The following is a 55,272-nucleotide window of genomic DNA, read 5'->3' as shown; positions in this document are numbered from 1 at the left end:
CGTCAGCGGCGGCATCGCCGCCTACAAGGCCTGCGAGCTGCTCCGCCGGTTCACCGAGTCCGGCCACCAGGTCACCGTGGTGCCCACCGCCGCCGCGCTGCACTTCGTCGGCGAGGCCACCTGGGCCGCGCTCTCCGGTCGCCCGGCCGCCACCGAGACCTGGGAGCGCGTGCACGAGGTGCCGCACGTGCGGATCGGCCAGCAGGCCGACCTGGTCGTGGTCGCCCCCGCCACCGCCGACCTGATCGCCAAGGCCGCCCACGGCCTCGCCGACGACCTGCTCACCAACACCCTGCTCACCGCCCGCTGCCCGGTCGTCCTGGCGCCCGCCATGCACACCGAGATGTGGGAGCACCCGGCCACCCGGGACAACGTCGCCACGCTGCGCCGCCGGGGCGTGATCGTGCTGGAGCCGGCCGTCGGGCGGCTCACCGGCAAGGACACCGGCAAGGGGCGGCTGCCCGAGCCGTCCGCGATCTTCGACGCCTGCCGGGCCGTGCTGCGTCGGGGCGGGGCCGTGCCGACCGACCTGGCCGGTCGGCACGTGGTGGTCTCGGCCGGCGGCACCCGCGAGCCGCTGGACCCGGTGCGCTTCCTCGGCAACCGTTCCTCCGGCAAGCAGGGCTACGCGCTCGCCGTGACGGCCGCGGCCCGTGGGGCGCGCGTGACGTTGGTCTCGGCCAACGCGGAGCTCGCCGACCCGGCCGGGGTCGACGTGGTGCACGTCTCGACGGCGCTGGAGCTGCGCGAGGCGGCGCTGAAGGCGGCCGAGGACGCGGACGCCGTGGTCATGGCCGCGGCCGTGGCGGACTTCCGGCCCGCCGAGTACGCCACCGGCAAGATCAAGAAGGTCGAGGGGATCGAGCCGGCGCCGGTCGCCCTGGTCCGCAACCCCGACATCCTGGCCGAGCTGTCGGCCCACCGCCCCCGTTCGGGTCAACTCGTCGTGGGTTTCGCGGCGGAGACCGACGACGTGCTCGCCAACGGCCGCGCCAAGCTCGTCCGCAAGGGGTGCGACCTGCTGGTCGTCAACGAGGTGGGCAACGGCAAGGCCTTCGGGACGGACGTCAACGAGGCCGTGGTACTGGGCTCGGACGGCACGGAGACGGCCGTTCCGGTGGGCCCCAAGGAGGCTCTCGCCGACGTGGTCTGGGACCTGGTCGCGAAGCGGCTGGAAACGATCGGCAACTGATCAAGCCCTGCTGGAGAACGGTCGGGATTTCCGAAAGCGGGTGACGCTCGGCGGAAGCAGACCGTTAGACTCCAGGAATCAAGTCTTTCCGGATGTCCCCGGTTCGCCGGGGGCCTTCAGTCAGCAGCCGCTGCAACCCCAGGGAGCGCTGTGTCTCGCCGCCTGTTCACCTCGGAGTCCGTGACCGAGGGGCACCCCGACAAGATCGCTGACCAGATCAGCGACACCATCCTTGACGCTCTCCTGCGCGAGGACCCGACCTCCCGGGTCGCCGTGGAGACGCTCATCACCACCGGCCAGGTGCACGTGGCCGGCGAGGTGACCACCAAGGCGTACGCGCCGATCGCCCAGCTCGTCCGGGACAAGATCCTGGAGATCGGCTACGACAGCTCCAAGAAGGGCTTCGACGGCGCTTCCTGCGGCGTGTCGGTGTCCATCGGCGCGCAGTCGCCCGACATCGCCCAGGGCGTCGACACCGCGTACGAGGCTCGGGTCGAGGGCGACGAGGACGACCTGGACAAGCAGGGTGCCGGCGACCAGGGCCTGATGTTCGGCTACGCGTCCGACGAGACGCCCGAGCTGATGCCGCTGCCGATCACCCTGGCGCACCGCCTCTCCCGGCGCCTGACCGAGGTCCGCAAGAACGGGACCATCCCGTACCTGCGCCCCGACGGCAAGACCCAGGTCACCATCGAGTACGACGGCGACAAGGCCGTCCGCCTCGACACCGTGGTGGTCTCCACCCAGCACGCCAGTGACATCGACCTGGAGTCGCTGCTCACCCCGGACATCCGCGAGTTCGTGGTCGAGCCCGAGCTGAAGGCGCTCGCCGAGCAGGGCATCAAGCTGGTCACCGAGGGTTACCGCCTGCTGGTCAACCCGACCGGCCGTTTCGAGATCGGCGGCCCGATGGGCGACGCCGGCCTCACCGGCCGCAAGATCATCATCGACACCTACGGCGGCATGGCCCGCCACGGTGGCGGCGCCTTCTCCGGCAAGGACCCGTCCAAGGTCGACCGCTCGGCCGCGTACGCGATGCGCTGGGTGGCGAAGAACATCGTCGCCGCCGGCCTCGCCCGCCGCGCCGAGGTGCAGGTCGCGTACGCGATCGGCAAGGCCGAGCCGGTCGGCCTCTTCGTGGAGACCTTCGGCACCGAGACCGTTCCGGTGCTGGCCATCCAGAAGGCCGTCACCGACGTCTTCGACCTGCGCCCGGCCGCGATCATCCGCGACCTGGACCTGCTGCGCCCGATCTACTCCCAGACCGCGGCGTACGGCCACTTCGGCCGTGAGCTGCCCGACTTCACCTGGGAGCGCACCGACCGGGTGGAGCAGCTGAAGGCGGCCGTGCAGGACTGACCCCCGCACGCGTGCAGGCGGCGCCCGTCCCTGGTGGGGCGGGCGCCGCTCTGTGCGTGGTGTCGGTGTGACCTGGTAGTACTTGGGAGCGATGAGCAGCACAGGGGAGAACGGGGCCGAGCCGGAGCAGCTGGCGTTCATCCGGGACACGGTCAAGCGGGCCAAGCCCCGGACGTGGCGCGGCGCCAAGCGGGCCGAGCACCTGCCGGTGGCCCGGGTCGTGGTGGACAAGGGCGTGCTCACCATCGACAAGTTCTTCGACTACGAGGTGCCGGCCGCGATGGCCGAGGAGGCCCGGCCGGGGGCCCGGGTACGGGTGCGCTTCGGGGCGCGCGTGGTGAAGGGCCAGCGCGAGGGCGGGGAGCTGCACGACGGGTTCATCGTCGCCAGGCTGGAGAAGAGTGACTTCCCCGGCCCGCTCGCCCCGCTCGCCCAGGTGCTCTCACCCGAGCCCGTGCTCACCCCCCAGCTGCTCCGGCTCTGCCGGACCGTCGCCGACCGCTACGCCGGCACCCTCGCGGACGTCCTCCAGCTGGCCGTCCCGCCCCGGCACGCCAAGGCCGAGGCCGAGCCCTCGCCACCACCGCTCCCGCGCCCGCCGGCCCCCGCCCCCGGCGGCTGGCAGCGCTACCCGGCCGGGCGCGACCTCCTCGCCGCGCTGACCGGCGGCGGCTCGCCGCGCGCCGTCTGGGCGGCGCTGCCCGGCCCCGGCTGGCCGTACGAGATCGCGCGGGCCGTCGCCGCCACGCTGGCGGGCGGGCGCGGCGCGCTCGTCGTGCTGCCCGACGGGCGGTCGGTGGCGAGGGTCGACCAGGCGCTGACCGAACTGCTCGGCGCGGGGCTGCACGTCGCCCTGGAGGCCGACCTCGGCCCGCGCGAGCGCTACCGGCGCTGGCTGGCGGTGAGCCGCGGCTCGGTGCACGCCGCGATCGGCACCCGCGCCACCATGTTCGCGCCGGTGCGCGACCTCGGGCTGGTCGTCGTCTGGTCCGACGGCGACAACAGCCACAGCGACCCGCGCGCCCCGCACCCGCACGTGCGCGAGGTCGCGCTGCTGCGCGCCGCCGAGGAGGGCGCGGCGGTGCTTCTCGGGGGGCATGCGGTGACGGTGGAGGGCGCGCAACTGGTCAGCACCGGGTGGGCGCGCCCGCTGACCGCCGACCGGGAGACCGTACGACGGGTCGCGCCGAGGGTGCGGACCGTCACCGACCAGGACCAGCACCGCGACGGCGCCGCACAGGCCGCCCGGCTGCCCTCGGTGGCCTGGGAGGCCGCCCGGGAGTCGCTGGCCGCCGGACACCCGGTGCTCATCCAGGTGCCCCGGCGCGGCTACGTGCCCCGGCTGGCCTGCGGGCGCTGCCGGACCCCGGCCCGGTGCCGACGCTGCGAGGGGCCGCTGGAGGCGCCCTCGGCGGACGCCCTGCTGTGCTGCGGCTGGTGCGGGGAGGCGGAGGCGGACTGGCACTGCCCCGAGTGCGGCTCGTTCCGGCTGCGGGCGCAGGTGGTCGGTGCCCGGCGCACGGCGGAGGAGCTGGGCAAGGCCTTCCCGCGGATCCCGGTGCGGACCTCGGGGCGGGACGCGGTGCTGACCACCGTCCCGGACGAGCCCTCGCTGGTGATCTCCACGCCCGGCGCGGAGCCGGTGGTGGAGGGCGGCTCCGGGTACGGGGCCGCGCTGCTGCTGGACGGCTGGGCGCTGCTCGGCCGGCCGGACCTGCGGGCCGGGGAGGAGACGCTGCGGCTGTGGCTGGCGGCCGCCGCCCTGGTCCGGTCCGCGGAGGAGGGCGGGACGGTGGTCGTGGTCGCCGAGCCCTCGGCGCGCCCGGTGCAGGCGCTGGTCCGCTGGGACCCGCTGGGCCACGCCGGGCTGGAGCGCGACGAGCGGGCGCAGCTGCACTTCCCGCCGGTGTCGCGGATGGCCTCGGTGAGCGGGAGTCCGGCGGCGGTGGCCGACCTGCTGGGGCTGATCCGGCTGCCGGAGGAGGCGGACGTGCTCGGGCCGGTGCCGGCGCCCGCCCTGCGCGGGGAGGAGCAGGAACGTGCGCTGCTGCGGGTGCCGCCCGGGCAGGGGGCGGCGCTGGCGGCGGCGCTCAAGGCGGCGCAGATCGCGCGGATCGCGCTGCGGACGCCGGAGGCGGTGCGGGTACGGGTGGATCCGACGGACATCGGGTGAGGTCGGCGGTCGGGTGGAACCGGGGTGGGGTGGGATCGGGGGTCGGGTGACGCCGGTGCGTGCGGCGGGGGCGGGGTGAGTGGGCCACCCCGCCCCGGGTGGCCCCGCGACGGTGCTGCGCGGAATCGGCTTCCCTGGTCGGGAGGGCGGTCAGCCGCGCAGCGGGATGCCGGTGCGGTCGACCGGGGTGCGCTCGGAGGTGCCGCGCTCCAGGGTGTTGCGGTCGAGGGCGTTGCGGTCGACCGCGCCGCGCTCCAGGGTGTTGCGTTCGAGGGCGTTGCGCTCCAGGCTGGTGCGGTCCAGGCCGCCCTGGCGGGCCGCCGGGACGGTCGCCGCCAGGCCGCCGGACGGCGCGGCGGGCAGCTCCTCGGAGCGGTCCGGGCGGCTCGGGCCCGGGACGGCGCCGCTGGCGGCGAGGAGTTCGCTGGTCGGGCGGCGCATCCCGTACCGGCGGTGCACGGCCTGCTTGGTGACCCCGAGGGCCGAGCCCACCGAGTCCCAGGAGAAGCCCAGCGCCCGGTCGAACTCGACCGCCGCCGCCACCAGGGTCTCCACGCTCTCCCGCAGCTCCTGCGCCAGGCGCACGGTCGGCGCGGGCGCCCGCCCGTACACCACGAAGCCGGCCGAGGTGCTGGGGCGGCGCGGTCGGTAGACGTTGCCCAACTGGGCGGTGAGCGTCCGCAGCGCGTCGACCTGCCGCCTCACCCGCTCGATGTCCCGCACCAGCAGGTGCAGGCTCGCCCGCGCCCGGGCGTCGTGGTTGATCTGCTCGGCCATGGCTTACGTGCCACCTTCCGTACGGTTCAGCTCGGCCGGGGCGCGGTGTCCCGTGCGCCCGGCCCCGGTCAATCTCACTTGACCAACGCCGAAGCGGGGGCCGGGGTAACGCCGCTCGGCAGACTCGGGATATGCCAGCAGCCGGTGCCGGGCGTGGGGGAGGGGCTTTTCGTCCGGGTGAGGGCCCGGGTGAGGGCATGGTCGGTGGCCCCGGTGCGTTGCATAGACTTGCGGGGAAACCAGTAGCCGCCCGCAGCCCCGCACCTTCGACGGACAGGAGCCCGTACCCCGTGGCGATCCAGCCGATCCGGCTCTTCGGAGACCCCGTCCTGCGGTCCACCGCCCGGCCGGTGACCACGTTCGACAAGGAACTGCGCACCTTGGTCCGGGACCTCACCGACACCATGCTCGACGCCCCCGGCGCCGGCCTGGCCGCCCCTCAACTCGGCATCTCGCTGCGGGTGTTCACGTATCACGTGGACGGCGTCACCGGGCACCTGATCAACCCGGACCTGTCGCTGACCGAGGAGGAACAGGAAGGCCCCGAGGGCTGCCTCTCGCTGCCCGGCCTGCGCTACGACACGAAGCGCGCCTACGGCGTGGTCGCCAAGGGCTTCAACATGTACGGAGACCCGGTCACCCTGGAGGGCACCCAGCTGCTCGCCCGCTGCATCCAGCACGAGACCGACCACCTCGACGGCATCATCTTCATCGACCGGCTCGACCGCGAGCAGCGCAAGGCCGCGCTCAAGGCGATCCGCGACACCGACTGGGGCGGCGCGCCCGCGCCGGTCGTCAAGGTCTCGCCGCACAGCACCTTCGGCGCCGCACGCTGACTCTCCCGCTCCCCGACATCCCTCCACCGAAAGGCACTTGATGCGCCTCGTGTTCGCCGGCACCCCCGAGGTCGCCGTTCCCGCCCTGGACGCCCTGCTCGCCTCCGACCGGCACGAGGTCGTCGCGGTGGTCACCCGCCCCGACGCCCCCGCCGGGCGTGGGCGCAAGCTGGTCGCCAGCCCCGTCGCCCAGCGCGCCGAGGAGGCCGGGATCGAGGTCCTCAAGCCGGCGAAGCCCAGCGACCCGGATTTCGTCGCCCGGCTCACCGAACTCGCCCCCGACTGCTGCCCGGTGGTCGCCTACGGCGCGCTGCTGCGTCCCGGCACCCTGGAGATCCCCAAGCACGGCTGGGTGAACCTGCACTTCTCGCTGCTGCCCGCCTGGCGCGGCGCGGCCCCGGTCCAGCACACGGTGCTGGCCGGCGACGAGGTCACCGGCGCGGCCACCTTCCTGATCGAGCAGGGCCTGGACTCCGGCCCGGTCTACGGCGTGATCACCGAGGAGGTCCGCCCGACCGACACCAGCGGCGAACTGCTCACCCGCCTCTCGGTGTCCGGCGCGCGGCTGCTCGCGGCCACCATGGACGGCATCGAGGACGGCTCCCTGCACGCCGTCCCGCAGCCGGCCGAGGGTGTCACGCTCGCGCCGAAGATCACCGTCGAGGACGCACGGATCGAGTGGAGCCACCCCGCGCTGCGGATCGACCGCGTGGTGCGCGGCTGCGCCCCGGCTCCGGGCGCGTGGACGGAGTTCCGCGGCGAGCGGCTGAAGATCACCGGGCCCGTGAAGCTGCTGGCCGGGGAGGCCGCACTGGCGCCCGGGGAACTGGCCGTGGTCGGGAAGAACAGCGTGCGGGTCGGCACGGGCAGCCACGAGATCGAACTCGGGGAGGTCCGCCCGCAGGGGAAGAAGGAGATGCGGGCGGCCGACTGGGCGCGCGGGGCGCGGCTGGAGACCGGGGAGCGCTTCGGCTCCGCGGGCTGAGACCCGGGGCCGGCGTTACTGTTCGTCTGCATCATTACTGTTCGTTTGCACTGTTCGTCCGATAACCACCGCAGCACCTTGAGGCACCTGTGACCACCCCCAGCGCCAAGCGCGCCCCCCGCCCGCACCGCCGTCCGAAGAAGGACCCGGCCCGGATCGTCGCGTTCCGGGCGCTGCGCGCCGTCGACGAGCGCGACGCGTACGCCAACCTGATCCTGCCGTCGCTGCTCCGTGAGGCCGAGCAGAAGGGCATGGACCGGCGCGACGCCGCCCTCGCCACCGAACTGGTCTACGGCACCCTGCGCCTGCAGGGCACCTACGACGCGATCATCGCGGCCTGCATCGACCGACCGCTCAGCAAGGTCGACCCGCCGGTGCTGGACGTGCTCTCGCTCGGCGCCCACCAGCTGCTCACCACCCGCATCCCCAGTCACGCGGCCGTCTCGGCGACCGTCGAGCTGGCCCGGGTGGTGCTCGGCGACGGCAAGGCCAAGTTCGTCAACGCCGTCCTGCGCCGGATCAGCGCGCACGACCTGGACGGCTGGATCGAGCAGGTCGCCCCGCCGTACGAGAAGGACGCCGAGGACCACCTCGCCGTCGTCCACTCGCACCCGCGCTGGGTCGTCTCCGCGCTCTGGGACTCGCTCGGCCGCTGGCAGCCCGACGCCTCCGGGCGCAGTGACGTCGAGGACCTGCTGCGCGCCGACAACGCGCGGCCCGAGGTGACCCTCGTCGCGCGCCCCGGCCGGGTCACCGTCGGCGAACTGGCCGACGCGCTGCCTGAGGCCGAGTCCGGCCGGTGGTCCCCGTTCGCGCTGCGGCTCGCCGAAGGCGGCGACCCGGGCTCGCTGGATGCGGTGCGGGACAACCGGGCGGGCGTGCAGGACGAGGGCAGCCAGCTGGTCGCCCTCGCCCTGGCCGCCGCGCCGCTGGACGGCCCGGACCGGCTCTGGCTGGACGGCTGCGCCGGCCCCGGCGGCAAGGCCGCGCTGCTCGGTGCGCTGGCCGCCGAGCGCGGCGCGGCGCTGGTCGCGAGCGAGAAGCAGCCGCACCGCGCTCGGCTGGTGGCCCGGGCGCTGGAGGGCAACCCCGGCCCGTACACGGTGATCGCCGCCGACGGCACCCGCCCGGCCTGGCGCTCCGGGGGCTTCGACCGGGTGCTGGTCGACGTGCCGTGCTCCGGCCTGGGCGCGCTGCGTCGCCGTCCGGAGGCGCGCTGGCGCCGCCGCCCGGCCGACGTCGCGGCCTTCGGCCCGCTCCAGCGGGACCTGCTGCGTTCGGCGATCGAGGCCACCCGGGTCGGTGGGGTGGTCGGGTACGCGACCTGCTCGCCGCACCTCGCGGAGACCCGGGCCGTGGTGGACGACGTGCTGCGGGCCGAGGGTGGCCGGGTCGAGTGGATCGACGCGCGCCCGCTGCTGCCCGGTGTCCCGGCGCTCGGGGACGGGCCGGACGTGCAGCTCTGGCCGCACCTGCACGGGACGGACGCGATGTACCTGGCGCTGCTGCGGCGGACGGCCTGACCTTCGTGCTGTCGGCCTTGCATCTCCCGTAGGGGGAGGCGCCAAGGTGGTGGGCATGAACGGCGATACGCACTCCTGTGATCCGCTCGGGTCTGAACTGCTCGGCTCCGAACCGCTCGGACCCGAACCGCTCTACACGATCGGTGAGCTGGCGCGGCGGAGCGGGCTGACGGTCAAGACCGTCCGGTTCTACTCGGACCAGGGGATCGTGTCGCCGGCCGACCGCAACCCGGCCGGCCACCGGCGGTACGGCGTCGACGCGGTCGCGCGCCTGGAGCTGGTACGTACCCTGCGCGAGCTCGGGCTCGGGCTGCCCGCCATCCGGCAGGTGGTGGACCGCGAGCTCGCGCTGCCCGCCGTCGCGGCGGCGCACGCCGAGGCGCTGGACGTCCAGATCCGGGTGCTGCGGCTGCGGCGGGCGGTGCTGGGGACGGTGGCCAGGCGCGGGTCGACACCCGAGGAGCTGACTCTCGTGCACCAGCTGGCCCGCCTGTCGGAGGACGAACGGTACCGTCTGATCGGGGAGTTCCTGGCCGGGGCGTTCGGCGGTCTGCGGGCCGACGGGCGGTTCGCCGCCGTCGTGCGCTCGCTGACGCCGGAGCCGACGGACGACCTGGAACCGGAACAGGTCGAGGCGTGGGTGGAGTTGGCGGAGCTGGCGGCCGACGACGGGTTCCGCGGCCTGCTGCGGAGGCTGGCGGAGGACGAGGCGGCGGAGGCCGGCGCGGACTGGCCGCGCCCCGGACTCGCCTGGGTGGTACGGGAGTTGGCCGGGCCGGCGGTCGTGGCGGGGATCGATCCCGGGTCGGGGGAGGCGGCGGGGATCGCGCGGGAGTTGGCGGCGCGGTACGCGGGGTCGGCGCCCGGTGCTGTGGTGCGCGGCCGGTTGGCGGAGCGGCTGGCGGCGATGGCCGATCCACGGCGGGAGCGGTACCTGGCACTGCTGGCGGTGGTCAACGGGTGGGCGGCGCCGGAGAGTTCGGCGGCGGTGCTGGACTGGGCGGTGCGGGCGGTGCGCTCGGCCGGGTGAGGGGGACTACGGCTGGGTGGACGTGGGGCCGGGGAGATCGCTGAGGAGGGCGTGGGCCTGGGCGCGGAGGTGGTCGACCGGCGGGTCCTCGCAGACCACCTCCAGGCCGAGTGCGGTCGTCTGGCCCCAGTGGTAGTACGACTGGTAGGCGAGGTAGGGGCGGTGGTCGTCGGCGGGGTCGAGTCCGACGGCGAAGGTCGCGAAGTGGGTGCGCTCCTTCTCGGTACGCTCGAACTCCGTTCGGGAGAGCTCCCATGCGAACTCGTACGGCTCCGGATCGGCGGGCAGGTCCAGCAGTGCCTGGGCGAGCCGGCGGACGTCCTCCGGCCCCGCGAACGGCAGCGACTCGGACCAGCGGGGCGCGGCGGCGATCAGCTCCCAGCCGCCGCCGTTGCGGCTGACGGACAGTTCCCACTCGCCGTCCTGGTCGTGCCAGCGGCAGCTGAGGACCGGATCCATGGCGGTCAACCTCCCTGTGGTGCTTGGCTATTGCTTCATCGTGGCACACCAGGCGGTCGACGGGAGACGGGGCTTCCGCGGTCATGGGGGCGGCGTTCACCGGCGGCGGGTGCGGGCACGCGGGAATTCCGCCCCGGGTGCGGTCAGTCGGAGGCCGGGCCGGGCGCGGGGTGCCAGGGTCGGTCGGCGCGGGTCGGGCGGGCGGTGGCGGTGAGGCGCAGGGCGTACACCTCGCGGTCGGTGGCCGGGTGCGGGACCGGGCCGAGGTAGTCGTGACCGGTCAGGTGGCACCAGGCGGGCAGGTCGAGCGGGGCGGCGGGGTCGGTGGTGTGGATGTGCACCACCGCGCCGGCCGGGAGGTCGGCGATCCGGGCGCGCAGGCGCAGCAGCAGCTGGACGCAGAGCAGGCCGGTGCCGTCGACGGTCAGGTCGGGGGCTGCCTCGGGGGAGGTGGTCTCGTGGGAGGTGCTCATGGGGTGCTGCCCTTCGCGGTGGTGCGGTGGTGCAGGCCTCAGCCTAGGCGGTGGGTCGGGGCCGGGCGCTGGTCGGGGGCCGTGCCGCCGAGGCGGGTGAGCAGGGCCCCGAGGCGGCCGAGGTCGTCGGCGCCCCACTGGTCGGCGGCGAAGAGGTCGTCGGCTGCCTGGCGGGCGGTGTACAGCATCTCGGCGAGCCGTTCGCGGCCGGTCGGCGTCAGGGTCGCATAGGCGACCCTGGCGTCGCGGGCCGCCGCCTCGCGGCTCACCAGGCCGATCCGCTCCAGGGGTGCCAGCCCACGGGTCACGCCGGAGGCGGTGAGGCCGAGTGCCTCGGCGAGGTCGACCCGGCGCATCCGGCCGCCGGGTGCGTGGCCGAGGTGGAGCAGCAGGGTGAAGTCGGACAGGCTCACGCCGTGCAGGCCGCTGAGGCTCGCGTCGAACTGCTTGACCACGGCCGCCTGGGCGCGGACCAGCCGTAGGGCGGTGTCCAGCGGGTCCGGGCGGGGTGGGTCGGCGCGTGGGTCGGAGTGGTGTGCGTCGGGCTTCGGGTCGGGCTGCGGGGATGTCATTGCTACCTCCTTGACTACTCAAGCATACCGTTGCGGCGAGCCGTCAAGGAGGTAGCGGAGGGGGGAGGGGGCTAGCCGGCGTTGGCGGCGCGGCGCTGCCGCTTGCCGAGCGGCGCCTGCGAGAGGTCCTCGGCTTGGGAGCGCAGGTTCTTGTAGCCGTAGCCGTGCTCGGCCAGCCAGTCCCGCGCCGCCTGCTCGGCCCGCTCGGAGGCCGCCAGGATGTCCTCCTCCGCCTCACCCGAGTCGAGGAAGCGGAAGGTGAAGGCGGCGCGCGCGGTGAGGTCGTAGCTGAGGTGGCCCTCGGGGGTGAAGGCCGCGCGCAGCACGTCGTGCTCGGCTGCGCGGGTGAGGAGTTCGGCGTGCTGTTCGGCGCTGAGGCCGTCGAAGACGCCGCGCACCATGATGCGGAAGGTTCGAGTGGTCATCCCCCGACGATAGGCAGGACGGGGCATCGACCGCCAACCCGATTTCGGGCGGTGCGGCGCGGTGCGGCGTGGCCCGCGGCGGTGGCCGGGGTTCGATGGTGAAGGCCGCGATGACGGCGGCGATGCCGGGCGGGCCACTCCGCTCGGGGGTCCGAAGGGGCCCCCGGGCGTGAGGTGACGGACCCGCCACGGGCGACGGGCCCGCCGGCTACGGGCGGGCGGTCGGGAGGCGGGTGCAGACGGTGCCGGCCGCGAGGGCGGCGGGTTCGGCGTCGAGGGTGGCGAGGGTGAAGGCGGTGGTGAGCGCGCTGATGTCGCCCGCCTGCCGGATGAGGTAGTGGTTGGCGCCGGGGGCTTCGTAGCGGGCGAGGTCGGGGACGACCGCGCGGGCCCGGAGCGCGTATTCGAGGGACTGGGTGGCGTTGGCGGCGCTGCGGTCGCCGGTGCCGTGGACGATCAGGACGCGCCGCCCGGCGAGGTGGTCGACCTGGTCGCCGCTGGGCAGCCAGGGGGCGATGCCGGCGACGCCGACGACGTTCGGGTGCCCGGCGCACCAGAACGCGGCGCGCCCGCCGAGCGAGTTGCCGATCAGGACGACGGGCACGGGGCCGTAGCGGCGGGCGAGTTCGTCGAGGGCCCAGCGGGTGTCGACGGCGGTGTCGGCGTCGGCGCCGTTCCAGCCGCTGTAGCGGTAGCGCAGCAGGTGCACGGCGACGCCGTGCGGGCGGCCGCGGGCGGTGAGTTCGGCGGCGAGGTCGCGCAGGCCCAGTTCGGCGACCTTCACCGGCCCGCGCCGGCTGCGCAGGAATCCGCCGGGCAGGAGCAGGGCGACGCCCTTGACCTGGTCGGTCCCGCCGTCGCCGGTCCACGGGGTCAGTTGTGCGGTGCGCGGCCGCGGCGCTTGGAACACGCGAAATCCCTCCCTGGGTGCCTACCTGCGGATTCTACGGTTCCGGGGGCGGGTCGCGGTGCGCGAGCAGGGACCACAGGATCCAGCCGGTGACGCGGGTACGGGCGACCATGACCTTGGCCCAGCGGGCGCCGAGCGGCGAGGTCCAGGGGTCAGGAGCGGCGGCGGCCCGGCTCTTCGCCCTCGGCCGCGCCCCGGTTCCGGCCGGAGAGCAGGTCCTGCATGCTCGGGAGCTTCCGGCGCTGTGAGCCGGCCGTCGAGCCCGTGGTCGAGCCGGTGATCGAGCCCGTCGGGGCGCCGGTGGGCGTGCCGCCGGGCGGGGCGATCTGGCGCCGGGTCTCGGGGGCCGGGCCGAGGCCGGCCTTGGCGGCCGCGTCGGCGAGGAAGTCCGAGGCCTGACGGCGGGCGTTGTCCACCGTGCGGCGCAGACTCTCGGCGTCGCTGCGCAGCTTGTCGGTCTGGCGGCGCAGCAGGTCGGTGCGCTGCTCGGCCTCGGAGAGCTGCCGGAGGCTGGCGGCGGCCCGTGCGGCGGCCTCCCGTTCGATCTCCTCGCCGCGCTGCTGGGCCTCGGTGACGATCTGCTGCGCCCGGGCTTCGGCGTGGGCCCGCTGGTCGGCGAGGTCCTGTTCGAGCTGGCGGCGCCGCTGGGCGATGCCGGTCTCGAACTGCAGCGCGACCTGGGCGGCCTGGTCGCGGGTGCGCTGGAACAGCGCGTCCGCCTCCTGGCGGCGCGCGACCACGTACGGGTCCTCCTCGGCGGCCGGCACGTCCCGGACGGTGGCGTGGTAGCCGGCCGGGGGCCGCTCGGTCTGCTCGGCGAGGTGGAGCAGACGGTCCGCGACCTGGTCGGCGTGCGGCGGGCGCCGGTTCGGGTCCTTGGCGAGCAGTTCGAGGACGAGGGCGTCGACCTCGGCGGGCAGGCCGGGGCGCAGGGTGCCGGGGGCCGCCGGGTGGACCTCGCCGTGCTGGCGGATGAGTTCGTAGAGGCTGCCGCGGAAGGGGGTGCGGCCGGTGAGGAGTTCGTACAGGAGGCAGCCGAAGGCGTAGAGGTCGGAGCGGGCGTCGAGGCCGCCGCTGTCGAAGCGTTCGGGGGCCATGTAGGCGGGGGTGCCGACGATGACGTTGGTGCTGGTGATGCCGTCGTCGGCGGTGCCGATCCGGGCGATGCCGAAGTCGACGACCTTGACCGCGCCGGAGGACTGGATCATCACGTTGGCCGGTTTGACGTCCCGGTGGACGACGCCGGCCCGGTGGGCGGTGGCGAGGGCCTGGGAGATCTGGACGGCCCAGGTGAGGGCCTGGCGCAGCGGCAGCGGCCCGTCGCCGAGGTGGCGGTCGAGCGGGGCGCCGTCGAGCAGTTCCATGACCAGGAAGTACAGCGGCCGGCCGGCCTCGTCGTGCTGGCCGAAGTCGTGCACGGTGACGATGGACGGGTGGTTGAGCGCGCCCGCGGTGGCCACCTCGCGGACGAACCGGGCGGCGTCCTTGGGGGTGTTGTTGCCGCCCGGGAGCATCACCTTGACGGCGACGAGCCGTTGGACCCGCGCGTCGCGGGCCTTCCAGACCGCGCCGAACGCGCCCTCGCCGATCTGCTCGACCAGTTCGTACCGTCCGTCGAGTATGTCGCCCGGCTGCATCCCCGCCCCTTTCGCGCCCCGGGTGCCGCGCCCCGGCCCCGGTTCAACCTACCCTCCGCGCCGGGCGGTCGGTCACCTGCTCCACCGGGGCCCGGGGCCAGGGTCGGGGCCCGGGGCGGGGCTACTCGGGCGGTTGGGCGGCGTCCCAGCGGGCGCGGTGGTCGAGGATGGCGTCGTGGTGCTGGAGCGACCAGTCGGTGAGGGTGCGTACCAGGTGGGCGAGGCTGCGCCCGAGGTCGGTCAGCTCGTAGTCGACCCGGGGCGGGACGGTCGGGTGGACGGTCCGCGAGACCATGCCGTCGCGCTCCAGCCGGCGGACGGTGAGGGTCAGCATCCGCTGCGAGATGCCGCCCGGCAGGGCCCGTTGCAGCTCGCGGAACCTCCTGACCCCGCGGCTCAGCTCGACCACCACCTGCACCGACCACTTGTCGCCGAGCCGGTCCAGCACGTCGCGGATGCCGCAGTCCTCCCCGCTCTCCGCGAGGTCGAACAGCGCCGTCGTGGTTACCTCGGTGTGCCCGAGTGACATGAAACTGCCTCCTTACCCGATCCGGGTCGATTGTCGAGGATGGACACCGCCCCCCTCGTGAACGGCAAAGGAGCGTCAGATGATCCTCGTCACCGGTGTGTCCGGAGTCCTCGGCGGCCTGGTCCACCGCCGGCTCGCCGACGCCGGCCTGCCCGTGCTGGCCGGCTCGCGGACCCCGCAGGACGGCGGGCGGCGGATCGACTTCGACGAACCCGCAGGCCTGGCCGAGGCGTTCGCCGGGGTGGCGGTGCTGGTGCTGGTCTCGGCCGGCTACGCGGAGGACGACGTGGTCACCGCCCGGCACGGGGCCGTGATCGAGGCGGCGGTCCGGGCGGGCGTGCGGCATGTGGTCTACACCAGCCTGGCCGCCTCGGGCGAGCGGATGACCATCGCCCCGCCGCACCGCTGGACGGAACGGGCCCTGGCGGCGGCCCCGCTCGGCTGGACCGTCCTGCGCAACGGCCTGTACGCGGAGCTCGCCGGGGGCCTGGCCGCGGCGGGCGCCGAACGCGCCGCGGCGGAGGGCGTGTTCCGGCTGCCGTGGGGGCGCGGGACGCTTCCGGTGGTCGCCCGTGAGGACCTGGCCGACGTCGCGGCGACGGTGGCCCGCGAGGTGCAGGAGGCGCTCGTGGCCGGCCGGCCCGTCCCGCACCTCGGGCGGACGTACGAGCTGGAGGGGGACGCCGTGGTCGGGGGCGCGGAGCTGGCGGGCGCGCTGGCGCGGGCGCTGGGCCGGGAGGTCCGGTACGAGCCGTCGCCGCTGGGGGAGGTCTGGGACGCCCTCCGGGAGGGTGCGGCGCCGTACCAGGTCGGGCACGCCGTCTCGCTGCACTCGAACGTCGCCTCGGGCTTCGCGGTGGCGGGCCCGTCCGACCTGCCCGGGCTGCTGGCGGCCGAGCCGCGTCCGGCGCGGGAGCTGGTCGAGGCGGTGGTGCGGGAGTCGGTGGTGCGGGAGTCGGTGCGGCGGGAGGCCGTGGCGGGCTGACGGCGGCTGCGGCGTCGGTGCTGCCGGTGCTACCGGGGCGGCGCAGCAGGCCGATGGAGTTCGGCCGGCCCTGGTGAGGGCTGGTCCGGGCGGTCGGGTGACCGCCGGTCGACCGGACCTGCCGCCGGGGCGGGGGCGCGCGGGCCGACGTGCGCGGGCCGGGTGCCCGTACCCGCGACGCGGGCGTAGCCCGGGGCCTCCGGTGCTGCCGGTGCCTCCGGGGCGTCAGGGGTCTCAGGGGCCTCGGGCGTTGCCGGTTCCTCCGGTTCCTCCAGCGCCTCCGGCATCGGGAGGGTGAGGACGTCGTCGGCCAGCGGGAGGAACGCCGGGTCGTGGGTGATCAGGACCGCGGTGCGGCCGGCCATCAGGCGGCGCAGCGGGGGGATGAGCTGCTGGACGGTGCGCGGGTCCAACCCGGTGGTGGGTTCGTCCAGGACGAGGACCGGGGTGTCGCGCAGGAAGGCGCGGGCGATGGCGACGCGCTGGCTCTGCCCGCCGGAGAGCTGGAAGCCGTCGGCTCCGATGACGGTGCCGTAGCCGTCCGGCAGTGCGGTGATGAAGTCGTGGGCGCCCGCGCTCCGGGCGGCGCGTTCGATGTCGTCCTGGGGGGCGTCGGGCCTGCCGTAGGCGATGTTGTCCCGGATGGTCGCGTGGAAGAGCGGTGCCTGCTGGGGCAGGAGGGTGATCGCCCGGCGCAGTGAGGCGATGGTCAGCTCCCGGATGTCGTCGCCGTCGAGGCGGACGGTGCCGCCCTGGGGGTCCAGGAAGCGGACCAGGAGCTTGCCGAGCGTGGACTTGCCGCTGCCGCTGGGGCCGATGACGGCCAGGACCTTGCCGGGGCTGACGTCGAAGCTGACGTCGGACAGCACCGGGGCGTCGTGGCTGCCGGGGTAGACGGCGCTGACGCCGTCGAAGGAGACCCGGCCACGGACGGCGTCGGTGTCGCGGGCGGTGGGGCTCTCGTGGACCGGGCTGGTCAGGTCGTGGAGTTCCAGGACGCGTTCGCCCGAGGCGCAGGCGGCGCCGGCGAGCGGGATGACCGCGGCGAGCTGCTGGACCGGTTCGAACAGCTGGGCCATGAAGGCCGCGAAGGCGAGCAGGCCGCCCAGGGTCAGCCCGCCGTGGATGACCTCCAGCGCGCCGACGCCCACCACGACCAGTCCGGCGAGCATCTGCAGGACGTTGAGGAGCGGTTGGTAGAGGTCCGCCATCCGGGCGGAGGCGAGTTCGGCGTCGAGCAGGGCCTTTCCTTCCCGGTGCACCCGTGCGACGTCGCGGGCCTCCTGGCCGCAGGTGCGGGTGACGACCGCGTTGCGCAGCGACTCCTCCAGCAGCGCCGTGACGCCGCCGGCGCGGCGCTGGACCTGTCTCTCCCGGGTGCGGATGCGCCGCCCGAAGAAGCTGGTGGTGACGATGAACAGCGGCGCGGCGAGGAGCGCGGCCAGGGTGAGGGGCCAGCTCAGGTAGAAGGCCGCGCCGGCGAACAGCACCAGGCTGACCGCGGCCACCGCGCCCTCGACGAGGCCGGTCGCGATCATCTGCTCGATCGTCGCGATGTCGGCGGTCATCCGGGCGACCAGGTCGCCGCGCCAGCGGGTCTCCAGCGTGTCGGGCGGCAGGCTGTGCAGATGGGCGAGGGTCCCGGTACGGAGCCGCAGCATGAACCGCTCGGCGGTCCTGGTGCCGGTGTAGGTGCCCGCGAAGATGAGCAGCGCGGCCACCACGGCCGCGCCGAGCATGGTGCCGGCGAGCGGCCAGAAGTCGGCGAAGCGCCGCGGGACGAGGACGTTGTCGATCAGGTCCTTGAACAGCCAGACCGAGACCACCTCGCCGAAGGCGCCGAGGACGAGCAGGGTCGCGCTCAGTGGCAGCCAGCGCGCGTCCGGGCGGACCCAGGGCCAGAACCGTCGGAACAGCTCGCGCAGCGTGATGGCGGGCGAGTCGGCCACCGGCCCCTGGTAGGGGGCGTGGTCGGCGGCCCGACCCTGCTGTGCGGTCTGCTCCGCAGCCTGGCCGGCCGGGCTCCCCAAGGGCGTCGCACCGTGCATGGAGGTACCCCGATCAGGATCAAGGGGCCGGCGGTTTTCACCGCCGACCCCACAGATGGTGTTATGCCGGACTGTTCAGGACAGTCCACACCGTCTTGACTGTCACCACCAGCCGTACCGACGGCGGCGGTTGCGACCACCACCACGACGGCGGCGATCGCGGTCGCGTCCGTAGCCACGGTCTCTGCGGTTGAAGTAACTCATGACGGCCTTCTTTCGTCGCATTGGCTCACCGCGTAACCGCGATCCGCGCCCAGTGCGCTGATCGGAGGGTTTGCGGCACAGACTGCCGTTGCCGTGTGGGACAGCCCGAACGACAGGCCAGTCGCGGACTGTTGCCGCGATCCCGTCCCACTCCTCCAGTATCCGCACGCCTGCTCCGCGCGCAGCTCAGGAGCCGGAGCGCTCATCCGCGCCGGGCGCGGCTCCAGGGTCGGATCTGCGAACGGATCTGGGCGTACGCAGGGCCGCGAGGCGGGTCCGGGCACCCGGAGCGCGAGGGCTCGGCGGCCTTCCCTGCGGGCCACACATGCCTGTGCCACAGGCGAGTTGACGATTGGTCAGGATGTGCGCCGGCGGGTATCGAGGCGGCGCCGACGGCGGGTGCGGGTGGTGGCCCGGTCCGGGGTGCTGAGGGGGTCCGGCGGGTTTTCCGTTGTCTTTGTTCAGGATGAAGCGAGGCTCTGCGATCATCCGATGATCGTCGCTCGTGCGGTGGGCGACGCTTGATGGGGGAGTGACCGACATGGCCGAGGTGCCCGCGGACGGCGCTACCGGGGCCGGGCGGCCCGGTAGGTCCGCACGGATCGCCGTCGACAGGGAGACGCGGATGGTGGTCCTCGGCGGGGTGCTGGGGGCGATGTTCGCGAGCATGGGGCTGGCCGTGCTGATCGGGCGCTCCCACGGGTACGGCGGCGAGAGCCTCGGTTCCATGGGCCTCGTCAGCATCCTCGGCCTGATGCCCTGCGGTGCCGGCCTGCTCTGGGCCCTGCTCCACCCCCGGCGCGGGTTCCCCTCCGTCGCCGTCGGAATCCTGATCGGGATTGGTCTGTTCGTGTCCTTCGCCGGGACGGGCCTCAACGACGCCTGGGCCGCGCCGCTGGACCGGCCGTCCAGCATCCGCGCGGTCGGCAGCTGGACGAGCGGGGACGTGGTGGTGCGGGTGCGGCCCGACCAGGTGGTCGCCTACCGCGGCGCCACCGGGCAGGTCGCGTGGCGGTGGACGCCGCCGGGAGAGGACTCCGTCTGCGCCATGAGCCGTGGGACCGGCCACGGACTCGGACTGCTCGGTCACTCCGAGCACGACCGGCCGTGTGCGGCGGTGACGGCACTGAACCTCGCGAACGGCACGGTTGCCTGGACCGCCGCCGTGGACGCGCCCGGCCGGGTGGGTGACACGGCGGCGCCCGATCTGCTCGCCGTCGCCGGGGACGAGGCCGTCCTGCAGGAGAGGAGCGGCTGGCGCGCGGTGCACCTTGCCGACGGCGGTGCGGCCTGGCACGGCGACGCGGACGCCGGCTGCTCGCCGTTGCAGGTGGCGGGCGGTGCGGCGGAGGCGGTGACGGTCGCGCAGTGCGGCGACGCCGCGCCGGTGCTGCGGTCGCTGGATCCGGCGGACGGGCGGGAGCGGACGCGCGTCGTCCTCCCGGTCACGGGCGGGTTGAAGGACCTCGCGGTGGTCTCCACCGAACCGCTGGCGGTCTGGGTCGACGCGCAGGGCGAGCGCGGGACGCACGCCGTCCTCAGCTTCGACGGGGCGGGGCGGCAGCGGGCGTCGATCCCGGTCGCGGGTGACGAGTACGACCTGGACGTCATGCTGGGCGGCGCCCACGCCTACGACGCGTTCGCGGCCCGACCGCTGTTCGGAGGGGTGGTCGTCGGAGACCAGCTGATCATCCCGGGGGAGAAGCCGGACGACGTCCGGATCAGCGGGGGCAAGAACCCCAGCCGCATCGCCACCGGGCGCCTGGTCGCCTACTCGCTCGCCGACGGCGGAAAGCGGTGGACCTCCGGGTTGGACGACCAGGTGACGGGGCTGCTGGTGGACGGGACGTCGGTGTGGGCACTGACCCGGGACAAGCTGACCCGGGTCGACGCCGCCACCGGGCGCCAGAGCGCCGAACTGGACGTCAACGACACGGAGTCCGTCCACCCGGTGGACCTGTCGGTCTCCGGGCGGAACCGGTTCACGGTGGTCGCGGAGGACGGCACGCGGGACGAGCCGCCGGTTCGGGGCATGAGCTGACGCCGGTGCCGGTTACGGGCGGTAGCCGGTGCCGGGTGTGGGCGGAAGCAGGGCCGTTCGGGTGAGGGCGAGGTTGGCGAGGTCGGCGAGGTCGGCGTACGGGGCTGTCCAGCGGGGTCGGTCCGACCCCCGACGGCCCGCATCTCGTCACGCCCGGTGACGACGGGCGCCGAGACGAGCACACCGATCCGACCGTTCTGAGCGTTTCGGGCGCCTGTGTCAGGCTGGTGGAGGAGCACCGCCGAGATCGGGAGGCTCGTGATGGCCGAGATCAGGGCGAACGGGGTGTCGCTGCACTACGAGGCCCAAGGGGAGGGGCCGGGCGTCGTCCTGGTGCACGGCTCGTGGACCGACGGCGACAGCTGGGCGCGGGTGATGCCGGGCCTGGCCGAGTTCACCACCGTCGTCGCCTACGACCGGCGGGGCCACAGTCGCAGCGAGGACCTGCTCACCCAGGGTTCGGTGTACGAGGACGCGGCCGACCTGGCCGGGCTGATCGACGCGCTCGGACTGGCCCCGGCCTTCGTCTGCGGGAGCTCGTACGGGTCGCTGATCACGCTGCGGCTCGCCTCCGCCCGGCCCGACCTGCTGCGGGGGATCGCCGTGCACGAGCCGCCCGGTACCGGCGTCCTGCTCGCCGATCCCGAGCTGCGGCCGGCCGCCACCGAGCTCGCCGGTCGGATCGCCGCCGTCCGGGAGCTGCTGGAGCAGGCGGAGTCGGCCGCGGCGGCCGAGCTGTTCGTGGAGACGGTCGCCTTCGGGCCGGGGGCCTGGGCGCAGCTGCCCGCGCCGGTGCGGCACACCTACGTGCGCAACGCGCCGACCTACCTGGACGAGCTGCGCGACCCGGACGCCCTGGACCTCGACCTGACCGCGCTGGCCCGCTTCACGGAGCCCGCCCTGCTCACGCAGAGCGACGACAGCCCGTCGATGTACGGCGAGGTGCTGGACATCATCGACCTCACCCTGCCGAGTGTGGAGCGGCACCTGTACAAGGGTGCCGGTCACGCTCCGCATCTGTCGGAGCCGGAGGAGTGGGTGCGGGTGGTGCTGCCGCGCGCGTTGGCGTCGTGAGTCGCGGCGCGAAGCCTCTGGCCGGCCCGTTCCGCTGACACCAGGGGTTCGAGCGTCGAAGATCGAACGGGCCGACGACACAGGTCAGTTGGGTGCCGCTCCCCAACCGTCGTCGGGGAGGGTGCGGTCCGGCTCCGGGCAGTCGGTGTGGTCGTAGCCCCACAGCAGGGCCTTGTTCAGCACCCAGTCGTCCAGCGGCGGCGCGTCGCGGTCCTCGCGGTCGGTGAGGACGAACGCCACCCGGATCTCCTCGGCCACCGCCACCTCCAGGGTGCGCTGGTCGGGGACGTTCTCGTACGTCACGGTCTCCCAGCGGCAGCCGGCGGCGGTCAGCGCGGCGACCAGGGCCGACTCGGTGACGTGCGTGTCGAATGTCCGCAACCCGCCGCCGGCCAGCGGGAGTTCGAGTTCGCCGTGCCACACGGGCAGGGAGAGCGACTGGAGCCGGCGGCAGTGGCAGAACACCGTCTGCACGTCGCCCCAGCCGAAGCCGTGCGGCCAGCGGGACTCGCGGTGGATCCGCCCGCCGTCCCAGGGATCGCCGTAGTGGGCGGCGAGTTCGGGCAACGAGGCGTTGTAGCGCAGGCCGTCGAGGCCGTCCAGGCCGCCGGTGGCCGCCAGCGCGGTGAGCCGCGCGAGGAAGTCCGTCACCCCAGGCACCCGCGCACCGCGTCGACCAGTCGGGTGGCGCGGGCGTCGCCGTGGCCGATCATCCGGTTGGCGACGTAGCCGAAGCCGACGCCGAACTCGTCGTCCCCGAAGGCGAACTGGCCGCCCGCGCCGTCGTTGCCGAAGCTGCGCGCGCCCAGCAGCGGACGGAAGGCGGGGGAGTCCAGCAGCAGGCCGGAACCCCAGCGGGCGCCCATGTCGAAGCCCAGGAAGCCCGCGCCGGAGGAGACTTCGCGCACCGCGTCGGTGACGGTCTCGTGCGAGAGCAGGCGCGGGGCGCCGTCCAGGCCGGTGGCGGCCGCCGCGTACAGCCCAGCCAGCCCGGTGGCGGAGGCGACCGCACCCGCGCCGGGCAGCTCGATCGCGTGCAGGGCCGGGTCGTTCCAGCCGTGCGGTGAGTCCAGGCCGGGGAAGACCAGGGCGCCGTTCATCGTCACGATCCGGGTCAGCAGGTGCTCCGGGCCGGGCATCGGGCGGCGGCCCTCCGCCTCCACCAGCCGGGCCAGTCGCGGGAGTTCGCTCTCCGGAAGGCCGATCCAGACCGGCAGGCCGAGCGGCTCGGCGATCTCCTTGCGGAGGAACGCGCCCGGCGTGAGCCCGGTGATCCGGCGGATCACCTCGCCGACCGCGAAGCCGAGGACGTGGCCGTGGTACTCGTAGGTCGTGCCGGGCTCCCAGAGCGGCTCCTGCTCCTCGATCGCGCGGACGACGGGCGTCCAGTCGGCGATCTCCTCGAAGGAGAGCACCGCGTCCAGGGCCGGGATGCCCGCGCGGTGGACGAGGATCATGCGGGTGGTGATGTCCTGCTTGCCGTAGCGGGCGAACTCGGGCCAGTAGCGGGCGATCGGCGCGTCGAGGTCGAGCCGGCCCTGCTGGGCGAGCAGGTGGGCACTGATGCTCACCGGGCCCTTGGCACAGGAGAAGACCGGGACGACGGTGTCCTGCGTCCAGGCCCGCCCGGTGCGCTCGTCGGCCGTCCCGCCCCACAGCTCGACCACCTTGCGGCCGCCGGCGAACACCGTGACGGCGGCGCCGAGCTCGGGGAACTCGGCGAAGTTGCGGGCGAAGACGTCCGCCACGGCGCCGAACCGTTCGTCGGCCCAACCCGGGTACTGCTGCATGGTGTCCCGCCCCGTTCTCTGGTCCTCGTGGAGCCAGTCCTCGTGGAGTCGCTGCCCCAAGATCGTCGACCGGACCACGGTACGGGGTCGGAGCGCTCGGCACGACCAGGTTTCCCACCCAGGCCGGGGCGAGCGGCAGCGGCGAGAGGCCGCCGCCGGGCGGGGGGTCGGTGTCGGGCATGATGGTCGGCGACGGAGGGGGTACTGAGGGGGTTCGGAGTGGATCGTGAAGCGCTGGACGCGCTGACCGCGCTGTGGCTGCAGCGGTGGCCCGGCGGCCCCCCGGTCGGGCATGAGATCGGCGCCGAGCACAGGGACGTCTGGGTGCGCTTCCACAGCCTGCCGGAGTCCAAGCGCTACCCCGACGACGAGGGCGAGTACGCCGTCGTGCTGGAGCGCCACAACACGGTCCTGGACGAGCTGTTCGACGGTTCGGACGTCTACGTGATCACGCCGACGTGGACGAGCGGGCCGGACGTCCCCGACGAGCGCCCGGCCGGCACGCACTGGCAGACCCGGCTGCAGACGGACGACCCGGATCCGGAGTTCCGCACCTACTGCCACGTCTTCGTCGACCGCCGGACGTGGCGGCCCGGCAGTCTCGACGAGCTGCTGCGCCGCGTCGCCGACGAGGAGGTGGCCGGCGTCATCGTCGCGGACACCGTCATGCGTCGGCTCTACCACCCGTACGACGGCGGCGCCGACGTCTACCTCACCTCCCCCGAGGAGCGGGACCGGCTGCGGGAGCGTCACGCCGACTGGCTGTCCCGGCACCCGCAGGGGTGGTGAGTCCCGGCGGCCGAGGGTGGTGAGTCCCGGTCGGAAGCCCGGCGGCCGGTAGGCCGGGGGCTTCGGGCCGCACGGGGCCTCCCGTGGTGCCGCCGCCCGGGCGGCGGTCGGTCACCCGCCGTCAGCCGCGGCCGGTGACGTAGAGGGGCTTCATGTCGACGACCGTTGTGGTGACGGTGTGTCCCAGGCCCTCGCGGGCGGCGTTGGTGAGCAGGCCGGGGTCGGCCTCGACGTGCTCGGCGAACAGGCCGCCGAGGCCGCGGGCGCGGGCGTACTCGGCCTTGGCGCGGACGGAGCGCGGGGTGTCGAGGGAGAGGAAGACGCCGATGGCCGGGTTGTGGAGGTAGTCGGCGTCGGCGGAGATGTCCGTGTGCAGCTCGAAGCCGTTGCGGCCCTCGCCGTTCTCCAGGTCGAGGTAGTTGCGCAGCACGTCGGCGTAGGTGCTCGTGCCGGGCGCGAAGGAGCCGACCGTCTGGCCCGAAGCGGTGTCGTACGTGCCGCGCAGGGGCGAGCTGCGGGTGAGCCGGGACCGCTTGGCGTTGCGGGTGGTCGTGGCGTAGCCGAGGTGGATGCGGTGGGGGTCCACGCCGGTGCGCTCGATCAGGTGGGTGACGGCGCCGTCGACGCAGTCCGTCTGGCTGCTGCTCGGGTCGCGGCGCAGCGAGGTGTGGTGCCCGAGCCCGGTGGACCAGGGGCTGCCGAAGAAGTCGAAGGACATCAGGTCCAGCCGTTCGGCGCCGGCCTCCACCAGGAGCGGGATGTTCATCGCGTCCAGTTGGGCGGCGGAGGCCGGCACCGCGACGGCGATCGTGGCGGCGGAGCCGGCAGCGGCCAGGGCGGCCCTGGTCTCGCGGATGAGCGCGGCGTAGTTCCCGGCGTCCTCCGGCCCGTACCCGGCCTGCGGGGCGCCGGCCGAGCCGGGCCAGCGCCAGTCCAGGTGGAGGGCGGAGAACATCGGGAAGGCGCGGAACACGCGCACCACGGACTCGGCGAACCGCCGCCGCGAGGCCGGGTCCTGCGCGATGGTGTGGAAGGCCTGGCTCAGCTCCCAGCCGCCGACGTGCAGGCCGACCGCGAGGTCCGGGTTGCGCTCCTTGAGACGGCGTGCGGCGCCCAGCAGGCCCTGGGCCTGCTGCTGGCCGAACAGGGCCGGGTAGTCGTTGGAGACCCAGCCGTCGAACCCGTAGCCGAGGTAGGCGGCCACCGCGCTCCACGGGTCGATGAAGGTCACCGCGCCGTGGTCGGAGGCGGGGATGCCGAAGTCCTGTGCCGCTTGGGCGGTGGCCGCCGCCAGGCTGCCCTGGTCGCCGACGATGCCGACCAGGCCGAGGACGATCTCGTCGAAGGCGCCGTTCGCGGCCTCCAGCCGGGTGAGGTCCGCGCCCGGCCCTCCGGTGGGGCCGCCGGAATCGTCCGTCAGGCGGCTGTCGTAGGCCCACGTGGTGTCCAGGAAGCCGGACACGGTCTGCTCGCCGCTGCGCCGGTAGGTGTTGAAGGCGGGCCCGGCCACCCGGCAGGGGGTGAAGGAGAGCTTCGAGTCCTCCCGCGCCGGGTCGAAGCCGTTCATCCGGTACGTGCGTTCGGCCGCGTCGACGGCCCGGCCGTCGAGGCCGGGGTCGGACGGGTACACCAGCTCGCTCATGACAGTTCTCCCTGCATCGCGCTAGCGGAAAGTGCCCGGTGTGGCGCCGGGTGTGACCGTGCTTGTGCAGGGTAGTGACCGGACCGGGTGGCGCGGGCGGGTTCGGGTGAACGAGTTGACTGATCGTCAGGGGCGGCGTGGAGGTCGCGCGGACAGGCGTGGTGGGGCTATCCCGGAAGCAGGACGGGCGCAGGTCTTGGTGATCATCGAGTTGAGACGCTCTGTGATCACCGAGGACCTGCGCCTGCGCTGCTGGAGGGGGCGGCCTACGCGGCGACTCATCCGCTGGGCTGCCCCCGCCCGCGCATCACGGACCTGGTCGGCGGTCAGTCCGCGTCGGCTTCCGTCCGCCACGTGGAGCGGAGTTGCGCGCCGACGTCGCCGGCCTGGCGAAGACCCGCCTGGTAGGCCGGCTCCCAGGCTGCCAGGTCGCCCGGGTCCGAGCCGAAAGCGCGCACCGACTCCGGATCGGGGCCGATGGTCGCCACGGTGTCCGCCCCCACGGCCGCCAGCTGCTGGTTGAGCGGCTCGCGGGGAAACAGGTGCGCCATCGGCTCGACCACGATCAGCGTGCGGGCTCCGGCCGCGAGATCGGCGTTGGTACCCGACCGCAGCGCACCGTCCATGTATCGCCGGCCGTCGATGGCGACGGGCGGCGCGGCCCCGGGGAAGGCGCTGCTCGCCGCCACCGCGTGCACCAACGGCACGCCGCTGTCGCGGTCCCACACCACGGGCTCACCGGTGGTTGCGTCCACGGCGGCGATCAGCAGCCGCCGCTGCGGCCACGCGTCCGCACCGATCAAGGCGGCGCGCCCCGCGATCAGCGCCTCATCGGCTTCGGGGTCGGTGCTGTCGAGCGCGAGCCGGCCGACGCGACGCCTGGCCTCGCCGGGTTCCAGGCTGCGGTCGCCGAGCACGGCGAACACCTCGCCCATCCGCGCGGGGTCCGCCTTGAGTCGGTGAGCCGGCTGGCGAGCCGACGTCGCGAGCCGCCCCGGGTCCTGGTCGGTGGCGAGTAGCGCTGCGACGATCGCGCCGGCCGACGTGCCGACGATCAGGTCGGCTTCGCCCAGATCCACGCCGTCGCGGCGCAACCCGTAGGCCAGCCCTGCCATCCAGGCCGTGCCGACGTGACTCCCGGGACCCAGGACGAGTGCTCGGTCGAAGGTGCGCAAGGTGGTCTCCCCTCGTTAGTGAAACAGTCGTACCATATACTCGCTAACGCTGTTTCAGTTTCGAGTTGCGAGAGGAGATCCACCGTGGGGCGACCCGCAGATCCCGCCCGTCGCGAGCGCACACTGGCGCGGGCGACCGACTACGTGCTGGCGCACGGATTGGCCGGGCTGAGCCTGCGACCACTGGCCGCGGCCCTGGACACCAGCCCACGGATGCTGCTCTACGACTTCGGCAGCAAACAGGAGTTGGTCGCTGCGGTCCTCGCCGAGGCCCGTCGCCGAGGTGCGGTGCGCCTGGCCGAGCGCCTTCCGGTGGCGACGGGCTCCGTGCAGGAGCGGCTGCGTGGCATCTGGGCGTGGATCAGCGCAGACGAACGTGCGCCGTTCGTCCGGCTGTTCTTCGAGGTGCACGCCGACGGCCTGGTCCACCCCGAGAACTACCCCGACCAGGGCGAGGCGATCACGGACTGGTTCGGCACTCTCGGTGCCACCTTCCGCGACGTCTCCACCGGTCCGGACGACACCGTCACGCCCACGTTGGTCATGGCCGTTGTCCGGGGTCTGTTGTTCGATCTCACAGCCACCGGCGACCGCCACCGCACCGATCGTGCGCTGGACCGCTTCGCTGAACTCCTCAAGCAGTGAACGCCCTTCGAAGAACGTCGCCGATACGATCGCTACAGGCAGAGAGGGAGGGCCCGGAGGCTCGGAGCCTCGGTCATACTGGTCCGCGCGAAGACTCGGGGAGGCGCGCGACCTATGGGGTTCGGAATGGACGAGGTCAGGCGTATCGGCGGCTATACCGTCGAACGCGAACTGGGCGCCGGCGGGATGGGCACCGTCTACCTGGCACGTTCGCGCGGAGGCCGCGCGGTGGCCGTCAAGGTGGCTCGTCCGGAACTTGCCGCCGATCCGCATTTTCGCGAGCGGTTCCGGGCCGAGGTCGCCGCGGCCCGTCGGGTCGGTGGGTTTCACACGGCCCCGGTCGTGGATGCCGATCCGGAGGCGGAGGCGCCCTGGCTCGCCACGGCGTACGTGCCGGGGCCCACACTGTCCGGACTGCTCGCAGCGCAGGGACCGATGGGCGAGGAGCGGTTGCGGATGCTCGGCGCGGCCCTGGCCGAGGCCCTGCAGGCCATCCACGCCTGCGGATTGGTCCACCGCGACCTCAAGCCCGGCAACATCATCATGGCCGAGGACGGTCCGAGGGTCCTGGACTTCGGCATCGCGCGTGCTGTTGAGTCAACCCGCCTGACCATGACCGGAGCTGCCTTCGGCACCCCCGGATTCCTTGCGCCGGAGCAGGCCCAAGGCCTCGAAGTGAGCGGCGCCGCAGACGTGTTCGCACTCGGCGCGGTGCTGGTCGCCGCCGCGGGCGGCAGTGCGTTCGGCGCGGGAACACCCATCGGACTGATGTACCGTTCGGTGCACGAAGCGCCCGATCTGTCCGCGGTGCCGGAAGGAATGCGCCCGGCTGTCGCCGCGTGCCTGGCCAAGAACCCGGCCCTGCGCCCCACAACGGACCAGCTCCTGGACCTGTTCGTGCCTGCCTCGGCGCAGTACACCCCCACCGTGGTCCCGGGGGAAGGACAGAAGCCGTTCGCGACGGCCCCGGTGGGGTACACGCCGACCCTCCGCGCACAGCCGCGGACCGGGGACGAGGGGGAGGACGACGACGAGTTCGTGTTCATCGCGGCAGACCGCGGGAGCAGTGTCACCGTCGACGCGGACGGCGTCATGATCGACTCCGAAGGAGAGAGCGTTGCGCTCACCTGGGCGGAGATCAGGACCGTCGACCACACCGTGGAGTCCCGGCGGCTCAGGGTGACCGCCCACCGTCACGACGGCAGCGTGGTCCGCTGTTGGCTGGGCACGCGCCGGGCGTCCCGACTCAACGACTGGGTCGAGCAGTTGACCCTGGCCCTTGATCGCTATCTCCCGGCGTAAGCCGCCGGCGGGCGGAGCCGAGCGGCGGCAGGACCGGGGGCCGGCCGCCCGGATTCGACGAGGACCGCTACAAGAAGCGCGACACCGTCGGACGGGCGATCAACAAGCTCAAGTATCGAGCTCGACAGTGCCACCACCGGAGACGGCGCTCATCTGACCGGGCTGCGGATATTCCGGGCGTCCGATCCCGACCACTATCCTGAGCCGGTGCTTCACGAGCTGTGGGACGAAGGCGAGGAGGGAAAGACGTTCTGCCTGGCCGGACCGCGCGGAGACGGGGCTCGTGCGCTCTTGTCCGAACGTGCCCGGCTCGTGTGGACCGTCGAGGCCGCGAGCTACTTCGACGCGATGACGTTGTACTACCAGCGCATGGGCTGGGGCACCTACACCACAGAGCACCCGGAGTGGGACAGCCGGACCTACGCCGAGCACGGCTGGGAATGATCCACCCATTTCATCCCTCCAGCCACACACGCCTCACGAACTACAGCTGGAGTACTAATCTCCCATGAACCACAGGTAACTGCCGGGCGTCGCCACGCAGGAGGCCAACAGCGTTGCCAGGTCACGTACGGCGGCCGTATGCGACTCATAGGTGCACTGCTGCAAGAGGCCGGGGATCTCCCGAAGAGCGGCCTCGGCCTCGCGCTCGTCGAACAGCGTGTCGCCGACACGATCGACCGAGCGGAGCCCGCCCGGGCAGAGCTCGCCCGAGCTGCTCCTCCCTAGCCTGGACAGTACCTGTTCCAACGCTTCTCCGTGCTCGTACGATCCTTGAAGGAGCGTAACCCTGGACGTATGCCAGTCGTCCGACTCGGTCCAGGTGGGCCGCGCAGAGTGCAGTTCGAGCTCAATCCCCATGATCGTCTCCTTGAAAGTCGCGCGCCGAAGCCCATCGCGAGCACCGCGGCTAACCCGCTCTCGGCCGACATGGTCCAGCAGAGCACAGGTCTCCTCAGCAAAGGACGATCATGTGCCAGACAGGGCCTAATTGACGGTTCGCCAGGGGTGCTTCAGTCGAGGGCGACGGCACGTCGCGCTGCCGACGGCGCGCCGGGCTCGCCCGGAACGAGTTAAGACGGCAGGAGGGCCCGACCGTGGCGGACGGGCCCTCGTGGGGTGGTGCGGTGGGCTCAGGCGGTGAAGCGGGGGTCGCGGGCTTCGATGGCCTGGACGAAGGCGGTCCATTCGGCGTGGTCGAAGGCGAGGTGGGGGCGGTTCGGGTTCTTGTCGTCGCCGAGCCAGACGTCGCCGTTGTCGAAGCGGGCGATGATCACGCAGTCGCCGTTGCCTTCTGCAGAGAAGGGGGACTTGGCCCAGGCGGCGTCGGCAGGGTTGTGATCGTAGGGGTCGTGCCTGTTGCTCACGTCAACTCTTCCAACTTGCGTTCAAGGGCGGCGATGGTGTCTTCCGGAGACAGCGAGCACCGCTTGACTCGGGCAAACGCCCTTTCGGCTCGGCGCACTTCGCGTCCCGCTCTACGCGGGAGCATACCGCCGACGGCTTCGACGAAGACGAAGCCGTCGTCCGGGTCGTCCGGGAAGCGCATCACGGTGACGCCTGACGCGAGGATCCCGGGCCTTCCCGCGCTCAGCGGCACCATGCGCAGCGAGACATTTGGGTACCCGGCTACCTTGATGGCGTGATTGATCTGGCCGATCAACACGTCCGGATCTCCTGCTACGAGCAGCGCAACCTCGCCGAAGTACGCCTCGTACGTGAGAGTTGGTTCGTCCGCCAGGCGTCGTTGGCGGAGTATCCGAACCTCGGCTCCGGCATCGATCAACTCCTCGTTCGGAGCGTCAACTCCCGCGCCGATCATCTCCTTGGCGTAGTCCATCGTCTGGACCAAGCCGGGGAAGGCCGAGGGGAAGTAGTTCAGCATGTGTGAAGCGTCGGCTTCGAGGGCGAGGTACTCGGCGAAGGCTGGCGTGATGGTTTCGGAGTAGTCAAGGTCGCGCCACCACTGTTTCGGAGGTCCGGAGCCGAGGAACGCTTCGAGATCTTCCCGCTCCTGACCAGTGACCCCGGCGTGGTCAAGCAACGTGGCCAGGTCGGCCGCGCTGATCGGCTGTAGGGCTCGCTCGATTCTGCTGAGCCGACCGGCACTCCACCCCTTCAGGCCGGCGGTCATGTCGGTCAGCGTTCTGTTGTTCTCCAGCCGCCAGGTGCGCAGTTCGTCACCAAGGCGGATCTGCCTGATGGCCGATAGGTCCTTGCTCAAGTGGCGCCCCTCCCTGCGGTGTGTGGGGTCCAGTCTCGCCAGTTCGTAGGCCTGGGCTCAAGTCCAAATCATGATCAATTAATTTCTCTGGCATTGAGGTTGCGTTTTCGAATTACGAGGATCCACACTCAACGTGACCGCACGAACACGCCACTGAAGGTGTGGGGTGACTCATGTCCACCTTGCGTAACCCGGTCCTCCGAACCTGGGAGACCGCCCTCACCGAGCACGCGACCTCGGTCTGCACCGCCCGCCGTCTGATCCGCGATCAGCTCACCTCCTGGGGCTGGGCCGGAGAGCCGGTCGACGACCTCGTCCTCATCGCCTCCGAGCTCGTGACCAACGCCGTCGTCCACGCCTGCCACGGCCACGGCGAAGTCCGCCTCTACCTCCAGGAGTTCGACGGCGACTGCCGCCTCGAAGTCTGGGACCCCCGCGGCGACCTCCCGCTTCGCGAGCCGCGTCCGCGCCGCTTCAACGAAGGCGGCCGGGGCATCCAACTCGCCCGCCGGATCGCCTTCGACTTCGGGGTGATCACGCGGCGCGACGAGGGCAAACGCGTCTGGGCGCGCGTCCTTCGTGCTGCGAACAGCAACGTTCCCTCGCCCGAAAGTTGAGCACCATCAAGCTCGCCACCACGGCTGCGATCACCGCCGCCAGCCTCGCCCTCGCCTGCTTCGCCTCGGACCTCGTCCCACCGCGCGAGCCGGCCACCGCCGATGTCGTCTGGTGGACCACCCTGGCCGCCGCCCTGATGACCGGCATCAACCGTCACAACGACGTCGACGACGACGATTGACCCGAGGAGTTCGACCCGTGACCACCATGCACCCCGCCGCCATCGTCTTCCGTGACCCTGAGGCCCTCCGTGCCCGCTGCGACATCGGCGGCGTCCGCAGACTCCACGACGTGCCCGGCTACGAGAACGGCGCCGTCGTCCCCGCCGGCGACTGGTCCCCGCTCCCCGGGGACCACCCCGAGCGCTTCGCGCCGGGTGTCTTCACCAAGGACAGCGGCCTGGTCGAGTTCTTCCGCCTCCCCGAGACCGTCACCGACGTCCACGCCCTCGCCGCGCTGGTCGGCTTCCTCGCTGACCCGATGCTCGTCGCCCTCGGCGAGACCGACGACCCGCCCGGCGAACCGGTCACCCACCGGCTGCCGGAGAGCGGCCTGCGGCCCGGCCTGCACGTCGACGACCACCAGAACCTGCCCTACCCGGACCGCGACAGCGCCCGTCGGCGGCTCTGCGTCAACCTCGGCCCCGGCAGTCGCCACCTCCTGCTCGCGGACACCGACATCAAGTCCATCTGCCGTACCGTCCATGACCGTTACGAGACCCACCACCCCCACACCGGCGACCTGCGAATGTTCCTCGCCCTGCGCAGACCGCTCAAGCTGCTGCGCGTCCGCATCGACCCGGGGGAGGGCTGGCTCGCCCCGACCGCCGTGTTGCCGTACGACGAGTCCACGGACGGCCAGGAGCTGCCGTCGCTCACCGCCTCCTGGCTCGTCCACTGGGAGCGCGACCTCTTCGCCCCGCTCATCTGACCGCGCCCCGGTCACTCTCCGTACAGGCCACCCCGGAGGGGGCGGGCGTACCCGGCGCCGTTGCGCAACTTGGAGCGTGACCAGTTCAGAGGGCGCGTACGGGCCGTTGCGCGCCCCGGTTCGCGCCGCGCCAGTCCGCCTCCGCCGACCGCTCCCACCGACGGCCCCCGCCGACCGCTCCCGCCGACGGCCTCCGCCAGCGCAACGCAGTGGATCAGTCACGCAAAGCCCCGGACGCCGCGCGGCGGTTCCCGTGCGAACGTGCGGGTCGGCGCGGGGCGGCGCAGGCTGGAAGGGGTTTGATGGCCCGGCCGGGCCGGGCTGGGCCGCCGGTTCGGGAAGTGAGGCTTCCGATGAGCAGGCTGGAAGAACAGATCGAGATCGACGCCCCTGCTGAGCAGGTCTGGGCACAGCTGCACCGGATCGACGAGTATCCACAGTTCGTCGACGGTGTGCGCAGCGCTTTCGCCGAGGGCGACAGCCGGGCGCACTTCGACGTGGGTGCCGGGGGTGAACCACGCGGCTTCGACACCGAGCTCACCGACCGGGGCGGTGAGCAGGTGCTGGCGTGGCAGACGCTCGGCGGCAGCCCGGAGCTGAAGGGCGCCTTCGCCGTGCTGGAGCTGGACGACGGGCACTGCGCGCTGCAGGCGCGGCTGGAGTACGACGGGGCCGAGCTGCGGGAGGCGTTCGGCGGGCCGAAGGGGTTCGCCCAGGTGCGGGCCGTCGAGCAGGCGGTGCGAACGGATCTGGAGCAGTTCAAGGAGATGGTGGAGAACAGGTAGGGCGGCACAAGCGGGAGGGCGGAGTGAAAGGCGGCGCGGCCGGCTTTCACTCCGCGGCTTTCACTCCGCGGCGCGGCGGCTATCGGGCCTCGTGGCTGGGCAGGCTCGGTCGGACACCGACCGAAGGGGGCCGCACATGGCCGCAGTGCACGAATCCGTACTCGACGCGATCGGCGGGACGCCCCTGTTCCGCCTCGCCCGGCTCGGCGCCGGGTTGCCCGCGCCGATCTACGCCAAGGCCGAGTTCCTCAACATCGGCGGCAGCGTCAAGGACCGCGCCGCGCTGTCCATGGTGCTGGCCGCCGAGCGGGACGGTCTGCTGCGGCCGGGCGGGACGATCGTCGAGGCGACCTCCGGCAACACCGGCATCGGGTTGGCCATCGTCGGGCGGCAGCGCGGCTACCGGGTGATCGCCGGGGTGTCCGACAAGTCCGCGCCCGAGAAGTCGGACATCCTGCGGGCGTACGGCGCGGAGGTGGTGCTCGCCCCGACGGCCGTGCCGGCCGAGGACCCGGCGCACCTGTTCAACGTCGTGCGGCGGCTGGTGGAGGAGATCCCCGGCGCCTGGCTCGCCAACCAGTACGACAACCCGGCCAATCCGGACGCCCATGTGCGCACCACCGGCCCCGAGATCTGGGAGCAGACCGGCGGCCGGGTGACCCACTTCGTCGCGGGCGTCGGCACCGGCGGGACCATCACCGGCAACGGCGGCTACCTCAGGCAGGTGTCCGGCGGCTCCGTGACCGTGGTCGGCGCGGACCCGGAGTCCTCGATGTACGGGGGCGGGGACGGCAGTCCGTGGTTCGTCGATAGCATCGGGCACTTCCTCCACCCCGACACCGTCGAGGACCGCTGGCCACAGGCCTACCGGTCGGACGCGGTGGACGCCTTCGAGCGCATCCCGGACCGCGAGTCGCTGCTGACGGCCCGCCGGCTCGCCCGCGAGGAGGGCATCCTGGCCGGGCCCTCCTCGGGCACGGCGGTGGCGGCGGCGCTGCGGGTGGCGCGGCGCCTCGGGCCGGACGACCTGGTCGTGGTGCTGCTGCCGGACTCGGGGCGGTCCTACCTCTCCAAGGTGCACAGTGACGACTGGATGCGGCAGTGGGGCTTCCTGGAGGAGGCGGACGACCTCCGGCCGCTGATTCGCCCGCTGCTCGACGGGGCCGGCCCGCTGGTCGTGGTCGACGCCGGTGCGACGGTCGGCGAGGCGCTGGAGGCGCTGCGCGCCGCGCCCGGCGGGGTGGCGCCGGTGGTGCTGGCGCGGGCGGCGAGGCCGTACGGGGTGAGCGCGACGGAGGTGGTCGGCTCGGTGTCGCGGGCGGTGCTGGCGGCGGCGCTCTCGGGCGGCGGTGCCAAGCCGGGTGATCCGCTGGGTGATCCGCTGGGCGCGCTGATCGGGCCGGTGCTGCCGGCGGTGGGCGTCGGGCAGTCGCCGGCCGAGGCGCGGGCGGTGCTGGGGGAGGCGCACGAGGCTGCGGTGGTGCTGGTCGACGGGCGGGCGGTGGCGGTGCTGCCGCGGGCGGCGTTCGGGGGGTGAGTGCGCGGGTGGGAATGCGGGCGAGCAGGGGGTGAGCAGCGGATGAGCGGGCGCGGTTCGAGGGCCGCGCCCGCTGGCGGGGCGTTCGCTGGCAGGGCGTTTGCTGGCTGGGTGTTCGCTAGCGGGGCGTCGGCGGGGTCAGGATGGCGGTGATCACCCGGTCCAGTGCACGGTCGAAGGCGGTGTCCGGATCGCCGGGCGGTCCGGACGTCGCGAACGCCTGTGCCAGGTTCGGGTATTCGCCGCTCATGGCGGCCCGGGTGAGGTAACCGACCAGCTCCGCCTGCCACTTGGCGCCCGCAGCCGCCGACTGCTCGTACTGGGCGTACTGGCAGATGAAGCCGTTGAACAGGGCCATGGCCTCCATCCGGGCTCCGCCGTCCAGGCCGGTGGGTGCGGTGACGGCGAGGAAGTGGTCGGTGTAGCGCAACGCGTTGGGTCCGATGCCCGGGCGGGAGATGACCAGGGCGGGCAGCCAGGGGTGGCGGCGGCAGAGGCCGAGCTGCTGGTGGCCGAGGCGGGCGAGGTCGGCACGGCAGTCGCCGGTGGGGGCGAGGGCGGCGTAGTCGTACTCGGCGACGGCCGCGTCGAGCATGAGGTCGAGCAGGTGCTCCTTCTTCGGCACGTAGTTGTAGAGCGACATGGTGCCCGCCCCGAGGGCGGCCGCGACCCGGCGCATGGAGGCGGCGTCCAGGCCCTCCGCGTCGGCGATCTCGACGGCCGCGGCCGCGATGGACGTCCGGCTGTGGGCCGGCTTCGGCCCGCGGCCGGTGCGCTCGGGGCGCAGCCAGATCAGTTCGGGCGCCTCGGGGGCGGCCGGGCGCTGGCTGCTGCTGGGGGGCTTGCTGGACGGCACTGAAGATCACCTCGGCCTCCCATCTTAGATACGTACGGCGTACGTAGTACGATGCGCTTGCGCGCGCTTCTACGTACGCTGTACCTAGAGAAGGGGCAGAGCCATGTCCGACACCGCCCGACCCGCCATCGAGATGACGGGCGTGGAGAAACGATTCGGGTCCACCGAGGCGCTCCGCGGCCTCGACCTCGCCGTCCCCGCCGGCACCGTGTGCGGGCTGCTCGGCCCCAACGGCGCCGGCAAGACCACCGCCGTCCGTGTCCTCGCCACCCTGGTCGCCCCCGACCGGGGCACCGCCCGGGTCGCCGGCCACGACGTCGTCCGCGCCGCCGAGGACGTCCGCCGGGCCATCGGCCTCGCCGGGCAGCACGCCGCCGTCGACGAGGGCATCACCGGGCGCGACAACCTCCACCTGCTCGGGCGGCTGCACCACCTCGGCGCCCGCCGCGCCCGGGCCCGCGCCGACGAACTGCTCGAACGCTTCGACCTGACCGGGGCCGGCGACCGGCTCGTCCGCACCTACTCCGGCGGCATGCGCCGGCGCCTCGACCTCATCGCCAGCCTGGTCACCAGCCCGCCGGTGCTCTTCCTGGACGAGCCCACCACCGGGCTCGACCCGCGCAGCCGTCAGGAGATCTGGGACACCGTCAAGGAGTTGGCCGACGGTGGCACCACCGTGCTGCTCACCACCCAGTACCTGGAGGAGGCCGACCGGCTCGCCGACGACATCGTGGTCGTCGACCACGGCGCCGCCATCGCCACCGGCCCACCGGCCCGCCTCAAGGCCGCGATCGGCAGCCAGCTGTCCGTCACCCTCGCCGATCCGGAGCAGCTCGCCTCCGCCGCCGCGGTGCTGTCCGCGCTCTCCGGCGGGGATGCGAAGGTGGACGTGGCCGAACGGACCGTGACGGTGCTGGCCCAGCCCGGCGTGGCAGTCCTGCTGCCCTCGCTGGTAAGGGAGTTGGACACCGTCGGGATCACCGCCGAGGACGCCGCCGTGCGGGCTCCCTCGCTGGACGACGTGTTCCTCGCACTCACCCGCGAATCCGCCGACACCCTGAGGAGCGCCGCCTGATGGCCGCCGTGTACGCACCCGCGCCGATGCCGTCCCGCCCCGCCCGGATGGTCGTCGACACCTGGACGTCGATGCTCCGCATCCTCCTCAACTACCGCCATTCGCCGGGCCTGTTGGCCGCCTCGCTGGGCGTTCCGGTGATCATGGTGGTGGTCTTCGGGTACGTCTTCGGCAGCGCGATGCGGATCCCGGGCGGCGGCGACTACCGCGAGTTCCTGATGCCCGGCCTGTTCGCCATGGTCGCCACCAACGGCATCATGCCCACCATGGTCGGCGCCGCCCGCGACGTCGGACGCGGTGTCACCGACCGGCTGCGTTCCATGCCCGTCTCCCGCACCGGTCTGCTGCTCGGGCAGACCCTCGCCGACCTGCTGGTCAGCGTCCTCGTGCTGGCCCTGCTGGCCCTCGTCGGGCTCGCCGCCGGCTGGCGAGCCCGGGGCGGCGCCACCGACGCGGCGGGCGCGTTCGCACTGCTGCTGCTCTTCCGCTTCGTGATGACCTGGGTCGGCACCTGCCTCGGCCTGGCGGTCGGCAAGGAGGAGGCCGCCGGCCAACTCTCCGTCGCCGTCTTCCCGGTGGCGATGGTCACCAACGCCTACGTGCCCACCGGCGGCATGCCCGGCTGGCTGCGGGTCGTCGCCGACTGGAACCCGATCAGCTCCGTCGTCCAGGCCTGCCGCGAACTCTTCGGCAACCCCTCCGCGGCGGGCGACGCCTGGCCCATGCGGCACGCCGTCCTGGCCGGTCTGCTCTGGAGCGCCCTGCTGCTCGCGCTCTGTGTGCCGCTCGCCGTACGGAAGTTCGCCACGCACGGGCGCTGAGCGGGCCGGAATCGGCGATCCCGTCCGACGCGGTTCGGCTGGCGGAATGTGCTGGACATCGGCGCCGGTGCGGCCGAAGGTGGGCGCCATGGAGTTCACCCACCTCGGCCGCACCGGCCTGACCGTCTCCCGACTCTGCCTGGGCACCATGAACTTCGGCCCCCACACCGAGGAGTCCGAGGCCCACCGCATCATGGACACCGCCCACGAGCGGGGCATCAACTTCTTCGACACCGCCAACGCCTACGGCCGCGACAGCGAGGGCAACCTCAAGGGCCGCACCGAGGAGATCATCGGCCGCTGGTTCGCCCAGGGCGGCGGCCGCCGCGAACGCACCGTCCTCGCCACCAAGGTCTACGGGGCGATGGGCGACTGGCCCAACGAGGGCAAGCTCTCCGCGCTCGCCATCCGCCGGGCCGTCGAGGCCAGCCTGCGGCGCCTGAACACCGACCACATCGACCTCTACCAGATGCACCACATCGACCGGGACACGCCCTGGGAGGAGATCTGGCAGGCGATGGAGGTCCTGGTCGCCCAGGGCAAGGTCATCTACGTCGGCTCCAGCAACTTCGCCGGCTGGCACATCGCCCAGGCCCAGGAGGCCGCCCGCTCCCGCCACTTCCTCGGCCTGGTGAGCGAACAGTCCCTCTACAACCTCCTCGACCGCACCATCGAACTCGAGGTCATCCCCGCGCTCCAGCACTACGGCCTCGGCCTGCTGCCCTGGTCCCCGCTGCGCAGCGGCCTCCTCGGCGGCATCCTCCGCAAGGAACGCGAAGGCACCCGCGTCCGCGGCGCCCTGCCCCTGGTCGACGGCCTTCTCTCCGTCCACCGCGACCGCATCCAGGCCTACGAGGACCTCGCCGCCGACCTCGGCACCGACCCCGCCGACCTCGGCCTCGCCTGGCTCCTCACCCGCCCCGCCGTCACCGCCCCCATCATCGGCCCCCGCACCCTCGCCCACCTCGACGCCGCCGTCGCCGCCCTCGACCTGAAGCTCGACCAGAAGACCCTCGACCGCCTCGACGAACTCTTCCCCGGCCACCAGCCGGCCCCGGAGGACTACGCCTGGTAACCGCACCCCCGGCCGGGCGCCGGGAGGCCACCGCCCCCGACGCCCGGCCCACCCGCTCAGACCAGCGCCCGGGCCCGCTGATCCCAACTCTCGACCCGCACCATCGCGGCGGTGACCAGGTCGAGCGCGGCCATGATGTCCCTGGCCGGGGCCCGCAGGTCACGACTCACGTTGGTGAGCCACTCCATCATCATCCGGAAGAGCCGAAGCGTCTCCAGACCCTCGCGCGAGGCCTGGGACATGTCGATGAGCTGGTGCAGGAAACCGTGGGTCTCCTGGCCGTCCCCGGTCTGCGGCAGGTGCTGGAACATGTCCAGCGAGGCGTGCACGGTCGCGTCGATGTTCGACATGCGCGTGGTGAACTCCGCCGCGCACAACTTGAGTTCGGCCGCTGGGCGGCTGAGGGCGGCGCCGAAGCGCCTGGCCGTCGCGAGCGCGGCGGACGGTGGCGCACCGTTCGCCGAGGCGCGCTTCATGTCCGGTCCGAACTCCTCGGCCAGGGTGCCGATGGTGTTGACCAGGCCGGTCATGGTTTCGATGCCCTCCGTCATCAGGTCCATCTCGGCCTCGACCGTGGCGAAGAGGTCGATCAGACCGGGCGCGTCCGCCTCGTCCGGTCGCGGCTTCGCCGACACCTCGACCTCGGTCCCGTCCGGAGAGACTTCGACCCCGTCCGGAGAACGGAGACCGAGCAGGATCCTCGCTGGGGTGAGCGGGGCGAACCCCTCCCGGATCCCCCGTTCCAGCGCCTCCTGCAACTCGTTGCGGGCGTTCACCAGTCCACTGCGGGAGCGCTTGAACAGGATCGTCCGGATGGGCGAGATGTCGAACGGCAGCCGTCCGTGCTCGCCGATGTGGATGGTGAGACGGCCGGTCGTGTGCCGGAGGCCGAGTTCGTACATCACGTTGGCGTTTCCGCCGGTCACATCGGCGATGACGATGTCGGACTGCAGCACGTGGCGGCAGATCTGCTCGGTGATCTCCCCGGCCTGCTGGATCTGGTCCGCGCGCACCGCCTGGACGCGGAAGGCGGCACAGGCCGGGCCGATGACTTCCTCGAAGGTCTCGAGGGACGTCTCGTACGCCTGCCGGGCCGGGCTGCCGACCTCGGCGTGGCGGTCCCCGATCGGGCCGATCACGAAGCAGGTCAGCAACTCCTCGGGCACCTCCGGCTGGAGCGGCTCCGGTCGAGGCGGCTCCGGTTGGGCGGTCGCGGTCATGGCGATCATGCGAGGTCCTTCCATTCGAGACCGGGCAGGGGCGGGGCGCTGACCCAGGGGTCCAGGTCGGATGCGTAGACGGGGAGGTCCTCGATGCCCAGGGCGCTGAGCAGGCCGACGGTGGGCACCCGGTAGCGGTATCCGGTGCGGACCACCGGGCAGGGGAACGCGTCGCGGTGGATGAGTCGGTAAGCGGTGGCCTGGCAGATGCCGAACGCCCGGGCTGCGGTGCGCAGGTCGACGACCAGCGGGAGGTCGAACAACTCGGGAAAGGTCATCGGGCCACCGGCACGGGCGGTCACCGGCCGACCCCCGCCGAGCGGAGGGAGAGCGACCCGAGCCGCGGGCCGCGGTGCGGCCGGTGGGCGCGGTGGACCACCTCGCGCAGGCCGAGGTGGTCAGCGAGTTCACTGAGTCGGGCGCCCTCCACGGTCGAGCGGGAGGTGAGGCGCAACGGCGCGGCCAGGCCGTCCACGCGGTCCGGCGGGGTGATCGTGAGCTCCCAGAAGTCCTCGGCCGACTCGGCGGTGCGGGCGTCGGCCACGGCGACGATGTCTTCCACCGGCTGTCCTCCGGAGGCCGACCGGCGGGCGAACTCCCACCCCCGGCGGCCGGCCGTCCGGAGTAGATCCATTCCGACGTCGGGGTCGTCCGCCGACACCTCGGCCAGCCGCTCGACGATCGCGAGCGTGACCTCGGACTCGACGTCCCGCCGGTCCGCGCCCAGGCGGGCCGATGCCTGACGGGCGATCCGGCCGAGGTGCGGCAGGGCGAGCCAGACGACGGCCTCGACCCACCCGGTGACCTCGGTCGAGCCGATGGCCGCCGCCAGCGCGTCGTGCTGGGCCAGCGCGACGGCCCCGCGCCAGACCTCGTTGCGCAGCGCCTCGTCCACCGGCTGCTCGTACAGCGCCGCCCGGGCTTGAGGCAGGTCGAGGTGGACGGTCTCGCCGCCCACCTCGACCGGGAGGGCACCCGGTCGCAGGTGGGCGGCGCTGGTCACCCGCGCGTGGATGACGTCGAGCACGCTGTTGTACGGGATCAGAGCCATGAGTCGGTTCCTCCAGTCGAACGGTGCGGGTCGATGCGGTCGAGAAGGGGATTGATCTTCGAGCTCAGGCGGCCGAACGCGGTGAAGAGCCCCCTGAGCGCGCTGGGACGGCGGGACGGGACACAGCCGGGTGTGGCGAGGAGGTTTCCGGAGGGGGTCGGGACGTAGAGCCAGGCCCTCCGGGCGAACGCCTTTCCGGGGACGGTCGCCAGGACGCTCTGGAACCGGTCCGGGTGCAGGCCGGTGTGCTGCGAGGCGACCACGTCCTCGTACACCCGGTCGGAGATGATCGCCACCAGGTGCGTCGTCTCGGAACTGGCCCTGGCCAGCACGGCCTTGATCTCCCGGGAGTCGAGCAACCGGTGCAACTCGTTCCTCGCCGGTCCGTTGCCCTCGCCGGGGGCGCTTTCAGGGGTGACGTGGCCGGAGTGGATGCCGGCCCGCATCCGGAGCCGAATGTGACCCGAATCGGCGTTGTGCTTGCCGAGTTCCTCGTCGAGGCGGTCGAGGAAAGGGTGGACGACGAAGCCCAGCAGGGCGGGATCGAAGCCGAACGCGACCCCGTCGCCGGAGTTGGCAAGGAAGCGCTTCGCGGTCCGGATGCCGTCGAGGCCGGCTGCGGTGAGGGCGGCGTCGATGACGGGCTCAAGGTAGGCGCTGACCGACGCGTGGACCGCGCCGGGCAACTCGGTGAAGCCTTTCAGATCCACACAGAGCAGGCCCGAGAGCGGCGGCAGGGGCTGGCTGGAGGCGCCGGGGAGTGACGGGGGTTCGGGCAAGGCGGTCTCCCGGGAGAGGAGGAGAGGGGGCGGACAGCCTGGTGACGGCCGGGCTGACGACGAAGAGTCTGCGGGTGGGCGGCCAGGATCAGGGGGCCCGCGACCGCTTGAGGATGTGGCCTGCGCCACACCCTGTTCGCGGGCGGCTCGGAGGCGCGGCAGGGTAGCAGCCGGCGCCGGCCGGGTCCCGGCGCATTCGTCAACTGGCTTTACCCCAAGCCCGGTTGGCGATCGCTCCTCTACTCTCCCGGCATGACCTTGTGTAACAACTCCGCGCCGGAGCCGTTGTTCGGCCCGAGCAGGACGTTTCGGGAGCGCGTCGGTGAACCCGCATGGGAACGCTTCCTCGGCGGTCTCGCGATCATCGAGCGACCGGTGGGCTGGCCCCTGATGCATCAGGGGGAGACGGGCGACTACGTGGTGGTCGTCGTCAGGGGCGTGGTGGGGGTCAGGCAGGCCGGCGACGGGTCGAGCATCCTGTTGAGGCTGCTCGCCTTCCGGCGCGGCGGCGACCTCGTCGGGGATCTCGCGGTGCTCGGCCCCGGTGTGCGGACGGCCACCGTGCGGGCGTGCACGGCGTGCGAGGTGGCGATCGTGCCGGGGGAGAGGTTCCGGAGCCCGGCGTTCCAGCGCGAATGGGGGCTGGCGGTCTCGTCGTACATCGCCGGCCGGGAGCGGGAGGCTCAGATGCTGTCGCGGGCCGGTGATGACCTGGCGCGGCTCGCGTGTGTGCTGGTACCGCTGCTCGGCAACGACGGGACGGCGCAGTGGAGCGACGACGGCGTCTACCTGAAGGTCTGCCGGCAGGACCTGGCCGCTTGCCTGGGTATCGGCGCCAGGCGGCTGCGGCAGGTTCTGGCGATGCCTCCGTTCGGAGCGACTCCGGGGGGCCGCCGGGGGTGGCTGCTGGTCAAGGACCCTAGGCGGCTTCGGGTCGCCGCGGCCCGCCACGGCGGGCCGGCGTGAGCGGTTGACGGAGTCACGCCGCGACGATCAAGGCGGCGCAGGTCTCGAAGATGTGGTGCCAGGCCTGGTCTGTTGACTGCACCAAGTTGGTGATCCGCTGGTGTTCCGGCTGGTGGGTGCCGAGGATCTCGGCATGTCCTCGTTTCATGGAATGTCCTCCGTACATCGGGATCTGATGGATGGCTGCGGTCGGTTGCCGTCGGTCGGTGCGGTGGTGAAGGGGGCGAGACCTTCGCTGCCGTGGTTCCTGGTCGATGCGGCCGGTCGGGAGATCGAGCCGGTGAGCCGGTACCTGCGGGATCTTGCGCTCGGCGACGCGAGCGCGCTGACGGGCCGCAGCTACGGGTACGACCTGCTGCGCTGGTTCCGGGTGCTGTGGGCGGTGGATGTCGGCTGGGAACAGGCGACCGAGGCGGAGACGACCGCGATGGTCGGCTGGCTGCGTACGGCGCCGAATCCGCAGCGGCGCCGCTCGCGGCCGGACTCGATGCCCGCGGGCGTGGTCAATCCGAAGACGGGCAAGACCACGTTGCGCGACGGGTACGCGCCCAGGACGATCGCCCACGCGTTGACCGTGGTGCACGGCTTCTACGCCTTCCACCAGCACTACGGCCGCGGGCCACTGATCAACCCGGTGCCGGAGAGCCGGGACCGCAGAGCCCGACTGGCCCACCGCTCCCCGCTGGAAGCACCGGTGCCCACCCGGCGGGGCCGCCTGCGGCCGAAGGTGCCCGACCGCCAGCCCCGGGCCATCCCAGACCGGCTGTGGGACGAGCTCTTCGCGCAGATGGGGTGTGACCGGGACCGCGCCCTGCTACGTCAGCTCCGGCGCCCGCGCCAGCGAACTGCTCGGGGTGCGCCTGGAAGACGTCGACTGGTCGGCCGGACGCTTGTGGGTGATCACCAAGGGCACCGGTCAGCGGGACCCGGTGCCGGCGTCCCCGCAGGCGTTCGCCTACACCAAGGTCATCCAGCCCGCGCCGCCGCCCGAGCCGGAGAACCCGCCCCGTCCGGCCGGTGACCTCTCCCGGGCTTCGCTGGCCAAGGTGGCTGACGCGGCCGTGGCGGCCTGGGACGACGAGGGCCTTGAGCGGCGCCGACTGCGCTGCCTCAGCACGGTGACGATTCTTGAACACCTCCAGCGTTTCCCCGGCACTACCTGGCAGCAGCGATGGGTGGCGGCCGGACTGGACGAGTACGGCACGAATCCCGGCGACCTGGGCGGCGAGGACAAGAAGCTGCGCAAGCTGTTCATCTCGGGCACCCGCCAGTTGTTCTGCCTGCGGGTGATCCGTCCGAGCCTGGACTCCTTCCGCGGGCACACCTACCCGAACTACGCCCTCGACTTCCGCCTGGTGGCCAAGGACCCGCAGCTGGACAAGTTCCACGCCGCGGTCGAAGCCTCCGACGCGACCCCGGCGGCCCGGCGCACCGCGCTGTTCGACGTCTCCTGCGCCCTGACGGTGTTCGGGATCTCTCTGGCAGACCTGACGCCCGAAGTGCTGCTGCACTACTCGCTGGAGTCGCGGCGCAAGCAGCTCACCCGCGGGGCCACCAAGCGCGGCCAGGAGTACAACTACGCGGCGATCGCGGCCTGGCACATCCTCTACGAGTCGGGACACTTCCCGCCGTCGGCTCCGCACGTCTTGCGGGCCGCCCTCGTTGGCGGGCAGAAGAGCGTCGAGGAACTCGTCGACCGGCAGCAGCTGCGCAACATCAACGTGCGCAACCTGCTGGTGGACTACCTTCGCCGCCGCGCCGCCGACCTGGACCACTCCTCGCTGCGGCAGCTGGCCCGGGTACTGCCCGGCACGTTCTGGAGCAATGTCGAGAAGGTCAACCCCGACCAAACCGACCTGCGGCTGAGCGAGGAGACCTACCAGCAGTGGAAGGAGACCATCTCCGTCCTGCCGGGCGGGCGGCCCCGGCTCGACATGGACGGCGTGCTGCTCAAGGTCCGCACCTTCTACCTGGACTTGCAGAGCTGGGCGGTCGCCGAACCCGAGCGCTGGGCGGCGTGGTCGGTGCCCTGTCCCATCCGGGATGCCGAACTGCGCTGGTTCAACGTCCGCCGCCGCGAGATCAACGCACGGATGGCCGAACGCACCCGAGTCCGCCAGCCTCTGCTGCCCCTGCTGGTTGACCACGTCACCAACCGGTGGATGCGACTGCGCGAGATCCTCACCGCCGCCCAGGCCGTCGAACCCGGTGAGCGGTTCACCGCCGCCGACGCACAGTGGCAGCGCACCGCCAGCGAGTACGACCTCAAGCGGGCAAAGACGGAGAAGTCCTTCCCCGTGCGGGCGGTCAACCGGGACACCGGCGAGCTCGTCGCCGTCACCCGGGACGAGACCGCGGCCTTCTGGGACTGGGCCGTCGTCGAAACGCTCCGGCACGCCGGCCTGCGGATCGAGGAGCTGACCGAACTAACCCACCTGAGCGTCCGCAACTACCAGCGTCCCAACGGCGAGGTCGTCGCGCTCCTGGTCGTCACTCCCTCCAAGACGGACCGCGAGCGGGTAATCCCGATGTCCGCCGAACTGTTCCACGTCATCGATCAGGTCATCCGCCGGCACCGCGGCACCTACGGAACGGTGCCGATCGCGAGCCGGTACGACGTCCACGAGAAGGTGTGGTGCCCGCCCCTGCCCTACCTGTTCCAGACCCAGACCGGCCTGGAACGACAGGCGATGAGCACCAGCACGATCTGGTGCCGCCTGCGCAAGTGCTGGACCGAGCTGGCCAAGACCCACCCTGAATTCGTCGGGACGACGTTCTCCGCCCATGACTTCCGAAGGATCTTCGCCACGGACTTGGTCAACTCCGGGCTGCCCATCCACATCGGTGCCGCGTTGCTCGGCCACCTGAATATCCAGACCACTCGTGGCTACGTCGCGGTCTTCGACGACGGCATCGTGCGCCACTACCAGCAGTTCCTCGACCAGCGTCGCCAGCTGCGGCCGGAGGAGGAGTACCGGGACCCCACATCCGAGGAGTGGTCGGAGTTCCAGGAACACTTCGACAAGCGGAAGGTCGAGCTGGGCTCCTGCGGGCGCCCCTACGGCACACCTTGCGCGCATGAGCACGCCTGCTTATCCGAACTAGCCGAGCATGGCTGTCAGTTGGCGTTCCATCTTGCCTTCGCCACGGAAAGTAGTTGTGAAGAAGTTGGACAGCTGGGCGTCGTTGGGCGTGTCGCGGACTACGACAGGGTGTCACTCTCGGCTGGTTCCTCCCCACCCGCACCAGATTTGCCTGTGAGGACAGGAGCGTGCGAGCCTCTTACGTCATCTTTCTGAAAGGGCTGGTCGTGACACTCGGCATGGTTCTCGGCGACTTCTCCTCTCGCGCTTCGACGCGGGAGCGGTAGCCCTGCCTGCCCTGACACTCGCGCCTGTGCTGTAGCACAGGCCGTTTCTCCTGCTCCTCGTCGAAGTGCTCTTCGTGCCCCTGCACGTTCGATCACGAGGAGTACGTGGTGTCCACGATCCACTGGACCGAAGACCACACTGTCCGATCCGCCCGATGGCATTCCGAGAGCGCCACACCGCTTCCCGGACGGGTCGTCGTCGCGGATGACCGCATGAAAGCCGATACCGCCTACCGTCTTGCCTGCGAAGGTACGGCGTTGCTGTGGCGGGGCGACTTCCACAACGCACGGCAGCTACTACGCGCGATGAGCCGCCGTATCGACCGGAAACCTCCCCGCTCGGGGGACAGCCCGGCTGAGTCCTTCCATCTGCACCGCCGGGCCCGCAGCCACCGGGCCCGCGTGCTGAGCAGGCTCCTTGTGCTGCTGGAGGACGACTATTACCTGGCTCTGCGCAGAGCTCCCGATGTGCGTAAGGCGTGCGTCAAGGCGTACGGCTCACCGCACGAAGCTGTGGTGGTCTCCTTCACAGAGCTGCTGGGCGTAATCGGCGCCCAGCAGTGGCGCGAGAAGGGCGTGGTCGTGCCAGCCATCAACACCCGCATCCACCCGCACTACGGCGTGTTCTCCCCGATCAGGGGCGAGTACGTCGATCTGGTCGCACAGACACCACTGCCCGCCTCGGTGAACCACGGTGGCGGTCGTCGTACCGCCTTCGACCTCGGCACGGGGACAGGCGTACTCGCTGTCGTCCTCGCCCGCCGGGGGCTCGACCACATTGTGGCCACCGACATCAACCCGCGCGCACTGTCCTGTGCCCGCGAAAACGTCCACCGAATGAAGTTCACCGAACGCATCGATGTCATGGGTCCTGAGTTGTTCCCCGAAGGCCGCGCCCACCTCATCGTCTGTAACCCGCCTTGGATTCCCTCCCGGCCGACCTCTGCTGTCGAGCAAGGCGTCTACGACCCGAACAGTGCCATGCTTCACGGCTTCCTGAACGGACTGGCTTCCCACCTCGAACCAGGTGGTGAAGGATGGCTCATCCTCTCGGACCTCGCCGAACACCTCGGACTCAGGACGCGTCGCGAATTGCTGACCTTCATCGAAGCAGCGGGCCTGCACGTGGTGGACAAGATCGACACCAGGCCGCAGCATCCGCGAGCTTCGGACAGCACTGATCCCCTCCATGCTGCCCGCGCTGCGGAGGTCACATCGCTGTGGCGCCTGGCCAGCAGTTGACTACGGCTCACGTAGGCGGTGGCCAGGAGCCAGCAGACTGGTCGCCTCGGCGATCGCCTCCGGGTTGGGCTGAAGTAGCGGCGGACGTTCTCTGGCCTCCCTGTGCCGGGACGTGGTGCCGTCAGCAGTCGGAACTGAGCCTGCCGGCGGTGGTACGGAAGTCGGGCATGCCAAGGTGGACGGTGGACGGTTGTGCTGCACGTTCGCGCATGGCCTCCAGCTTCTGCGCTGCGGCGGCCATGGTGGTCTCGATGGCGGCGACCTCGCCAAGCCAGCCCTGGTCCCGGGCCTCCTGGAGGCGGTCGACGAGGTTGGCGTGGATCTCCTGGAGACGTGGCATCTGGGCCGGGTCCACGAGCAGTAGGGGACATCTGACACAGGCGTTTTCATGCTGGCACGGGGTCGCGTAGTCACGGCCGCAGGTCCCCAGGGCGACCTTGCGGAGTTCGAAGTGGGCCAGGAACTCGTCCCACTCGGCGGCGGTGAGCTCGCGGTACTCCTCACTGGGCCGCTCGGTTCTGCGGCGCGCGATGAAGGCCCGGTGATGGGAGATCACGTCCTCCGGGTAGATCGCTATCGGTAAGTCCGGCTATTGGGACTTGCGGAATGCCTTCTGGCGGGAGAGTCCAGCAGCGTAGGTAGCTCGTTTGTGCCGACTTCAGCGTGTTACAGAGGCTCTGCGTCGGCGGCCGGCCGTTGACCAACCGCCCACGGTGGGTCTATCGGCGGGTTTCGATGATCATCGGCCATCGGGCACGGCTTCGCCACCTGAGCTCGACATGCGGGTGGCTCTCCCCCCTGATTACCGCCGTGCTCTCCTCCGGAGCGGCACACCAGGTTCAGCATGCATCGGATGTGGCGCGGTGCCACTGAGGCCGTCCTCATCAGGCGCCACTCCCGCCACTCTGGTTCCGTTCTCGTGGCAAGCGGGTCCCGGCTGCGCGTATTCGCATACCACGCAAGCGAGTTGTCACTACCATGGAAAGTCCTCACACCTTCGGGGCCGGTGATCGCAGGGGGAACGATGGCGCAGCGGATGATGCCCAGGGGTCATGGATGGTGGCGCGCCGGCGTACTGGTGTCTGCGGCGGTGGCGTTGGTGGGTTGCGGCTCCTCCGGACGGCCGGTTGCACCGATACGGCCCGCGCCCGCGTCGGGGGTGCCAGACACGCTGCCGGACACACCGACGCCCACACCGGATCCGACGCCGACCACACCGACGGCCGTGATCTACGGGTGCGACGGGCAGCCGGTCACTCAACCCGACGCCTTCCTTCTGTTCTGCGGTGACGCCGGACAGACTCTCAAGGGGATGACCTGGTCGGATTGGGGCGAGCCGACGGCCACCGGGACCGGGCAGCTGTGGAGCAAGAGCTGCGTCCCCGACTGCGCGACCGGCAACGTCATGCCCTTCCAGGCCACGGTGACCGTCAGCAACCTGAACAACGGTGGTTACAGGTCCCTGCACGTGGACGCGCCCGACTCCTCCACACCCACTGAGGACTTCACGATCGACCCCAGCGGGCCTCTGGTGGTGCAGAACGGCTGAGCGCCGGCTACGTCACACAGGGCTGACGGTAAGGGAGTTGGGGTACGTACTGGCTCCAACGATCGCGGGTGAGGGCTCCGGTGCTGGTGCTGCAGAGCCGTCGGATCGCCGCGTTCACGTCCAGGTCGACCAGGCGCACGGTGGCGTCCGGGCTGGCGATCGCCAGGGTGTGGCGGTCCGGGCTGAACGCCACCGAGTTCACGACGCCGACCGGCCCGGTCAGCGGCTGACCGAGGCGGGCCGGAGTCCGCACGTCGCTGACGTTCCACAATCCGACGGTCCCGTCGCCGCCGCCTGCTGCCAGGGTCCGCCCGTCCGGACTGAACGCCACCGAACTCACCCCACCCGAGAACCCCCGCAGCGGCTCACCGAGCGGGCTCGGAGCCTGGGTATCCGTCGTGCTCCACAGCCGGACCGTCCCATCACCACCACCGGCCGCCAACATCCGCCCGTCCGAGCTGAACGCCACCGAACTCACTCCGCTGACAAAGCCCTGCAGCGTCGCCCGTGGCACGGGTTTGCGGGGATCGGTGATGTCGGAGAGCCAGATCGCCCCGCCGCCCGCGCCCGCGCTGCCGAGCGCCAGCGTGTGCCCGTCCGGGCTGAAGGACATGGCGGAGACCGGGCTGTTGCCGCCTGACTCGGGCATGCCGAGGGGCACGGGTTTGTGTGCATCCGTCACGTCCCACAGGCGGGCCATGGTGATGCCGTTGGAGGTCGCCAGCAGACGCCCGCCCCGGCTGAACGCCACCGGGCCGCCGCCAGGAAGGAGGGTCGGTGGCAGGCTCCACAGGGTGGCGGTGCCGCCGCGGTCGCCCGCCGCCAGGGTGTGCCCGTCCGGGCTGAACGCCAGCGATATGGCGGCATGCTCCGACCCACTCGGCAACTGGCCGAGCGTGCTGGGGGAGTAGGGATTGGTGATGTTCCAGAGGCTGGTGACCCCGTTGGCGTTCGCCACAGCGAGCACCCTCCCGTCGGGGCTGATCGCCACCGAGAGGACGTCGCTGGTGAGACCGGCCAGCGGCCGGCCCCCGAGGATGGATTGGGGCATCCGTGGGGACTCGAGGTCCCAGAACCCCAGGGTGTCGTGTTCCCCGCCGGTGACCAGGAAACCGCGGTCCGGGCTGATCGCCACCGACGTGCCCGCGCCGTAGAACTCCGACAGATGCTGTGCGGGGTGCGATGTGTCGCCCATGTCCCACACCTCGACCTCGCCGGACTCGTCGGTGATCAGCTGCTTGCCGTCCAGGCTGAACAGTGCGGAGGAGATCGCACCGCTCGGCCGGATCTCGGGGCTGCTGAGCTGCTTCGGATGCCCGGGGTCGGTGACGTTCCAGAAGTTCACGAGGCCCGACCCCCCGCCGCCGATGCCGCCCGCCCCGGCAAGGGTGTGCCCGTCCGGGCTGAACAGTACGGTGGTGACGTCCCCGGCCACGGTCAGCGGCGGGCCGAGCCGGGTCGGGTGCTGCGGATCGGCCATACCCCAGAGGGTCACCATGCCGCCTGTGTGTCCGGACCCGCCGAGGTTGCCGGCGGCGAGGACGCTTCCGTCGGGGCTGAACGCCACCGAGACCACCGGGGTGGCCGCCGGCGGCTGCGCGTAGCCCAGCAGCACGGCGTGGTGCGGGTCGCTCACGTCCCAGAGCCGGATCCCGTTGTCCGCGCTGGCGGTGGCGAGGAGTTGCCCGTGCGGGCTGGACACGACCGACGAGATGGCGGCGCCCGGGGAGACCGCCAGCTCGGTGGCGATCGGGGTGTTCTCCAGGTTCAGCAGCCGGGAGGCAGTGTCCTGGCTCGGGGCCCGATCGTGGGCGACCAGGGCGAGTTGGGCGGCGAGCGGCGGATCCGTGCCGACCAGTTGCAGCGCTTCCGCGGAGATCTGGTTGTTGATGGCCGTGGTGGCGGAGGACTGGGCCGCGGCGCTCTGCCAGAAGCCGAACGCCGCGGCAACGGAGGCAACCAGCGCCAGAGCCGTGACGGCGGCGATCCACCGGTGGCGCCGGCGTCGCTCCCGGTGCTCCTGCCGACTGGCGGCGCGCAGGAAACCGTCGGCGGTGGCGCTCAGGTCGCCCGGATGACCGGAAGCCCAACTGCGAGCCGATTCCAGGGGGTTGCCCCGGTAGAGCTGGGCGCTGTCGCGGCCGGCGCGATGCCAGGCGGCGGCTGCTTCCTCCACCTCCTGGCGGATCAGGTTCCCGGTGCGGTCCTGCTCGATCCAGCCCTTGAGCCGCGGCCAGGCGCCGATCAACGCCTCATGGGCGATGGTCACCGTCAACTCATCCTTGACGAGCAGCCGATGCCGTATGAATCCGTTAACCACCGTCTCGGCAGGCCCGTCTTCGGGCAGGTCGCGGACGAGGTCCTGGTGGGCAACGTGCCGACGGGCATCGTCGGAGTCCCGGCCGACGGCGACCAGCCGGAGGAACAGGATGCGCGCGACCTCCTGGCCCTCAGCGGTGAGGGAAGCAAAGAGCTCCTCCGCTGTCCTCGCGATGGCACCTCTGATACCGCCGGTGAGCCGGTAGCCGTTAACGGTCAGGACACCGTTCTGGCGCTCTTGCCAGGTCAGCCGCAGCGTGTGGGCGAGCATCGGCAGCCCGGCCGTCCACGAGCCGGCCGTCCCATCGCCCGGTGCCTGGTCCCCGGAGGCGCCGAGATCTCGGAGCATGCGCTCGACCAAGTCGTCCTGGATCTGCAGCCCGACAGCCTGCGCCGGACGGCGGATCGCCTCCTCGATCTCGGCCTCAGTCATCGGGTCCAGCAGGACCGGGTCGGCCCGCAGTGCCATCCGCAGCCGTTCGTATGCCGCGCACTGCGCATAGAAGTCAGCGCGCACACCAAGCACCACAAGCGCATTCCGGGTCGATGGCCGGGCAAGGAGGTCGAGCACCTCGATGAACCAGCGCCGCTCCGCCTCGTCGGTGCACAGCGTGAAGACCTCCTCGAACTGGTCGACCACCAGCACGAGCCCGGCCGCACCAGGGCCACGCATAATCTCCTCGGCGCACCGTTCGGGGTCCGACCACCGGTCCCGCACCTCGCCCTCGTCCCCTAGTGCCGTCGCCAGCGCTGCGGCCGGGGCGGCGGTCGGGGTCAGCAGCACTTGCCGCCAGTGCGCCGCTCCCGGTAACCCCCCGTCGGCGATGTCGGGCAGCACTCCGGCCGCGAGCAGCGACGACTTGCCCGCGCCCGACGGCCCGAGCACCACCAGCGGGCCACCCTGCCGAACCCGCGCGTCCAACCGCTCGCGCACCAGGGCGACGGCCTGCGCCCGGCCGTAGAACCACTCGGCGTACGACGCGGTGAACGGTTCCAGACCGGGGTACGGGCACCGGTCATCGGCACCGCGCTCTCCCAGTCGGCGGGACCCCGGGCCCTGGACGATAGTGATGTCCCCGCCGGCGACGAAGGTGTCACCATCACCGCTGACGCGAACATCCAGCCGCGCGGGCGGTGTGTACTCCATGCGTCGGGGTACAAGGGCGTCGGGTTGCCTGAGGTAGGAGGCTCCGGGCGCCGGGGCATCCGGGTACACGCCCTCCGCACCTTCGGATTCCGGAGCGTCCAGTTGCCCGCCGTCTGCACCACCGGGTGCGTGGGCATCCGGCTGCCCGGTCACCGCGACTCGCTCCGCGGGGCCCGGGGCTCGCGGTTGACGGTCAGATCCCGTCCTGCCACATACGCGTCTCCCCCGCCGGTCACGTGCGAGGTGATCGTGATCGAGCCGGCCGCAGGCATCGTCCCGTTCGCCTCGGGCCCGGCGAGCGCACCTTCGAGAAGCGCCCGCAGCTCATCGGCGAGATCCGGATGGGCGAGCAGTAGCCTGGACAGCCGCGCCTGCCACTCGACTACCAGAACCTGCCGCAACTGCTCAGCCGTACCCTCCTCTTGGGCGGTGAGCAGGTCCGTCCGCGCCTGAGCGAGATCCTCCTCGGCGCGTTCCGGATGCGAGCGCCGCCACAGCCCCAGCACGACGGACTTCACCGCAGCCCAGCCGTCGCTGGCGATCACGTTGATCAGCTGACTGGCGCCGTTCGACGCCAGCGTCGTCAGTTCCGAACCCAGATCCATTGCTTCACCAAGCCCATCGTGTCGGGGCGCCCGGTTGCCTGATTGATCGTCATCTGCATTCCCAGCAAAGGCAGTCAACTTCTATGTACCGCGAGGGAACGCCGCTTTCGTACGATGCTACCCACCGGGGACCTTCGGTGAGCCGCACCGACTACTTCAGGTCCCGATGCCCGGCGGATCATGCCGACAGTCACGGGCTTCGCACTGAACGACCCAGGCTCGGTACAGCTCGGATGCCGGTCCGACACCGGCCCCGTGATAGGCCATGCCAGACGGTGTGTGGTCGAGATCCCGGCTGTGGGCCTGGTCAGGATCCACAGCGAGCCACGCCATGTGATCGAGTTCGCCGTTCCCCGGGGTTCATCGGGTACGTCCGGCTATTGGGACGTATGGACCGTCTTCCGGCGGGAGAGCTCGGCAGCGTAGGCGGCGCGCGTGGGTGCCGTCTCCTTTGCCCACTTCTCGGCTGCGGAGATGTGTAGTCCGAGCAGGCGGCTGAGCACCACGGCGGGGAGTTCGGCGGAGAGCTCCATCAGCGTGGTGTTGCGGGCGGGCCGGGCCCGGATGCCCAGCGCGGTGAGCTTGCACATGAGTTGACGGCTGCTGATCGGCTGTCCGCCGGCCGTCCCAGGGAAGAGCCAATGGTGATCACCGGACCACCTGGCCCGAGCACGGGCAGCGGACTCCGACCGGCGGCGGACCCGTGTCCTCAAGGTCCTCGACAAGCTGGCCGCGGACGGCGAGGAGATCACCGTCTCCTCCGTTGCCCGCGCCGCCGGCGTCCACCGCAGTCTGATCCATCGGCACGGTGACCTGCACGCGGCCGTTCTCGCCCGAGCGGGCGAGCCGCCTCCCAGCGCGACGGCCGGAACGCAGGTCAGCCGCCGGTCGCTGCTGGCCGACATCGCGAACCTCACGGCCCGCAACGGCCGTCTGTCCGCGCACATCACCCGGCTCGAACGACGTCTGTCTGAAGCGCTTGGACAGGCTGCTTGGGAAGCCTCCGGGCTCGGTGCCCCCGCCGACGTCGAAACGCTCACCCGCCGCATCGGCGAGCTGGAGCAGCGGATCCTCGACCTCCGCTCCGAACTCGCCGAGCGCGACGAGGACCTCGCCGCCGCACGCGCCGCGAACCGGGACTTGATGGCGCAGCTGAACCGCTGACGGGGCAGTTCCGGAATACGCCAGAGACCTGCCTTCTGCCAGCAGCAGAACACCGGCCCGACCGGGCCCGGCGATCACTACAGTCCAGGCTCATGACGACGGTTACAACTCGCACGGTCGAATACGCGGCTGACGGCCTGACGATGATCGGGCACCTCGCGCTCCCGGCCGGTGTCGACCGCCGGCCCGCGGTCCTGGTCGGGCCTGAGGGGATGGGGCTCAGCGACGTCGAGCGCCGCCGGGCCGATGTACTCGCTGAGCTGGGATACGTGGCGCTGGCCTTCGACCTCCACGGCGGGCGCTATTTGGGCGACCCTGAGGAGATGCTTGCCCGTTGCATGCCGCTGCTCGCCGACCCCGACCGGATGCGGGGCATCGGCCACGCGGCGCTCGACGTGTTGCGCGCCGAACCGCGGACCGACCCCGACCGGATCGCCGCCGTCGGCTACGGCACCGGGGGCGCGATCGCGCTGGAACTCGGGCGCGACGGCGTCGACCTGCGGGCGATCGGGACAGTCAACGCACTGACCACGGGCCGACCGGGCGAGGCGGCGCGCATTCGCTGCCCGGTGTGGGCCGGTGTCGGGTCGGAAGACCCCATCATGCCGCCCGCGCAACGGGACGCGTTCACCGCTGAGATGCAGGCCGCGGGCGTCGACTGGCGCCTCGTGGTCTACGGCGGCGCCTTGCACGCCTTCCACCACCCACCGGTCGACCACACCGTGGTCCCCGGCGTCGGCTACCACCCACGGCACGCGCAGCGAGCGTGGCGTGACGTCGTCGACCTGCTCGCCGAGTGCCTGCCCATCACGGAGTGATCTGGTCGACAACCGCGATTCCGGACCGCAAACCAAGCCGGTCGACCGTCACCACGCACCAAGCTCGGCCACCCACCACCGGTGCTTACCGGTCGCCACGGCAGGTTTCTGGCGCATTCCGGTCATGTCCCCTGCCTCAAGTCGTCGCCATCACCCCCAACACGCCAGGGCGGCGGCGTTAATCGCCAAATGCACAGTGTTGTCAGCAACGATGACCAGGGCGTTCGCCAGGCCGGACGGCACGGCCACGGGCGAGCCCTGGTTCTTCTGCACGTCCGCCCAAGCGACCCGACGCGAGGCAGGGGCCAGCAGGTTCCGCGCCCAGACCAGGTACTTCGCGGCCCGATAGCGGTCCAGGACAACGTGCGTCGCCACGATCACCGCAAGTGCGAGCGGGGACTGCGTGATCAGCAGGAACGGCAGCCCATACGTGGTGCCATGCACGATCGGGGGGACTATCACGATCTAGGTGTACGGCACCCGGTTGGCCTAGCTGTTGATCTTCCTGGTGGGCGTAGGCCGGATGGTCTACGCCCGTCCGGCTGA

At 72.1% G+C, this 55,272-nt stretch carries 56 protein-coding genes and 1 pseudogene (1 of these 57 only partly in view); 28 read left to right on the top strand and 29 right to left on the bottom strand.

From position 1 onward, the window contains the following. The 3 genes from coaBC to P3T27_RS26675 form a co-directional block, all read left to right on the top strand. Positions 1–1,192 carry the 3' portion of a bifunctional phosphopantothenoylcysteine decarboxylase/phosphopantothenate--cysteine ligase CoaBC gene (coaBC, locus tag P3T27_RS26685; RefSeq protein WP_280682841.1) on the top strand. 53 nt of this gene lie to the left of the window's left edge, so only the last 1,192 of its 1,245 coding nucleotides appear in the window; its start codon lies beyond the left edge, outside the window; it ends in the stop codon at positions 1,190–1,192. Between the two features lie 150 nt (positions 1,193–1,342). Further along, positions 1,343–2,551 (top strand): methionine adenosyltransferase, encoded by a 1,209-nt coding sequence (gene metK, locus P3T27_RS26680; protein WP_280682839.1) that lies wholly within the window; start codon positions 1,343–1,345, stop codon positions 2,549–2,551. Between the two features lie 91 nt (positions 2,552–2,642). Next, positions 2,643–4,724 (top strand): primosomal protein N', encoded by a 2,082-nt coding sequence (locus tag P3T27_RS26675; RefSeq protein WP_280682837.1) that lies wholly within the window; start codon positions 2,643–2,645, stop codon positions 4,722–4,724. Between the two features lie 150 nt (positions 4,725–4,874). On the opposite strand, the gene P3T27_RS26670 is transcribed toward P3T27_RS26675, so the two are convergent. Beyond that, the gene (locus P3T27_RS26670) at positions 4,875–5,501 is read right to left on the bottom strand and encodes a hypothetical protein (RefSeq protein WP_280682835.1); all 627 of its coding nucleotides are present in this window, start codon (positions 5,499–5,501) and stop codon (positions 4,875–4,877) included. Positions 5,502–5,791: 290 nt separating this feature from the next. Here P3T27_RS26670 and def point away from each other — a divergent pair, with 290 nt between their 5' ends. From def to P3T27_RS26650, 4 genes are all read left to right on the top strand, one after another. Beyond that, positions 5,792–6,337, top strand: coding sequence for a peptide deformylase (gene def, locus P3T27_RS26665; protein ID WP_280682833.1), 546 nt, complete (start codon positions 5,792–5,794; stop codon positions 6,335–6,337). Positions 6,338–6,377: 40 nt separating this feature from the next. Then, complete coding sequence (gene fmt, locus P3T27_RS26660; RefSeq protein ID WP_280682832.1) at positions 6,378–7,322, top strand: methionyl-tRNA formyltransferase; 945 nt, start codon at positions 6,378–6,380, stop codon at positions 7,320–7,322. 89 nt (positions 7,323–7,411) lie between these two features. Next, positions 7,412–8,845, top strand: a complete 1,434-nt coding sequence (locus P3T27_RS26655) for a transcription antitermination factor NusB (protein WP_280682830.1) — start codon at positions 7,412–7,414, stop codon at positions 8,843–8,845. A gap of 55 nt (positions 8,846–8,900) precedes the next feature. Next, entirely contained in the window at positions 8,901–9,875 is a 975-nt protein-coding gene (locus P3T27_RS26650) for a MerR family transcriptional regulator (protein ID WP_280682829.1), read from the top strand. A 6-nt stretch (positions 9,876–9,881) separates the two neighbouring features. Here P3T27_RS26650 and P3T27_RS26645 read toward each other — a convergent pair whose 3' ends face one another. The 7 genes from P3T27_RS26645 to P3T27_RS26615 all read right to left on the bottom strand — a co-directional run bounded on the left by P3T27_RS26645 (position 9,882) and on the right by P3T27_RS26615 (position 14,880). Further along, positions 9,882–10,334 carry a hypothetical protein gene (locus P3T27_RS26645; protein ID WP_280682827.1) on the bottom strand — a complete coding sequence of 151 codons (453 nt, stop codon included), beginning with the start codon at positions 10,332–10,334 and terminating at the stop codon, positions 9,882–9,884. 143 nt (positions 10,335–10,477) lie between these two features. Beyond that, positions 10,478–10,807 carry a sulfurtransferase TusA family protein gene (locus P3T27_RS26640; RefSeq protein WP_280682825.1) on the bottom strand — a complete coding sequence of 110 codons (330 nt, stop codon included), beginning with the start codon at positions 10,805–10,807 and terminating at the stop codon, positions 10,478–10,480. Between the two features lie 38 nt (positions 10,808–10,845). After that, complete coding sequence (locus P3T27_RS26635) at positions 10,846–11,379, bottom strand: MarR family transcriptional regulator (RefSeq protein WP_280682823.1); 534 nt, start codon at positions 11,377–11,379, stop codon at positions 10,846–10,848. Between the two features lie 71 nt (positions 11,380–11,450). Beyond that, a complete protein-coding gene (locus P3T27_RS26630; RefSeq protein WP_280682821.1) occupies positions 11,451–11,804 on the bottom strand; it encodes a DUF6204 family protein in 354 nt (117 codons plus the stop codon). A 208-nt stretch (positions 11,805–12,012) separates the two neighbouring features. Then, positions 12,013–12,714 carry an alpha/beta hydrolase gene (locus P3T27_RS26625; RefSeq protein ID WP_280682819.1) on the bottom strand — a complete coding sequence of 234 codons (702 nt, stop codon included), beginning with the start codon at positions 12,712–12,714 and terminating at the stop codon, positions 12,013–12,015. 152 nt (positions 12,715–12,866) lie between these two features. Then, positions 12,867–14,351 carry a serine/threonine-protein kinase gene (locus P3T27_RS26620; protein WP_280682817.1) on the bottom strand — a complete coding sequence of 495 codons (1,485 nt, stop codon included), beginning with the start codon at positions 14,349–14,351 and terminating at the stop codon, positions 12,867–12,869. Between the two features lie 121 nt (positions 14,352–14,472). Then, positions 14,473–14,880 (bottom strand): helix-turn-helix domain-containing protein, encoded by a 408-nt coding sequence (locus tag P3T27_RS26615; RefSeq protein WP_280682815.1) that lies wholly within the window; start codon positions 14,878–14,880, stop codon positions 14,473–14,475. A 79-nt stretch (positions 14,881–14,959) separates the two neighbouring features. On the opposite strand from P3T27_RS26615, the gene P3T27_RS26610 reads away from it, so the two are divergent. Continuing rightward, complete coding sequence (locus tag P3T27_RS26610; RefSeq protein ID WP_280682813.1) at positions 14,960–15,865, top strand: NmrA family NAD(P)-binding protein; 906 nt, start codon at positions 14,960–14,962, stop codon at positions 15,863–15,865. A 29-nt stretch (positions 15,866–15,894) separates the two neighbouring features. Here the strand turns inward: P3T27_RS26610 and P3T27_RS26605 are convergent, their stop codons facing one another. Then, the gene (locus tag P3T27_RS26605; RefSeq protein WP_280682812.1) at positions 15,895–17,913 is read right to left on the bottom strand and encodes an ABC transporter ATP-binding protein; all 2,019 of its coding nucleotides are present in this window, start codon (positions 17,911–17,913) and stop codon (positions 15,895–15,897) included. A gap of 745 nt (positions 17,914–18,658) precedes the next feature. Here P3T27_RS26605 and P3T27_RS26600 point away from each other — a divergent pair. Both P3T27_RS26600 and P3T27_RS26595 read left to right on the top strand, forming a co-directional pair. After that, the gene (locus P3T27_RS26600; RefSeq protein ID WP_280682811.1) at positions 18,659–20,158 is read left to right on the top strand and encodes a PQQ-binding-like beta-propeller repeat protein; all 1,500 of its coding nucleotides are present in this window, start codon (positions 18,659–18,661) and stop codon (positions 20,156–20,158) included. A 261-nt stretch (positions 20,159–20,419) separates the two neighbouring features. Further along, positions 20,420–21,232, top strand: coding sequence for an alpha/beta hydrolase (locus tag P3T27_RS26595; RefSeq protein ID WP_280682809.1), 813 nt, complete (start codon positions 20,420–20,422; stop codon positions 21,230–21,232). An 84-nt stretch (positions 21,233–21,316) separates the two neighbouring features. On the opposite strand, the gene P3T27_RS26590 is transcribed toward P3T27_RS26595, so the two are convergent. Together P3T27_RS26590 and P3T27_RS26585 are read right to left on the bottom strand one after the other, a co-directional pair. After that, complete coding sequence (locus P3T27_RS26590) at positions 21,317–21,883, bottom strand: hypothetical protein (protein WP_280682807.1); 567 nt, start codon at positions 21,881–21,883, stop codon at positions 21,317–21,319. Beyond that, positions 21,880–23,022 (bottom strand): serine hydrolase domain-containing protein, encoded by a 1,143-nt coding sequence (locus tag P3T27_RS26585; protein ID WP_280683019.1) that lies wholly within the window; start codon positions 23,020–23,022, stop codon positions 21,880–21,882. The genes P3T27_RS26590 and P3T27_RS26585 overlap by 4 nt, the downstream gene beginning before the upstream one ends. A 219-nt stretch (positions 23,023–23,241) precedes the next feature. Here P3T27_RS26585 and P3T27_RS26580 point away from each other — a divergent pair, with 219 nt between their 5' ends. After that, positions 23,242–23,811, top strand: a complete 570-nt coding sequence (locus P3T27_RS26580) for a hypothetical protein (RefSeq protein WP_280682805.1) — start codon at positions 23,242–23,244, stop codon at positions 23,809–23,811. Positions 23,812–23,932: 121 nt separating this feature from the next. On the opposite strand, the gene P3T27_RS26575 is transcribed toward P3T27_RS26580, so the two are convergent. Beyond that, positions 23,933–25,453, bottom strand: a complete 1,521-nt coding sequence (locus P3T27_RS26575; protein ID WP_280682803.1) for a glycosyl hydrolase family 18 protein — start codon at positions 25,451–25,453, stop codon at positions 23,933–23,935. Between the two features lie 326 nt (positions 25,454–25,779). Further along, on the bottom strand, positions 25,780–26,628 hold the full coding sequence (locus P3T27_RS26570) for a patatin-like phospholipase family protein (protein WP_280682801.1): 849 nt from the start codon (positions 26,626–26,628) through the stop codon (positions 25,780–25,782). 84 nt (positions 26,629–26,712) lie between these two features. Between P3T27_RS26570 and P3T27_RS26565 the strand changes: the two genes are divergently transcribed. From P3T27_RS26565 to P3T27_RS26550, 4 genes and pseudogenes are all read left to right on the top strand, one after another. Next, positions 26,713–27,273, top strand: a complete 561-nt coding sequence (locus P3T27_RS26565; protein WP_280682799.1) for a TetR/AcrR family transcriptional regulator — start codon at positions 26,713–26,715, stop codon at positions 27,271–27,273. Between the two features lie 126 nt (positions 27,274–27,399). Further along, positions 27,400–28,575, top strand: a complete 1,176-nt coding sequence (locus P3T27_RS26560) for a serine/threonine-protein kinase (protein WP_280682797.1) — start codon at positions 27,400–27,402, stop codon at positions 28,573–28,575. 26 nt (positions 28,576–28,601) lie between these two features. Next, positions 28,602–28,697: pseudogene (locus tag P3T27_RS26555) on the top strand (IS5/IS1182 family transposase); the annotation flags it as partial. 85 nt (positions 28,698–28,782) lie between these two features. Next, a complete protein-coding gene (locus tag P3T27_RS26550; RefSeq protein WP_280682795.1) occupies positions 28,783–29,019 on the top strand; it encodes a hypothetical protein in 237 nt (78 codons plus the stop codon). A 54-nt stretch (positions 29,020–29,073) separates the two neighbouring features. On the opposite strand, the gene P3T27_RS26545 is transcribed toward P3T27_RS26550, so the two are convergent. The 3 genes from P3T27_RS26545 to P3T27_RS26535 form a co-directional block, all read right to left on the bottom strand. Next, positions 29,074–29,436 carry a hypothetical protein gene (locus P3T27_RS26545; protein WP_280682794.1) on the bottom strand — a complete coding sequence of 121 codons (363 nt, stop codon included), beginning with the start codon at positions 29,434–29,436 and terminating at the stop codon, positions 29,074–29,076. A 272-nt stretch (positions 29,437–29,708) separates the two neighbouring features. Beyond that, positions 29,709–29,942 (bottom strand): DUF397 domain-containing protein, encoded by a 234-nt coding sequence (locus P3T27_RS26540; protein WP_280682793.1) that lies wholly within the window; start codon positions 29,940–29,942, stop codon positions 29,709–29,711. Continuing rightward, complete coding sequence (locus P3T27_RS26535) at positions 29,939–30,799, bottom strand: helix-turn-helix transcriptional regulator (RefSeq protein WP_280682791.1); 861 nt, start codon at positions 30,797–30,799, stop codon at positions 29,939–29,941. The genes P3T27_RS26540 and P3T27_RS26535 overlap by 4 nt, the downstream gene beginning before the upstream one ends. A 173-nt stretch (positions 30,800–30,972) precedes the next feature. On the opposite strand from P3T27_RS26535, the gene P3T27_RS26530 reads away from it, so the two are divergent. The 5 genes from P3T27_RS26530 (at position 30,973) to P3T27_RS26510 (ending at position 34,669) form a co-directional block, all read left to right on the top strand. After that, positions 30,973–31,416 (top strand): ATP-binding protein, encoded by a 444-nt coding sequence (locus P3T27_RS26530; protein ID WP_280682789.1) that lies wholly within the window; start codon positions 30,973–30,975, stop codon positions 31,414–31,416. Beyond that, the gene (locus P3T27_RS26525) at positions 31,413–31,598 is read left to right on the top strand and encodes a hypothetical protein (RefSeq protein WP_280682787.1); all 186 of its coding nucleotides are present in this window, start codon (positions 31,413–31,415) and stop codon (positions 31,596–31,598) included. The genes P3T27_RS26530 and P3T27_RS26525 overlap by 4 nt, the downstream gene beginning before the upstream one ends. Positions 31,599–31,615: 17 nt before the next feature. Then, a complete protein-coding gene (locus P3T27_RS26520) occupies positions 31,616–32,347 on the top strand; it encodes a hypothetical protein (RefSeq protein WP_280682785.1) in 732 nt (243 codons plus the stop codon). 353 nt (positions 32,348–32,700) lie between these two features. Then, complete coding sequence (locus P3T27_RS26515; RefSeq protein WP_280682783.1) at positions 32,701–33,132, top strand: SRPBCC family protein; 432 nt, start codon at positions 32,701–32,703, stop codon at positions 33,130–33,132. A 136-nt stretch (positions 33,133–33,268) separates the two neighbouring features. Further along, complete coding sequence (locus P3T27_RS26510) at positions 33,269–34,669, top strand: pyridoxal-phosphate dependent enzyme (RefSeq protein ID WP_280682782.1); 1,401 nt, start codon at positions 33,269–33,271, stop codon at positions 34,667–34,669. Between the two features lie 118 nt (positions 34,670–34,787). Here P3T27_RS26510 and P3T27_RS26505 read toward each other — a convergent pair whose 3' ends face one another. Then, positions 34,788–35,525 carry a TetR/AcrR family transcriptional regulator C-terminal domain-containing protein gene (locus P3T27_RS26505; RefSeq protein WP_280682780.1) on the bottom strand — a complete coding sequence of 246 codons (738 nt, stop codon included), beginning with the start codon at positions 35,523–35,525 and terminating at the stop codon, positions 34,788–34,790. 103 nt (positions 35,526–35,628) lie between these two features. Between P3T27_RS26505 and P3T27_RS26500 the strand changes: the two genes are divergently transcribed. From P3T27_RS26500 to P3T27_RS26490, 3 genes are all read left to right on the top strand, one after another. Next, the gene (locus P3T27_RS26500; RefSeq protein WP_280682778.1) at positions 35,629–36,600 is read left to right on the top strand and encodes an ATP-binding cassette domain-containing protein; all 972 of its coding nucleotides are present in this window, start codon (positions 35,629–35,631) and stop codon (positions 36,598–36,600) included. Then, complete coding sequence (locus P3T27_RS26495; RefSeq protein ID WP_280682776.1) at positions 36,600–37,421, top strand: ABC transporter permease; 822 nt, start codon at positions 36,600–36,602, stop codon at positions 37,419–37,421. Before P3T27_RS26500 ends, P3T27_RS26495 begins: the two co-directional genes overlap by 1 nt. A gap of 88 nt (positions 37,422–37,509) precedes the next feature. Further along, positions 37,510–38,496, top strand: coding sequence for an aldo/keto reductase (locus P3T27_RS26490; protein ID WP_280682774.1), 987 nt, complete (start codon positions 37,510–37,512; stop codon positions 38,494–38,496). Positions 38,497–38,552: 56 nt separating this feature from the next. Here the strand turns inward: P3T27_RS26490 and P3T27_RS26485 are convergent, their stop codons facing one another. From P3T27_RS26485 to P3T27_RS26470, 4 genes are read right to left on the bottom strand one after another with little or no spacing between them, the layout of a single operon-like run. Then, positions 38,553–39,725 (bottom strand): hypothetical protein, encoded by a 1,173-nt coding sequence (locus P3T27_RS26485; RefSeq protein WP_280682772.1) that lies wholly within the window; start codon positions 39,723–39,725, stop codon positions 38,553–38,555. Then, positions 39,722–39,994 carry a DNA-binding protein gene (locus P3T27_RS26480; RefSeq protein ID WP_280682770.1) on the bottom strand — a complete coding sequence of 91 codons (273 nt, stop codon included), beginning with the start codon at positions 39,992–39,994 and terminating at the stop codon, positions 39,722–39,724. Before P3T27_RS26480 ends, P3T27_RS26485 begins: the two co-directional genes overlap by 4 nt. A gap of 20 nt (positions 39,995–40,014) precedes the next feature. Beyond that, positions 40,015–40,767, bottom strand: a complete 753-nt coding sequence (locus P3T27_RS26475) for a hypothetical protein (RefSeq protein WP_280682768.1) — start codon at positions 40,765–40,767, stop codon at positions 40,015–40,017. Further along, on the bottom strand, positions 40,758–41,546 hold the full coding sequence (locus tag P3T27_RS26470; protein WP_280682766.1) for a hypothetical protein: 789 nt from the start codon (positions 41,544–41,546) through the stop codon (positions 40,758–40,760). The genes P3T27_RS26475 and P3T27_RS26470 overlap by 10 nt, the downstream gene beginning before the upstream one ends. 252 nt (positions 41,547–41,798) lie before the next feature. Between P3T27_RS26470 and P3T27_RS26465 the strand changes: the two genes are divergently transcribed. Then, positions 41,799–42,512, top strand: coding sequence for a cyclic nucleotide-binding domain-containing protein (locus tag P3T27_RS26465; protein ID WP_280682763.1), 714 nt, complete (start codon positions 41,799–41,801; stop codon positions 42,510–42,512). A 13-nt stretch (positions 42,513–42,525) separates the two neighbouring features. On the opposite strand, the gene P3T27_RS26460 is transcribed toward P3T27_RS26465, so the two are convergent. Then, positions 42,526–42,660, bottom strand: coding sequence for a hypothetical protein (locus tag P3T27_RS26460; RefSeq protein ID WP_280682757.1), 135 nt, complete (start codon positions 42,658–42,660; stop codon positions 42,526–42,528). 191 nt (positions 42,661–42,851) lie between these two features. After that, entirely contained in the window at positions 42,852–43,019 is a 168-nt protein-coding gene (locus tag P3T27_RS26455; RefSeq protein WP_280682755.1) for a hypothetical protein, read from the bottom strand. 287 nt (positions 43,020–43,306) lie between these two features. Between P3T27_RS26455 and P3T27_RS26450 the strand changes: the two genes are divergently transcribed. Both P3T27_RS26450 and P3T27_RS26445 read left to right on the top strand, forming a co-directional pair. Next, positions 43,307–45,811 carry a site-specific integrase gene (locus P3T27_RS26450; protein ID WP_280682753.1) on the top strand — a complete coding sequence of 835 codons (2,505 nt, stop codon included), beginning with the start codon at positions 43,307–43,309 and terminating at the stop codon, positions 45,809–45,811. A gap of 179 nt (positions 45,812–45,990) precedes the next feature. Further along, positions 45,991–47,124, top strand: a complete 1,134-nt coding sequence (locus tag P3T27_RS26445; RefSeq protein ID WP_280682751.1) for a class I SAM-dependent methyltransferase — start codon at positions 45,991–45,993, stop codon at positions 47,122–47,124. A 121-nt stretch (positions 47,125–47,245) separates the two neighbouring features. Here the strand turns inward: P3T27_RS26445 and P3T27_RS26440 are convergent, their stop codons facing one another. Further along, positions 47,246–47,680, bottom strand: a complete 435-nt coding sequence (locus tag P3T27_RS26440) for an integrase (RefSeq protein ID WP_280682749.1) — start codon at positions 47,678–47,680, stop codon at positions 47,246–47,248. Positions 47,681–48,436: 756 nt separating this feature from the next. Between P3T27_RS26440 and P3T27_RS26435 the strand changes: the two genes are divergently transcribed. Beyond that, complete coding sequence (locus P3T27_RS26435) at positions 48,437–48,673, top strand: hypothetical protein (RefSeq protein ID WP_280682747.1); 237 nt, start codon at positions 48,437–48,439, stop codon at positions 48,671–48,673. A gap of 7 nt (positions 48,674–48,680) precedes the next feature. Here P3T27_RS26435 and P3T27_RS26430 read toward each other — a convergent pair whose 3' ends face one another. The 4 genes from P3T27_RS26430 to P3T27_RS41040 form a co-directional block, all read right to left on the bottom strand. Next, entirely contained in the window at positions 48,681–52,139 is a 3,459-nt protein-coding gene (locus P3T27_RS26430) for a hypothetical protein (RefSeq protein ID WP_280682745.1), read from the bottom strand. 149 nt (positions 52,140–52,288) lie between these two features. Further along, positions 52,289–52,744: a hypothetical protein gene (locus P3T27_RS26425; RefSeq protein WP_280682743.1), complete on the bottom strand. Its 456-nt coding sequence runs from the start codon at positions 52,742–52,744 to the stop codon at positions 52,289–52,291. Positions 52,745–53,121: 377 nt separating this feature from the next. Next, the gene (locus tag P3T27_RS26420; protein WP_280682741.1) at positions 53,122–53,334 is read right to left on the bottom strand and encodes a hypothetical protein; all 213 of its coding nucleotides are present in this window, start codon (positions 53,332–53,334) and stop codon (positions 53,122–53,124) included. 58 nt (positions 53,335–53,392) lie between these two features. Further along, a complete protein-coding gene (locus tag P3T27_RS41040) occupies positions 53,393–53,986 on the bottom strand; it encodes a hypothetical protein (RefSeq protein WP_348534136.1) in 594 nt (197 codons plus the stop codon). A 14-nt stretch (positions 53,987–54,000) separates the two neighbouring features. On the opposite strand from P3T27_RS41040, the gene P3T27_RS26410 reads away from it, so the two are divergent. Next, on the top strand, positions 54,001–54,726 hold the full coding sequence (locus P3T27_RS26410) for a dienelactone hydrolase family protein (RefSeq protein WP_280682739.1): 726 nt from the start codon (positions 54,001–54,003) through the stop codon (positions 54,724–54,726). Positions 54,727–54,876: 150 nt separating this feature from the next. Here P3T27_RS26410 and P3T27_RS26405 read toward each other — a convergent pair whose 3' ends face one another. After that, entirely contained in the window at positions 54,877–55,170 is a 294-nt protein-coding gene (locus tag P3T27_RS26405) for a hypothetical protein (RefSeq protein WP_280682737.1), read from the bottom strand. Between the last annotated feature and the right edge of the window lie 102 nt (positions 55,171–55,272).

It is taken from the genome of Kitasatospora sp. MAA19 (assembly GCF_029894125.1).
Lineage (GTDB): Bacteria > Actinomycetota > Actinomycetes > Streptomycetales > Streptomycetaceae > Kitasatospora.
The sequence above is the reverse complement of the archived record's forward strand: the minus strand, read 5'-3'. Positions and strand labels throughout refer to the sequence as shown.

Excerpts from the sequence above, each read along its gene's own strand:
- P3T27_RS26675 (WP_280682837.1), top strand. The coding sequence starts at position 2,643 with ATGAGCAGCACAGGGGAGAACGGGGCCGAGCCGGAGCAGCTGGCGTTC.
- P3T27_RS26670 (WP_280682835.1), bottom strand. The coding sequence starts at position 5,501 with ATGGCCGAGCAGATCAACCACGACGCCCGGGCGCGGGCGAGCCTGCAC.
- fmt (WP_280682832.1), top strand. The coding sequence starts at position 6,378 with ATGCGCCTCGTGTTCGCCGGCACCCCCGAGGTCGCCGTTCCCGCCCTG.
- P3T27_RS26650 (WP_280682829.1), top strand. The coding sequence starts at position 8,901 with ATGAACGGCGATACGCACTCCTGTGATCCGCTCGGGTCTGAACTGCTC.
- P3T27_RS26645 (WP_280682827.1), bottom strand. The coding sequence starts at position 10,334 with ATGGATCCGGTCCTCAGCTGCCGCTGGCACGACCAGGACGGCGAGTGG.
- P3T27_RS26640 (WP_280682825.1), bottom strand. The coding sequence starts at position 10,807 with ATGAGCACCTCCCACGAGACCACCTCCCCCGAGGCAGCCCCCGACCTG.
- P3T27_RS26635 (WP_280682823.1), bottom strand. The coding sequence starts at position 11,379 with ATGACATCCCCGCAGCCCGACCCGAAGCCCGACGCACACCACTCCGAC.
- P3T27_RS26630 (WP_280682821.1), bottom strand. The coding sequence starts at position 11,804 with ATGACCACTCGAACCTTCCGCATCATGGTGCGCGGCGTCTTCGACGGC.
- P3T27_RS26620 (WP_280682817.1), bottom strand. The coding sequence starts at position 14,351 with ATGCAGCCGGGCGACATACTCGACGGACGGTACGAACTGGTCGAGCAG.
- P3T27_RS26615 (WP_280682815.1), bottom strand. The coding sequence starts at position 14,880 with ATGTCACTCGGGCACACCGAGGTAACCACGACGGCGCTGTTCGACCTC.
- P3T27_RS26610 (WP_280682813.1), top strand. The coding sequence starts at position 14,960 with ATGATCCTCGTCACCGGTGTGTCCGGAGTCCTCGGCGGCCTGGTCCAC.
- P3T27_RS26605 (WP_280682812.1), bottom strand. The coding sequence starts at position 17,913 with ATGCACGGTGCGACGCCCTTGGGGAGCCCGGCCGGCCAGGCTGCGGAG.
- P3T27_RS26600 (WP_280682811.1), top strand. The coding sequence starts at position 18,659 with ATGGCCGAGGTGCCCGCGGACGGCGCTACCGGGGCCGGGCGGCCCGGT.
- P3T27_RS26595 (WP_280682809.1), top strand. The coding sequence starts at position 20,420 with ATGGCCGAGATCAGGGCGAACGGGGTGTCGCTGCACTACGAGGCCCAA.
- P3T27_RS26585 (WP_280683019.1), bottom strand. The coding sequence starts at position 23,022 with ATGCAGCAGTACCCGGGTTGGGCCGACGAACGGTTCGGCGCCGTGGCG.
- P3T27_RS26575 (WP_280682803.1), bottom strand. The coding sequence starts at position 25,453 with ATGAGCGAGCTGGTGTACCCGTCCGACCCCGGCCTCGACGGCCGGGCC.
- P3T27_RS26560 (WP_280682797.1), top strand. The coding sequence starts at position 27,400 with ATGGACGAGGTCAGGCGTATCGGCGGCTATACCGTCGAACGCGAACTG.
- P3T27_RS26545 (WP_280682794.1), bottom strand. The coding sequence starts at position 29,436 with ATGGGGATTGAGCTCGAACTGCACTCTGCGCGGCCCACCTGGACCGAG.
- P3T27_RS26530 (WP_280682789.1), top strand. The coding sequence starts at position 30,973 with ATGTCCACCTTGCGTAACCCGGTCCTCCGAACCTGGGAGACCGCCCTC.
- P3T27_RS26515 (WP_280682783.1), top strand. The coding sequence starts at position 32,701 with ATGAGCAGGCTGGAAGAACAGATCGAGATCGACGCCCCTGCTGAGCAG.
- P3T27_RS26510 (WP_280682782.1), top strand. The coding sequence starts at position 33,269 with ATGGCCGCAGTGCACGAATCCGTACTCGACGCGATCGGCGGGACGCCC.
- P3T27_RS26500 (WP_280682778.1), top strand. The coding sequence starts at position 35,629 with ATGTCCGACACCGCCCGACCCGCCATCGAGATGACGGGCGTGGAGAAA.
- P3T27_RS26495 (WP_280682776.1), top strand. The coding sequence starts at position 36,600 with ATGGCCGCCGTGTACGCACCCGCGCCGATGCCGTCCCGCCCCGCCCGG.
- P3T27_RS26490 (WP_280682774.1), top strand. The coding sequence starts at position 37,510 with ATGGAGTTCACCCACCTCGGCCGCACCGGCCTGACCGTCTCCCGACTC.
- P3T27_RS26485 (WP_280682772.1), bottom strand. The coding sequence starts at position 39,725 with ATGATCGCCATGACCGCGACCGCCCAACCGGAGCCGCCTCGACCGGAG.
- P3T27_RS26480 (WP_280682770.1), bottom strand. The coding sequence starts at position 39,994 with ATGACCTTTCCCGAGTTGTTCGACCTCCCGCTGGTCGTCGACCTGCGC.
- P3T27_RS26475 (WP_280682768.1), bottom strand. The coding sequence starts at position 40,767 with ATGGCTCTGATCCCGTACAACAGCGTGCTCGACGTCATCCACGCGCGG.
- P3T27_RS26465 (WP_280682763.1), top strand. The coding sequence starts at position 41,799 with ATGACCTTGTGTAACAACTCCGCGCCGGAGCCGTTGTTCGGCCCGAGC.
- P3T27_RS26460 (WP_280682757.1), bottom strand. The coding sequence starts at position 42,660 with ATGAAACGAGGACATGCCGAGATCCTCGGCACCCACCAGCCGGAACAC.
- P3T27_RS26435 (WP_280682747.1), top strand. The coding sequence starts at position 48,437 with ATGACCTGGTCGGATTGGGGCGAGCCGACGGCCACCGGGACCGGGCAG.
- P3T27_RS26430 (WP_280682745.1), bottom strand. The coding sequence starts at position 52,139 with ATGGAGTACACACCGCCCGCGCGGCTGGATGTTCGCGTCAGCGGTGAT.
- P3T27_RS26425 (WP_280682743.1), bottom strand. The coding sequence starts at position 52,744 with ATGGATCTGGGTTCGGAACTGACGACGCTGGCGTCGAACGGCGCCAGT.
- P3T27_RS26420 (WP_280682741.1), bottom strand. The coding sequence starts at position 53,334 with ATGTGCAAGCTCACCGCGCTGGGCATCCGGGCCCGGCCCGCCCGCAAC.
- P3T27_RS26410 (WP_280682739.1), top strand. The coding sequence starts at position 54,001 with ATGACGACGGTTACAACTCGCACGGTCGAATACGCGGCTGACGGCCTG.